Raw genomic sequence first — 46,022 nt, forward strand, 5'->3', positions numbered from 1 at the left:
TCACGACCCTTGACGGTACTCGCTACGCTTTTCCTTCATGAGGAACTGGATGCTGCGCGGATTGGTGTTCGCCGCGGCCATGGTGGTACTTCGATTGCTGCAAGGTGCGCTCATCAACGCGTGGCAGACACAGGCCGGTCTGATCAGCATCGTGCTGCTGATCCTGTTCGTGATCGGCGTGGTCATCTGGGGGGTGCTCGACGGGCGGGCGGACGCCACGGCCCAGCCGGATCCGGATCGCCGCCAGGACCTGGCGATGACCTGGCTGCTGGCCGGCCTGCTGGCCGGCATCCTCAGCGGCGCCGTCTCCTGGCTCATCGCGCTGTTCTACCAGGGGCTGTACACCGGGGGCCTGATCAACGAGGTGACGACGTTCGCGGCGTTCACCGCGCTGCTCGTCTTCGTGCCCGGGATCATCGGTGTGGCCGTGGGCCGCTGGCGCATCGACCGCAACCCGCCACCCCGCCCGCACGGCGGCGACGAGGAGCGGGCCGACACCGACGTCTTCTCGGCCGTCCGCGGCGACGAGACGCCCACCGGCGAGATCCCCGCACAGACGGCCCCCGGGGCCCAGGCCGAGGAGCGCACCGGGTCGATCGCGACGGCCGAGCGCGACGCGCCCACCGAAACGATCCCGACGGCGGGCGACGACGCCAAGACCGAGGTGATCCGCACCGACGAGATCAAGCACGCCAAGCCGGGCGAGGAGCCGGAAAAGGGTTAATTCCCGGCCAGGTAGCGCAGGGCCAGCAGGTAGCCCTGGATGCCGAGCCCGACGATCACGCCGGTCGCGACCGGACTGATGTAGGAGTGGCGCCGAAACTCTTCGCGCGCATGCACATTGGAGATGTGCACCTCGATCAGGGGCGCGCTCAGCTCGGCGCACGCGTCGCGCAGCGCCACCGATGTGTGGGTGAGCCCGCCGGCGTTGAGGATCACCGGCTCGCCGGCATCGGCGGCCGCATGGATCCAGTCCAGCAGCTGCGCTTCGTTATCGCTTTGCCGCACCACGGCTTTCAGGCCGAGGGCGGCGGCTTCGCGCTCGATCGCCGCGGCCAGCTGGTCGTGCGTCGTGTCCCCGTACACGTCGGGTTCGCGCCGGCCGAGCCGCCCCAGGTTGGGGCCGTTGATGACGTGCACCGTGTTACTCATGGGCCATCCCCGAGTACGCCGCCGCCAGCAGCGACGGGTCGGGCCCCGTCAACCGGCCCGGCTTCCCCAGCCCGTCGAGGACGACGAAGCGCAGCACGCCGGCGCGGGTCTTCTTGTCCCCGGCCATGTATTCCAGCAACTGCGGCAGCGCGTCGGCGTCGTAGCCGACCGGCAGGCCGAGCGAGGCGAGGATGGTGCGATGGCGCGCCGCGGTGTCGTCGTCGAGCCGGCCGGCCAGCCTGGCCAGCTCCGCGGCGAACACCAGGCCCACCGACACCGCGGCGCCGTGCCGCCACCGGTAGCGCTCCCGGCGCTCGATCGCGTGCGCCAAAGTGTGCCCGTAGTTGAGGATTTCGCGCAGCTCGGACTCCTTCTCGTCGGCGGCCACCACCTCGGCCTTGACGGCGATCGCGCGCCGGACCAGCTCCGGCAGCACCTCGCCCTCCGGGTCGAGGGCGGCCTGCGGGTCGGCCTCGATCAGGTCCAGGATGACCGGGTCGGCGATGAAGCCCGCCTTGACCACCTCCGCCATACCGGCGACAAGCTCGTTGCGCGGCAACGTTTTCAACGTCGCCAGGTCGACGAGCACGGCCAGCGGCTGGTGAAACGCCCCGACCAGGTTCTTGCCCGCCTCGGTGTTGATGCCGGTCTTGCCGCCGACGGCCGCGTCGACCATGCCCAGCAACGTGGTGGGCACGTGGACGATGTCGACGCCGCGCAGCCAGGTCGCCGCCGCGAAACCGGCGACGTCGGTGGCCGCGCCCCCGCCGAGGCTGACCAGGGCGTCCTTGCGCCCGATTCCGATGCGGCCCAACACTTCCCAGACGAATCCCACAACGGGCAGGTCCTTGCCGGCCTCGGCGTCCGGGATCTCGATGCGGTGTGCGTCAATCCCCTTGTCCGCCAACCGGGCTCGGATGGACTCGGCGGCGTCGGCCATGACCGGCTGATGCAGGATCGCGACGCGGTGCCGGCCGGCGAGCAGGCTTTCCAGCTCGCCCATCACGCCGGTGCCGATGAGCACCGGGTACGGCTCGTCGACGGCCACGTACACGGTGACCGGCCCGTCGTCGGTCACGTGGCGGCCTCGCTCGGCGTCTGCAGCCGCGAAACGATGTGCCGCACCACCGCGCCGGGGTTGCGGCGGTTGGTGTCGACGCGGATGGTCGCGACGCGCCGGTACAGCGGGGCCCGCTCGGCCAACAGGGTCCGGTACTTCTCGGCGCGGTCGGGCCCGGCCAGCAGGGGCCGCACGGCGCCGCCGCCGGTGCGCCGCACCCCTTCGCGGGCGCCGATCTCCAGGTAGACGACGGTGTGCCCGGCGAGCGCGTCGCGGACCCCGGGGCTGGTGACCGCGCCGCCGCCGAGCGAGACGACGCCGTCGTGGTCGGCCAGCGCCGCGCGCACCACCTCCTCCTCGATGCGGCGGAACTCCGGCTCCCCGTCGGTGGCGAAGATGTCGGCGATGGTGCGGCCGGTGCGCTGCTCGATCGCCGCGTCGGTGTCGAGCAGGCCGACGCCGAGGGCCTTGGCCAGCCGCCGCCCGATGGTGGACTTGCCCGAGCCCGGCAGCCCGACCAGCACCGCCTTGGGGGCCATCACGCGGTACCGCGCGCGGCCGGCGCTTCCCGGTCGGCGACCGCGCGCCGGTAGGACTCGATGTTGCGGCGGGTCTCGGTCAGCGAGTCGCCGCCGAACTTCTCCAGCGCCGCGCGGGCCAGCACCAGCGCCACCATGGTCTCGACGACCACCCCGGCGGCCGGCACCGCGCACACGTCCGAGCGCTGGTGGATCGCGACGGCCTCGTCGCCGGTCGCCAGGTCGACGGTGGCCAGCGCCCGCGGCACGGTGGAGATCGGCTTCATCGCCGCGCGCACCCGCAGCGGCTGGCCGTTGGTCATGCCGCCCTCCAGCCCGCCGGCGCGGTTGGTGGAACGGACGACGCCGTCGGGTCCCGGGTACATCTCGTCGTGCGCGCGGCTGCCGCGGCGGCGCGCGGTCTCGAAACCGTCGCCGATCTCGACGCCCTTGATCGCCTGGATGCCCATGACGGCGGCGGCCAGCTGGCTGTCCAGCCGATTGTCGCCGCTGGTGAACGAGCCGAGCCCCACCGGCAGGCCCAGCGCCACCACCTCGACCACGCCGCCGAGGGTGTCGCCGTCCTTCTTCGCCGCCTCGATCTCGGCGATCATGGCCGCCTCGGCGGCCTGGTCGAACGCGCGCACCGGGCTGTCGTCGATGGCCGCCAGGTCCTCCGGGCGCGGCGGCGGCCCGTCGTAGGGCGCCGACGGGCCGATCGACACGACGTGCGAGAGCACCTCGACGCCCAGCGCCTGGCGCAGAAACGACCGCGCGATGGTGCCGGCCGCGACGCGGGCGGCCGTCTCGCGGGCGCTGGCCCGCTCCAGCACCGGCCGCGCGTCGTCGAAGCCGTACTTGAGCATCCCGGCGTAGTCGGCGTGGCCGGGCCGCGGGCGGGTCAGCGCTTCGTTGCGGGCGCTGTTTTCCAGTTCGGCCGGGTCGACGGGGTCGGCGGCCATCACGGTTTCCCACTTCGGCCACTCGGTGTTGCCGATCTCGACGGCGATGGGCCCGCCGAGCGTGACGCCGTGACGGATCCCGGACAGGATGGTCACCGCGTCGCGCTCGAACTTCATCCGCGCGCCGCGGCCGTAGCCGAGGCGGCGCCGGGCCAGCTGGTCGGCGATCTCGGTGGAGGTGACCTCCACGCCGGCGACCATGCCGTCGACCACGGCCACCAGCGCGCGGCCATGGGATTCTCCGGCGGTGATCCAGCGCAACACCCGGCTATTCTCCCACGGGCTCAGCGCAGAACGGCCAGGCCCACGGCCCCGGCGGTGGCCAGGCACATCGCCGGCCCGTGCGGCACCGCGCGCACGCCACGCAGCACCCCGACCAGCGCGGTGAGCAGCGGCGCGCCGAGCGCCGCCAGGAACCACGCCGGGGCGCCGAAGCAGCCGGCGAGCCCGCCCAGCCCGACCGCCAGCTTGACGTCGCCGGCCCCCATCGCCGTCGGCGCCAGCAGGTGGACCAGCAGGTACGTCCCGCTCAGCGCCGCCGCGCCGGCGAGCGCGGGCAGCCCCCGGCCGGCCACCGCGGCGCCCAGCAGGATCACGGCCGCGCCCGGCAGCGTCAACGCGTTGGGCAGCCGGCGTCGCCGGACGTCGTAGCAGCTCAGAGCGCCCATCCAGAGCAACACGACCGTTGCGGCCATGCGCGGCAGGCTAGCGCAGCGCCGCCGCCATCGCCGCTCGCGGCGCGGGCAGCCCGGTGAACTGCTCGACCTGGGAAAAGGCCTGGTGCAGCAGCATCTGCAGGCCGTTGATCACCCGGCCGCCGGCGGCGCCGACGGCGGCGGCCAGCGGGGTTGGCCACGGGTCGTAGACGGCGTCCAGCAGCACGGGGATCGGGGCCAGCGTGGCGGCGTACCGCGCGGCCACGTCGGCGGGGATGGTGCTGACCAGCACCTCCGCGCCCGCGACCTCGCCGGCGAGCCCCTCGCTGTCCAGGCCGCAGAACCGGGCCTCGACGCCGACGCGGGCGCCCAGGTCGGTCAACCGCGCCGCCTTGCCCGGGTCGCGCGCCACGACCGTGATGCCGGTGACGCCGAGCCCGGCAAGGCCCACGACGGCCGCCGGGGCGGTGCCGCCCGATCCACAGACCAGCGCGCGTCCCGAGGCCGACCCCAGGGCGCCGGTGACGCCGTCGACGTCGGTGTTGTCGGCCCGCCAGCCCGTCGGCGTGCGCACCAGGGTGTTGGCCGACCCGACGAGCTCCGCGCGCGCGGTGCGCTCGTCGGCGAAGCGCAGCGCGGCGAACTTGCCCGGCATGGTGACCGAGACGCCGACCCATTCCGGCCCGAAGCCGCCGACGACGCCCGGCAGCTCCTCGGCGCCGCAGTCGATGCGCTCGTACGTCCAGCCGTCCAGGCCCAGCGCGCGGTAGGCGGCCAGGTGCAGGTCCGGGGAGCGCGAGTGGGCGATGGGGCGGCCCAGCACCCCCGCCCTCCTAGCGGGCCGAGTCGAGCACACCGTTGCGCTTAGCCAGCTCGATATTGGCCAAATGCTGCTGATAGTCCTTCGTGAACAGCGTCGTGCCCTGGGCGTCGATGGTGACGAAGTACAGCCAGTCCCCCGGCTCCGGGTGCTCCGCGGCGCGCAGCGCGTCGACGCCGGGCGAGCAGATCGCGGTCGCGGGCAGGCCCTGGGACACGTAGGTGTTCCACGGGGTCCGCTGGCCGCGGTCGGCGTCGGTGGTGGCGACCTCGCGGCGGTCCAGCGGGTAGTTCACGGTCGAATCGAACTCCAGCGTGTGGTGCGCGTGCAGCCGGTTGTAGATGACCTGCGCCACCTTCGGGAAGTCCTGCGTGTTGGATTCCTGCTGCACCAGCGAGGCCACCACCAGGATGTCGTAGGGCGACAGGCCCATGGCCTGCGCGGAGTCCACCAAACCCGACTTCGCGTACTCCACGGCGCCCGCGCCGATCAGGCTCGTCAGGATGCTCTCGCCCGAGGAGGAGGGATCGACGTTGAAGGTCCCCGGCGCGATCAGGCCCTCGATCCGGCGGTGGTCGGTGCCCAGCTCGGTGACCGGCTCGACCGCCCACGGCGGCACCGCCAGGGTGGTCGGCGCGGCGTTGGACGCCGCCGCGCGCAGGTCGTCCACCGAGACGCAGCGCTTGTTGCCGTCGAGGTCCACGCAGGTGGCCCGCGAAATCAGCGTGAAGATGCCAGGGTTCACCTTGTTGGTCTTCATGTCGGTGGTGTCGTCGAGCTGACGGCCCTCCGGGATGACGAGCCGCCCCACCCGGCTGTTCGGGTCGGCCAGCCGCGCGACGGCGTTGGCCGCCGGAATTTCGGTGCGCATCCGGTAGAAGCCGGGCTGGATCGAGTTGATCGCGGCGTTGCCGTGGGCGGCGTTGACGAACGCGCGCACCGTGGCGACCACTCCCTGGTTGTGCAGCGTCTCCCCGACCATCGTTGTCGAGTCGCCGGACTGGATCTGAATCACGATGTCGCGCTTGCCGTTTCCGGTGTAGTCGTCGCCGGAACCGAACACCGTGTTCCACAGCCGGGTGCCGACGAAGACCGCGACGACCGCGATCACGACGAGCACCGCGAGGGTGACCCGGCCGGCGACGCGCCGCCGCTTCTTGCCACGGTCGGCCCGGTTCCGGTCCACCCGGCTCATCCGGCGCCGGGGCGGCCCGACCGGGCTGGGATCGGCGCGCTGGCGCCGCGCGCTGTCAACCACGGCTCGCTCCCCTGCGCGCATCCAGCCAGCTCTGCAGGATCGCCACCGCCGCCGCCTGGTCGATCACCGACCGCTGCGCTCGGGACCGCACGCCGGCGGCCCGCAGCGATCGCTGGGCGCTGACGGTGGTCAACCGCTCGTCGGCCAGCCGCACCGGGACGGGCGCGATCCGGCGGCCCAGCGCCTCGGCGAGCTCGATCGCGTCCCGGGCCGACGGCCCGGTCCGATCGGCCAGCGTCCGCGGCAGCCCGACGATCACCTCGACCGCCTCCAGTTCGGCGACCAGCTCAGCGAGCCGGCGCAGGTGCCGGCCGGAGCGGTCGCGGCGCACGGTTTCCACCGGGGTGGCCAGGATGCCGTCGGGGTCGCTGGCGGCCACGCCGATGCGCACGCTGCCGACGTCGACGCCCAGGCTCCTCCCTCGGCCGGGGTCCTGATCGGGATCGCCGGGCCGGTCGGGGAGGCGGTGCTGTGTCAAGACCACTCAACCGACCCGCGCTATCGCCCTGTGCACTGCAGCAAGCGCGGCGTCGATTCCGGTGGGATTTTTTCCTGAACCCTGCGCCAGGTCGCCCTTGCCGCCACCGCGGCCGTCGACCTCCACGCCGAACTCTTTGACCAGGTCGTTGGCGCTGATTCCAAGATCCTGGGCGGCCCGATTGGCGGCGACCACGTACGGCACCGTCCCGCCGTCGCCTTCGGCGATCAGCGCCACCACGGCCGGGTCGTTGCCGAGCTTGCCGCGGATGTCGCCGACCAGGGAACGCAGGTCGGCCGCCGTCATCCCGCTGGACATCCGCTGCGCCACCACACGCACGTTACCGATCCGCTCCGCGCCGGCGGCGGCGTTGGTCGCGGCGGCGCGGGCGCTCGCCAGCCGGGCGCGTTCGAGTTCCTTCTCGGCCGCCTTGAGCCGGTCGACCAGGTTGGCCACCCGGGCCGGCACCTCGTCGGACGGCACCTTCAGCGACGACGCCAGCCCGGCCATCAGCGCGCGCTCCTTGGCCAGGTGCCGGAACGACTCCAGCCCGACGTAGGCCTCCACCCGGCGCACCCCGGAGCCGATCGACGACTCGCCCAGGATGGTCACCGGACCGATCTGCGCCGAGTTGTGCACGTGGGTGCCGCCGCACAGCTCGAGCGAGAACGGCCCGCCGATCTCCACCACCCGCACCTCGTCGGGGTAGGCCTCGCCGAAGAGCGCCATCGCCCCCATCGCCTTGGCCTTCTCCAGCTTCTCGGTGAAGGTGTGCACCTCGAAGTCGGTCTGCACGGCCTCGTTGGTGACCTCTTCGATCTGGGTGCGCTGGTCCTCGGAGAGCGGCCCCTGCCAGTTGAAGTCGAACCGCAGATAGCCCGGCCGGTTCAGCGATCCGGCCTGAACCGCGTTGGGGCCCAGCACTTGTCGCAGCGCGGCGTGCACCATGTGGGTGCCCGAATGCCCCTGGGTGGCCCCCCGGCGCCAGTCCGGGTCCACGGCGGCGACGACGGTGTCGCCCTCGACGAATTCCCCGGACTCCACGTTGACCCGGTGCACCCACAGCGTTTTGGCGATCTTCTGGACGTCGGTGACGGCCGCGCGGGCGCTCCCGTTGGCCCCGGTTCCGCTGATGCTGCCCTCGTCGGCGATCTGCCCGCCGGACTCGGCGTAGAGCGGGGTGCGGTCCAGCACCAGCTCGACGCGTCCCTCCCCTTGCGAGCCGTGGGCGACCACCGGCACCCGCTTGCCGTCGGCGAAGATCCCCAAAATCCTTGCCTCGGAGGTCAACTCGTCGAACCCGGTGAACTCGGTCGGCCCGGCGTCGACCAGCTCGCGGTAGGCGCTCAGGTCGGCGTGCGCATGCTTGCGCGCGGCGGCGTCGGCCTTGGCGCGCTGGCGCTGCTGCAGCATCAGCTCGTGAAAGCCGCCCTGGTCGACCTGCAGGCCGGCCTCGGAGGCCATCTCGAGGGTCAGCTCGATCGGGAAGCCGTAGGTGTCGTGCAGGGTGAACGCGTCGGAGCCCGAGACCACCTTGGCGCCAGACGATTTCGTCGCGCTGACCACCTCGTCGAACAACCGCGAACCAGACGACAGCGTCCGGTTGAAGGCCGTCTCCTCGGCCACGGCGATGCGCCGGATCCGGTCGAAGTCGGTGACGAGCTCGGGATACGACGGGCCCATCGAGTCGCGCACGGTGGCCATCAGGTCGCCGACGATCGGGTCCTCGATGCCCAGCAGCTTGGCCGACCGGATCACCCGGCGCAGCAGCCGGCGCAGCACGTAGCCGCGCCCGTCGTTGCCCGGGCTGACGCCGTCGCCGATCAGGATCGCCGCGGTGCGGCTGTGGTCGGCGATGACGCGGTAGCGGACGTCGTCCTCGTGGCTGCCGACGTCATAACCGCGCGGGGCCCGCGTGGCGACCAGGTCGATGATCGGCCGCAGCAGGTCGGTTTCGTAGACGTTGTGCACGCCCTGCAGCACCAGCGCGATCCGCTCGACGCCCATGCCCGTGTCGATGTTCTTGCGCGGCAACGGCCCGAGGATGGGATAGTCCTCCTTGGTGCTGCCCTCGCCGCGCTCGTTGGCCATGAACACCAGGTTCCAGACCTCGAGGTAGCGGTCCTCGTTGGCGACGGGGCCGCCCTCGGGGCCGAACCCCGGCCCGCGGTCGTAGTAGATCTCCGACGACGGCCCGCACGGCCCGGGGATGCCCATCGACCAGTAGTTGTCGGCCATGCCGCGGCGCTGGATCCGCTCGGCCGGCAGGCCGGCGATCTCCTGCCAGAGCGCCACGGCCTCGTCGTCGTCGTGAAACACGGTGGCCCACAACCGATTCGGGTCCAGGCCGTAGCCGCCGTCGGCGATGGGACCGGTCAGCAGCGACCAGGCCAGTTCGATCGCGCGGCGCTTGAAGTAGTCGCCGAACGAGAAGTTTCCGGCCATCTGGAAGAAGGTGTTGTGCCGGGTGGTGATGCCCACCTCGTCGATGTCGGGGGTGCGGATGCACTTCTGGATGCTGGTGGCCGTCGCGTACGGCGGGGTGCGCGCGCCCAGGAAGAACGGCACGAACTGCACCATGCCGGCGTTGACGAACAGCAGGTTGGGGTCGTCGAGGATCACCGACGCGCTCGGCACCTCGGTGTGGCCCGCCTTCACGAAATGATCGAGGAATCGCTTCCTGATCTCGTGTGTCTGCACTTTGAGTCCGCTTCTTCCTGTCGCTTCTACTTGCCTTGATCGGGGATTCCCAGCCTAGACAGCTAGCCCTCCAGGAAGCTCAACCGCACCGACCGCCGCGGGTTGTCCCGGTTGAGGTCCACCAGCACGATGCTTTGCCACGTGCCCAGCTGGGGGTCGCCGCTGGCGACCGGCACCGTCACCGACGGCGCGACGATGGCCGGCAGCACGTGGTCGGCGCCGTGGCCCGCCGAGCCGTGCGCGTGCCGGTAGCGGTCGTCGCGCGGCAACAGCCGTTCCAGCGTGTCGACCAGGTCGTCGTCGGAGCCGGCGCCGGTCTCGATGATCGCGACCCCCGCCGTGGCGTGCGGGACGAACACGTTGCACAGGCCGTCGCCGTAGCTGAAGCAGAACCGGCGCACCGCATCCGTCAGGTCGACGACGCGGCGGCGCGCGGTGTCCACCTCCAGCACATCGGTATGCACCCGGTCCAGCCTACGGCCAGGTCAGCTGGACGGCCATTGCGGCGGATTGCCTCCTAGGAGGAAGGTATCGGGTGGGACCGGTGGCGCCACCGGGGCGCTGCCCCGACATTAGGGAGGGGTCGATCGTGTACGCACGCTCAACCACCATCCAGGCGCAACCCCTGTCGGTCGACATCGGCATCGCGCACGTCCGCGACGTCGTCATGCCCGCGTTGCAGGAGATGAACGGGTATGTCGGGTTGTCGTTGCTGGTGGACCGCCAGTCCGGCAGATGCATCGCCACCAGCGCCTGGCAAACGATGGAGTCGATGCGCGCCAGCGCCGAGCGGGTGGCGCCGGTCCGCGATCGCGCCGCCTTGATGTTCGACGGCAGCGCCAAGGTCGAAGAGTGGGACATCGCTTTGCTGCACCGCGACCACCACTCCGCCGACGGGGCGTGCGTGCGGGCGACCTGGCTCAAGGTGGTCCCCGACCAGCTGAGCCGGTCGCTGGACTTCTACCGGTCCTCGCTGCTGCCGGAGATGGAGCAGCTCGACGGGTTCTGCAGCGCCAGCCTGATGGTCGATCACCCCGCGTGCCGGCGGGCGGTGTCCTGCTCGACGTTCGACAGCATGGACGCGATGGCCCGCAACCGCGACCGGGCCACCGAGCTGCGCAGCTCCCGCGCGCGGGACCTGGGCGCCGAGATCGTCGACGTCGCCGAATTCGAACTGGCGATCGCCCACCTGCGGGTGCCGGAGCTCGTCTAGGGCAGGCCGGGCCGTCTTGAGTGTGTAGCCAGGGCTTTCAGGGTGTGTCCACGGCGGGAATTCCGCGAAATCTCCGCCGTAGAGACACAGTCAAAGCCGTCAGATCACACTCACGGCCGCTGCGACCGCTCAGGGCAGCGCGTCACCCGGGAATCCGCGGCACGGGTGCACCTGGTAGGTGAACACCCCGGCCGCCACCCCCGGGTCGTCGTTCATCAGCCCGGCGGTCTCCTCGACCGTCGCGGCGAACACCCCGATGCCGCAGACATCGGATTCGTCGGTGACCGGCAACACCACCGCCAGCACGCCGTCGTCGCGCAGGCCGAAGTTGCGCCGGCCGTGCTCCCAGATGAGCCCCGGTGACGACTCGTCGCCGAAGCGCGGGCCGCGCTTGAGGATCACCACGCTGTAGGGCTTGGCGGTGGGCAGCAGCCGGCCCATCTCCTCGTCGGTAAACGTCTTCGTCATGACCGTCCCCTCTTGCGGATGATGGCGCGCAGCCGGTCCAGCCGGCCGGCCAGCTCGCGTTCGGCGCCGCGTCCGGTGGGCCGGTAGTAGTCCACCCCGACCAGCTCGTCGGGCGGATATTGTTGCCCCACAACGCCATCGGGATCGTCGTGGGAGTACCGGTAGCCCTGGGCGTTGCCCAGCCCCGCGGCACCGGAGTAGTGCCCGTCGCGCAGGTGGGGCGGCACCAGCCCGGCCTTGCCCGCCCTGATGTCGTCCATCGCGGACGCCAGCGCGGTGGTGACCGCGTTCGACTTCGGCGCGGTGGCCAGGTGGATGGTGGCGTGCGCCAGCGTCAGCTGCGCCTCGGGCATGCCGATCAGCTGCACGGTCTGGGCGGCGGCGACCGCGGTCGGCAGCGCGGTGGGGTCGGCCAGGCCGATGTCCTCGCTGGCCAGGATCATCAGCCGGCGCGCGACGAACCGCGGGTCCTCCCCCGCGACCAGCATGCGGGCCAGGTAGTGCAGCGCGGCGTCCACGTCGGAGCCGCGCACCGACTTGATGAAGGCGCTGACGACGTCGTAGTGCTGGTCGCCGTCGCGGTCGTAGCGCACCGCGGCCTTGTCCAGGGACTGCTCGATGATCTCGACGCTGACGGCTTCGCCCGCCTCGGCGGCCACCTCCAGCGCGGTCAGGGCGCGGCGGGCGTCGCCCGCGGCCAGCTGCACCAGCAGGTCGACGGCCTCGGGCGCGACGGCGACCTTCCCGCCCAGGCCGCGCGGGTCCTCGACGGCGCGCTGGACGACGGTGCGGACGTCGTCGGACGTCAGCGGCCGCAGCTGCAGGATCAGCGACCGCGACAGCAGCGGCGCCACCACGGAGAACGACGGGTTTTCGGTGGTCGCGGCCACCAGCAGCACCACCCGGTTCTCCACGGCGGACAGCAGGGCGTCCTGCTGGGTCTTGGAGAACCGGTGCACCTCGTCGATGAACAGGACGGTCTGCTCGCCGTTCAACAGGGCCCGTCGCGCCACATCGATCACGGCCCGAACGTCCTTGACCCCGGCCGACAGCGCCGACAGCGCCTCGAACCGGCGCCCGGTGGCCTGCGAGATCAGCGCGGCCAGCGTCGTCTTTCCGCTGCCCGGCGGGCCGTACAGGATGACCGACGCCATGCCCGAGCCCTCTACCAGCCGGCGCAGCGGCGACCCGGGGGTCAGCAGGTGGTCCTGCCCCACCACCTCGTCCAGCGAGGCCGGCCGCATCCGCACGGCCAGCGGCGCACCGGCCGACACGCCTAGGCCGTGGTCGGTTGTCTGCGGTGCGCCGGGGAGGTCAAACAGACCGTCGGACACGGTTTCAGGCATACCACGTCGTGCCGACAGCGCGGTCCGGTCACTTGTTTGCTAAGTTCCGGTTTGCCGAGTTTGGACGCGCGTGCCCACAAGTTGAATCCAACAGCTAGGACGGACATGAGCCAGCCTCCCGAATACCCAGGCCAGAACGTCCCAAGTCAGGGCCCTCCCGGCTACCCGCCGCCGCCCGGCTACGGCGCACCGCCGCCGCCACCCCCCGGTTACGGCGCACCGCAACCGGGTTACCCGCCGCAGCCCGGTTACGGCGGCCCGCTCGGGCCGCAGGGCCCGCAGTTCAGCGTCGGCGAGGCGTTCAGCTGGGCGTGGGGCAAGTTCACCCAGAACGCCATGCCGCTGGTGGTGTCCGCCCTCATCTACGGGTTGGTGTTCGGCGCCGCGTACGCCCTGATCCCCATCGGCGGCAGCATGGGCTCGACCACCACCACGACCAACTCCGACGGCTACGCCACCACGACGGCGAACATCAGCGCGGCCGGGTTGGCCGTCATGATCGTCGGCTACATCCTCGTCTACGCGATCGGCATCTTCGGCGAGGCGGCGTTCCTGACCGGATGCCTCGACCTCGCCGACGGACGGCCGGTGAGCATCGGCTCGTTCTTCAAGCCGCGCAACCTCGGCATGGTGATCCTCGCCGGGATCATCGTGGGGATCCTGACCTCGATCGCCTCGGCGTGCTTCGTCCTGCCCGGCCTCATCCTGGGCCTCTTCGCGCAGTTCACCATCCCGTTCGTCATCGATCGGTCGCAGGGCGCGATCGACGCGTTGAAGTCGAGCTTCTCGACCGTCTCGTCGAACTTCGCCAACGCCCTGCTGGCGTGGCTGGTGCAGGTGGCCGCGGTCGTCGTCGGCACGGTGCTCTGCGGCGTGGGGCTGCTCGTCGGCGGGCCCGTCGCCGCGCTGGTCCTGACCTACAGCTACCGCAAGCTGTCCGGCAGCCAGGTCGTCCCGCTGGAGCAACCGGGCGGCGGCTACCACCCCGGACCGCCACCCGGCCCGCCGCCGGGCCCCCAGTTCGGGTAGGCGCGTCCGCCGAATCTCGCTGCGCTGCAGGCTTGTGGCGCGTGTGATGCAATCAGCGGGTGAGCATCAAAGTTGCGCTGGAGCACCGCACCAGCTACACCTTTGACCGCCTGGTCCGGGTGTACCCGCATGTGGTGCGGCTGCGCCCGGCGCCCCACTCCCGCACGGCCATCGAGGCCTACTCGTTGCGGGTCGAGCCGAACGACCACTTCGTCAACTGGCAGCAGGACGCGGTGGGCAATTTCCTTGCCCGGCTGGTGTTTCCGAACCCGATGAGCCGGCTGACCATCACGGTCGGACTCATCGCCGACCTCAAGGTGATCAACCCGTTCGACTTCTTCATCGAGGACTGGGCCGAGACGTGGCCCGCCGGCGGATGGACCTACCCCACGGCGCTGGCCGACGACCTCAAGCCCTACCTGCGGCCCGTCGACGAGGACGGTGTCGGCTCCGGACCCGGCGAGCTGGTGCGGGCGTGGCTGCAGAACTTCACCGTCCGCGACGGCACCCGCACCATCGACTTCCTGGTCGCGCTCAACCGCGCCGTCAACGCCGACGTCGCCTACAGCCTGCGGATGGAACCCGGTGTGCAGACCCCCGATTTCACGTTGCGCAACGGGGTGGGCTCGTGCCGGGACTCGGCGTGGCTGTTGGTCTCGATCCTGCGGCAGCTGGGGCTGGCCGCCCGGTTCGTGTCGGGCTACCTGGTGCAGCTGGCGTCCGACGTCGAGGCGCTCGACGGCCCGTCGGGACCGGCCGCCGACTTCACCGACCTGCACGCGTGGACCGAGGTGTACATCCCCGGCGCGGGCTGGATCGGCCTGGACCCGACGTCCGGGCTGTTCGCCGGCGAGGGTCACATCCCGCTGGCGGCCACGCCGCACCCGGCGACCGCGGCGCCCATCAGCGGCGGCACCGAACCCTGCGAGTCGATCCTGGAGTTCTCCAACACCGTCACCCGCGTGCACGAGGACCCGCGCGTCACGTTGCCCTACCCCGACGAGGCCTGGCGGACGATCTGCGACGTCGGGCGGCGCGTCGACGAGCGACTGGCCGCCGCCGACGTCCGGCTGACGGTCGGCGGGGAGCCGACGTTCGTCTCGGTCGACAACCAGGTCGATGAGGAGTGGACGACCGCGGCCGACGGCCCGCACAAGCGCCAGCGCGCCTCCGATCTGGCCGCCCGGCTCAAACAGGCGTGGGCCCCCCAGGGGCTGATCCAGCGCGGTCAGGGCCGGTGGTATCCCGGAGAACCGTTGCCGCGCTGGCAGATTGCGCTCTACTGGCGCACCGACGGGCGGCCGCTGTGGGCCGACGCCGCGCTGCTGGCCGACCCCTGGGACGGGTCGCCGGGCCTGGTGGAGGCCGACGCGGCCTGCGACGTGCTCTCCTGGGTGGCCGACGGCTTCGGGCTGCCGCCCTCCCAGGTGCGCCCGGCCTACGAGGACCCGCTGGCCCGGCTGGCCGCCAAGGTGCGCAAGCCCCACGGCGACCCCGTGAAAGCGGGCGACGACCTCGGCTCGGACACGGCCGAGGGGCGCGCCGAGCTGCTGGCGCGCCTCGACGAATCCACCACGGCCCCGGCCGCTTTCGTGCTGCCGCTGCACCGCCGCGACGACGACCTGGGCTGGGCCAGCGCGAACTGGCGGCTGCGCCGCGGCCGGATCGTGTTGCTGGAAGGCGATTCCCCGGCGGGTCTGCGTCTGCCGCTGGATTCGATCAGCTGGCGACCGCCGCGCCCGAGGTTCGACGCCGATCCCCTGAGCGTGGGAGGCGAACTCGCGGCGGACGCCACGAGTGATGCCGTCGTCACCGAGCCCGGCTCGGCGCCGCCGACCGCGATGGTCGCCGAGGTCCGCCATTCGGGTCACGGGGGCCTGCTGTACGTCTTCCTGCCGCCCACCGAGGCCCTGGAACACTTCGTGGACCTCGTCGCCCGGGTCGAGGCCGCCGCGGCCAAGGCGGACTGCCCGGTGGTGATCGAGGGCTACGGCCCCCCGCCGGACCCGCGGCTGCGGTCGGTCACGATCACCCCCGACCCGGGCGTCATCGAGGTCAACGTCCCGCCCACCGCCAGCTTCTCCGAACAGACCCAGCTGCTGGAGAGCCTGTACGAACAGGCCCGCCTGGCGCGGCTGTCCACCGAGTCGTTCGACGTCGACGGCACCCACGGCGGCACCGGCGGGGGCAACCACATCACGCTCGGCGGCGTGACGCCCGCCGACTCGCCGCTGCTGCGCCGCCCCGACCTGCTCGTGTCGCTGCTGACCTACTGGCAGCGCCACCCGTCGCTGTCCTACCTGTTCGCCGGGCGGTTCGTCGGCACCACGTCCCAGGCGCCCCGGGTCGACGAGGGGCGCTCCGAGGCGCTCTACGAGCTCGAGATCGCGTTCGCCGAGATCGCCCGGCTCAGCGCCGGCGGGGCCGCGAAGCCGTGGGTGACCGACCGCGCGCTGCGCCACCTGCTCACCGACATCACCGGCAACACCCATCGCGCGGAGTTCTGCATCGACAAGCTGTACAGCCCCGACGGCCCGCGCGGCAGGCTCGGTCTGCTGGAGCTGCGCGGCTTCGAGATGCCGCCGCACCTGCGCATGGCGATGGTGCAGTCGCTGCTGGTGCGCTCGCTGGTGGCGTGGTTCTGGGACGAACCGCTGCGCGCCCCGCTGATCCGCCACGGAGCCAACCTGCATGGGCGATACCTGTTGCCGCACTTCCTGATTCATGACATCGCCGACGTCGCCGCCGACCTGCGCGCGCACGGGGTACCCTTCGAGACCAGCTGGCTGGACCCGTTCACCGAGTTCCGCTTCCCGCGCATCGGCACCGCCGTCTTCGACGGCGTGGAGATCGAGCTGCGCGGGGCGATCGAGCCGTGGAACACCCTCGGGGAGGAGTCCACCGCCACCGGCACCGCGCGCTACGTCGACTCGTCGGTCGAACGCATCCAGATCCGCATCATCGGCGCCGACCGGCACCGCTACGTCGTGACGGCCAACGGCTACCCGGTGCCGTTGCTGGCCACCGACAACCCCGACATCCACGTCGGCGGCGTGCGGTTCAAGGCCTGGCAGCCGCCCAGCGCGCTGCACCCGACCATCAGCACCGACGTCCCGCTGCAGTTCGAGCTGGTCGACCTCACCACCGGCACGTCGCGCGGCGGCTGCACCTACCACGTCGCCCACCCCGGCGGCCGCGCCTACGACGAGCCGCCGGTCAACGCCGTCGAGGCAGAGTCGCGCCGCGCCCGCCGCTTCGAGGCCACCGGCTTCACCCCGGGCAAGCTCGACCTGGCCGCCATCCGGGAACGCCAGGCCAGGAACCTCACCGACATCGGCGCGCCGGGCATCCTCGATCTGCGGCGCGTCCGTACCGTGCAGCAGTGATGGCGCTTCCCCACACGGCACTGGACGGCGGCGGGCACTACGACGCCGACCGCTTGTTGGCGGGGTACCGGACCGCGCGGGCCCAGGAGGCGCTCTTCGACCTGCGGCACGGCCCCGGGATCGGCTACGACGAGTTCGTCGATGGCGAGGGCAACGTGCGACCGGCCTGGTCGGAGCTGGCCGACGCCGTCGCCGACCGCGGGCGGGCCGGGCTCAACCGGCTTCGCTCGGTGGTGGACGGCCTGATCGACAACGACGGGATCACCTACACCGAGATCGACGCGGGCCACGCCCTGGAGCCCCGGCCCTGGCGGCTGGACGCCCTGCCGATCGTGGTTTCCGCCGCCGACTGGGAGGTCCTGGAGGCCGGGCTGGTGCAGCGGTCGCGCCTGCTCGACGCGGTGCTGGCCGACCTGTACGGGCCCCGCGCGCTGCTCACCGAGGGCGTCCTGCCGCCGCAGCTGGTGTTCGCCCATCCCGGTTACGTGCGGCCCGCCAACGGCATCGAGGTTCCCGGCCACCACCAGCTGTTCATGCACGCCTGCGACGTCAGCCGGCAGCCGGACGGCGGCTTTCAGGTCAACGCCGACTGGACGCAGGCCCCCTCGGGCGCCGGGTACGCGCTGGCCGACCGGCGCGTGGTCGCGCACTCGATCCCGGACCTCTACGAACGGATCGCGCCGCGGCCGACGACGCCGTTCGCGCAGGCGTTGCGGCTGGCGCTCATCGACGCCGCGCCCGACGTCGCCCAGGACCCGGTCGTCGTGGTGCTGTCCCCCGGCATCTATTCGGAGACCGCCTTCGACCAGGCGTATCTGGCCACCCTGCTGGGCTTCCCGCTGGTGGAGAGCGCGGACCTGGTTGTGCGCGACGGCAAGCTGTGGATGCGCTCGCTGGGCACGCTCAAACGCGTCGACGTGGTGCTGCGCCGGGTCGACGCCGAGTACACCGACCCGCTGGACCTGCGCGCCGATTCGCGGATCGGGGTGGTCGGCCTGGTGGAGGCGCAGCACCGAGGGACGGTGACCGTCGTCAACACGCTGGGCAGCGGCATCCTGGAAAGCCCCGGGCTGCTGAGGTTTCTGCCCGAGTTGGCGCAGCGACTGCTCGGCGAGGAGCCGCTGCTGCAGTCCGCGCCGGTCTACTGGGGCGGCGTGGCGAGCGAGCGCTCGCACCTGCTGGCCAACCTGTCGTCGCTGTTGATCAAGTCGACCGTCGGCGGGAAAACCCTTGTTGGACCGACGCTTTCGTCGGTGCAACTGGCCGAGCTGGCGGCGCGCGTCGAGGACATGCCGTGGCAATGGGTCGGCCAGGAGCTGCCGCAGTTCTCGTCGGCGCCCACCGACCACGCCGGCGTGCTGTCGTCGGCCGGGGTCGGCATGCGGTTGTTCACGGTCGCCCAGCGCGGCGGCTATGCGCCCATGATCGGCGGCGCCGGCTACGTGCTGGCCCCCGGCCCGGCCGCCTATACACTGAAAACCGTTGCGGCGAAGGATGTCTGGGTGCGCCCGACCGAACGCGCGCGGGCCGAGACGGTCCAGCTCCCGTCGGCGCCGGAACCGGCGAAGACCGCCGCGGGCACTTGGGGCGTCAGCTCGCCGCGCGTGCTGTCCGACCTGTTCTGGATGGGGCGCTACGGCGAGCGCGCCGAGCAGATGGCCCGGCTGCTGATCGTCGCCCGCGACCGCTTCCACGTCTACCGCCACCACCAGGACATCGAGGAGTCCGAGTGCGTGCCGGTGCTGATGGCCGCGCTGGGCCGGATCACCGGCAACGACACCGGGTTTGGCGGCGATGGGGCCGAAATGATCGCCGTCGCGCCCTCGACGCTGTGGTCGCTGACGGTGGACCCGCACCGGTCCGGCTCCCTGGTGCAGTCGGTGGAGGGGCTGGCGCTGGCCGCCCGGGCGGTGCGCGACCAGTTGTCCAACGACACGTGGCCGGTGCTGGCCGGGGTGGAGCGCGCGATGGCGCTGCGGCCGGACCCGCCGGACTCGCTGGCCGAGGCCGACGCCCTGCTCGCCGCGGCCCAGGCGCAGACGCTGGCCGGGATGCTGACGCTGTCGGGGGTGGCCGGCGAGTCGATGGTGCGCGACGTGGGCTGGACGATGATGGACATCGGCAAACGCATCGAACGCGGCCTGTGGCTGACCGCGCTGTTGCGCGCGACGCTGACCGACGTCCGCGGCGCGCCCGCCGAGCAGACCATCATCGAGGCGACGCTGGTGGCCTGCGAGTCCTCGGTGAGCTACCGGCGCCGCACCGTGGGCAAGGTCAGCGTGGCCGCGGTGGCCGAGCTGATGCTCTACGACACCACCAACCCGCGGTCGCTGCTGTATCAGGTGGAGCGGCTGCGGACCGACCTCAAGGACCTGCCCAGCGCGTCGGGGTCGTCGCGCCCCGAGCGGGTGGTGGAAGAGATCGGCACCCTGTTGCGCCGCTCGCACCCCGAGGAGCTGGAGGCGGTCACCGACGGCCGCCGCGCGGAGCTGGCCGAACTGCTCGACGCCATCCACTCCGAGCTGCGCGACCTGGCCGAGGTGATCGCCGAGACGCAGTTGCGGTTGCCGGGCGGCATTCAGCCGCTGTGGGGCCCCGACGTGCGCCGTGTCATGCCGGCCTAACGGCCAGCCGCCGACGACGCACCATGTGCACCAACACCAGGACCGACATCATCGCGGCGTAGATGCACCACAGCGACGCGAACGCCTGTAGGTACAGGATGGCGACGACGACCAGCCCCACCAGGTTCGCCAACCCGAACACGACGATGGAGCGATAGCCCGAAAGCAGGGCCGGTCCGATGACGGCGAGGACGTAGAGCACCGCCCAGAAGTAGCTGTTGTGGGACCCGGTCTGGTATTCCAGCGCGTGGGGGCATTGTTGCACCCCAACCGGTTTGGTGAGCACGACGTAGGCCAGGTAGGCCGACACGACGGCGCCGAGCACCACGAAGGGCGCCACCCGCAGCCGGGCGCCGCGGGGCTCGAGCAGCAACACCGCCACCGGGACCAGCGCGGGAAGCAACGGCAGCGCGATGAAGACATAGGCGTACATCGCGAAGTGAGCCATCCCGGCGGGGACAAACCGATTGGGCCACACGGCCGCCTCGAGGAACTGGTGGACCGCGAAGACCGTCGGCAGCAACGCAAACGGCAGTTCGCGCCAGTGCTTCACCTCGCGCAGCGTCGCCACCGCGACCGGCACCAGGGCGGTCCCCACCACGAGGTCCGCGGTGATCGAAAAGCACATCGCCGCAGCCTAGCCCGCGACCGCCGCAGGCCCGCTCAGCTCCGAGGTCACCTCGTCGATCACCTCGTGGATGAACTGCATCTTGTCCAGCACGGCCACCGGCAGCACGAACGGGTACAGGTCGTCGTGTCCCATCGAGCGGTTCACCATGTTCAGCGACCACGACAACGGCAGCCACATCTCGATGATGGTCGGAAAGGCGCTGGGGCCCAACGGGGTACGGTCGAAGGTCGCCGATGCCGGCGCGAATGCGCACCACGCCGAGGTATCCAGGGTGTCGCGGATGTGCAGGTAGTGGGCGAACGTCTCGGCCCAGTCCTCGGCGGCGTGCATGGTCGCGTACGACGACACGAAGCTTTCCTGCCAACCGTCGGGAGCACCCTCGTCGTAGTGGCGGTCCAGCGCCTCTTGGTAATCCGCGTCGGGATCGCCGAACAGCTCGTTGAACCGCGCCACGTATTCGCTCGACGGGGTGATCAGCCGGTAGAAGTAGTAATGCCCGACCTCGTGGCGAAAGTGCCCGAGCAGCGTCCGGTAGGGCTCCTCCATCTCGACCCGCAGCTGCTCGCGGTGCACGTCGTCGCCCTCGGCGAGATCCAGTGTGATGACACCGTTTTCGTGGCCGGTGAACACCTTCTCGTGCGCGCTGGACAGCAGCCGGAAGCCCAGCCCGTAGTCCGGGTCGCGGTCGCGCCCGACGATCGGCAACTTCATCTCGTGCAGCTCGGCGATCAGCCGCCGCTTGGCCGCCTCGGCGCGGGCGAACGCGGCCAGGCCCTCGGTGTCGGCGTCATTGGGCCGCTCCAGCGTGAGCGCGCACGACGTGCACAGCCCGCCGGGGAGTTTGGTGGGGACCAGCCAATTGCATTCGGCGAGATGGCGATTGGCGCACAGCTCGTATTCGGCGGCGCTGACGAACCCGGCGCGGTCCGCGTCGTCGCCGTCGGTGATCACCAGCAGGGCCATCTGCTCGAGCGAGAAGCCCAGCGCGCTGCCGCACGCCAGGCAGGCGGAGTTCTCGAACGTCAGGCGCTGGCCGCAGTTGGGGCAGTGGAAGTCACGCATGCAGGGTGTTGCCTTCAATAGGGCCCGTGTAGGGCACCACGTCGACGGCCACGTCGATCACGCTGTGCTCGGAGTTGGTGTAGATGATGCCGCGCAGCGGCGGGACGTCGGCGTAGTCGCGCCCGCGCCCCACGATGATGTAGCGCTCGTCGACCAGCTGGTCGTTCGTGGGATCGAGCCCCAGCCACTCGAAGTGGCCCGGCTCCTGCGGGGTCCACACCGCCGCCCAGGCGTGGGTGGCGTCGATACCGATCATCCGATCCTTTCCCGGGGGCGGGTCGGTGGCCAGATAACCGGACACGTAGCTGGCCGCCAGACCGTTGGCTCGCAGGCAGGCGATCGCCAGCCTTGCAAAGTCCTGACATACCCCTTCCCGGGCCGCCAGAACCTCGTTGACCCCGGTGGAAATCGTGGTCGACCCCGAGCGGTAGGTGAAGTCGGCGAAAATCCGCGACGTGAGGTCGCGCAGCACCTCGACCAGGGGGCGCCCGGGCGCGAAACTGGGCGCCGCGTAGTCGCGCACCTCGTCAGTGATCTCCGGCGGGTTCAGGTCGAGGGCGAACTCGGTCGCCAGCGCTCCCCGGCGCCCGGCCGGCCGGGCCGCCTCCCACGGCTGCAGTGCGGGGCCGCTGCTGTACCGCTCCGGGGGCGGCGGATACACGTCGACGATGGAGTCGCTGGTGATCGTCAGGGCCTGGTGCCGCTCGGTGACGTGGAAGTAGGAGCTGACGTTCCCGTAGCTGTCGACGCTGGTGGAGCTGTCGGCGGGGGCCGGGTCGATGGTCAGCACATGCGCGACGCACCGCTGGCGTTGTGAGTCCCGCGGCGTGAGGAAGCCGCGCCCATAAGAGCTGGTCACGACGTCGGAATAGCGGTACTCGGTGCGATGGGTGACCCGATGCCGGCGGGCCTGGCCTTCTGACACAAGGCTGATCCCACCACACCCCGTTTGCCGATCGCGAGCCAAGCGCGCCATTTCGGGAGCACAATCGAAAGCGTGGCCACGTGGAGCGACGTCGCCCGCATCGTTGGTGAGCTGGCACTTACCTCCGAGCCGTCACCGCACGAGTGGCGGGTCGGCAAGAAGTTGCTGGCGTGGGAGCGGCCACTGCGCCTGTCGGACCGCCAGGCGCTGGCGGACAGCGGCGTCGAGCCGCCCGAGGGCGACATCCTCGGCGTTCGCGTCTCCGACGAGGGCGTCAAGTTCGCGTTGATCGCCGACGAGCCCGAGGTCTACTTCACCACCCCGCATTTCGAAGGCTATCCGGCGGTGCTGATCAGGCTGGGCGAGATCGGGGTGCGCGATCTCGTGGAGGTGATCACCGAGGCCTGGCTGACGCAGGCGCCGAAGAAACTCGTCCAGGAGTACCTGGCCGACTCGCTATGAGCGCAGGTCGATGACCCGCTGCAGGTCGTCGACGCAGGCCTGGACGGCGTCGGCGAGCACCACCAGGGTCCTCTCCCGGGCGTCCGCGTGCAGCTGAAAGGCGTGGTGGCGCGCGGACGCGGTGTAGGCGCACGCCCCGGCGGGGTCGGAGTCGGCGAGGGCCGTCGCGGCCGCGAGCACCACCAGCGCGCTGTGCACCGGCTGCGGAAGCTCGGCGCGGCAGCCCTCCACGCCGGGGGCGACGGCCCGGGCCAGCTCCAGCACCGAGCCGGCGAGCAGCGCCACGTGCACCCCCTGGTGATCGGCGGCCCGCACCGCAGCGCGCAGGGCCCAGCGCCGCGGCGCGATGTGCACCACCTGGCGGGCGGTGGTGCGCGCCTCGAGGAGCCCGCCCAGCTGGGCGTGCACGTGGTCGACGGCCGACAGCGGCCAGTCGGGTGGGGTCTCCCTGCGCCCGGCGGCGAGGTCCGCCGCGCGTGTCAGGACGCCGTGCAGCACGCCCAACACGCCGACGCGGGCGCTGCGCAGCAGCGCCAAGGGATCCGCCGGGAACAGCAGCACGGCGAAGAAGATCGCCACGAGGCCGCCGATCAGCGCGTCGTAGGTGCGCTCGAAGCCGACGTTGGTGCGGTACAGGGCCAGCACCAGGATCGCGGAGATGGCGGTCTGGTTGGCGAACATCATCCCCTGCCCGATGAAGCCGTGGCCGATGAACACCGCGATGCACAGCGCGAGGAACGCCGCGACCCCGATGGCGAGCGCACCCGGTCCGAGCACACCCTGCACCGCCAGGCCCACGCCGATCCCCAGAATCACGCCGAAGATCATCTGCACGGCGCGCATGGCGCGCAGCACGTTGCTGATCGACAGCGACACCGCGGCGGCGATCGGCGCGAAGAACGGCTGCGGGTGGCCGAGCAGGTCGTGCGCGAGGTACCAGGACAGGCCCGCCGCGACCGACGTCTGGACGAGGTAGAACCACAGCGCGCTAAGCCGTTTGAGGCCGGCGCGCGCTGCTCGTTTCATCGCTCGCGGGCTAGGCCGGCCGCAGCTCGAACAGCGGAATGACCCTGCTGGTCTTGGACTGGTACTCGGCGAACCCCGGCGCCGCGGCGGCGACCTTCTCGAAGAGGGCGTCGCGCTCGGCCTGCGGCAGCTCGTGGGCGGTCACGTCGAACGCGTCGGTGCCGATCTCGACGCGCGCCGCCGGGTTGGCCCGCAGGTTGTGCACCCAGGCCGGGTTGACGGGGGCGCCGGCGAACGACCCGATGATGATCAGCTTGCCGTCGATGCGGAAGTAGGCCAGCGGGTTGATCCGCGGCTGGCCGGACTTGGCGCCCGTGGTGGTGAGCAGCAACAGGTCGGCGCCCTCGAACTGGCCGCCGACCTTGCCCTGGTTGGCCCGGAATTCGTCGATGATGCTCGTGTTGAACGCGTTGATGGTGCCGGTGTCAGGCATTTCGGTCATGCCCGCTCAACCTCTCCCAGCTCGGCATCTATTCCGGACTGCTCGCCGGGCGCATCCCGCTACGCCACCAGAGCCAAATCAGCCAACCACGGCGGCAGCAACGCCAGCAACTGCGGCGGCAACAAGCCAACCAGCCCGGCCAGCAAGTTCAGCACCACGAGGGCGACCACGATGTAGGCCAAAACGCCGAGGACAACCAGAATCACGGGTATCGCGATCGGGTTGGCCGCGAGGTAGGAGAGCTGGTTCATCACGCCCGCCAAAAAGTCGACTGGCGCTGCCTGCGGCCGCAGCGATGGGGCGGCAGCGGCCTCGGCACCGGCGTAGGAACCGGCGCTGGTTTTCAGGGTCGCCACGAACTGGTCCTGGAAGGCCGCCGCCCGGCCGGCCAGCCCCTGGTACGCCTGGGCATGACCGGAAAACACCGCCGCGATGGCCGCCGACACCTCGTCGCCGGCTGCGGCCGACACCCGCGTCGTCACGGGTGCCGCGGCGGCGTGGGCCGCGCTGACGTTGGTGCCGACGGCAGCCAAATCCGTTGCGGCCAAGGCCATTATCTCCGGCGCCGCGATCACAAACGACATGTCGGTCCACCTCGCAACTAGCCCCTGGTGGCAACGTAGCAAGGGGCCTTGGGGAGGTGTCGAGTAATCGAGTACCTAACTTTTGGGCTCCGGCTTGGCGTCGATCCCGGACTCCTTGCGCTGCTGGGCGGTGATCGGGGCCGGCGCGTCGGTGAGTGGGTCGACGCCGCCGCCGGTCTTCGGGAAGGCGATCACCTCGCGGATCGAGTCGACGCCGGATAGCAGCGCGTTGATCCGGTCCCAGCCGAACGCGATGCCGCCGTGCGGCGGCGCGCCAAACATGAACGCCTCCAACAGGAATCCGAACTTCTCCTCCGCCTCGGCCTTGTCCAGGCCCATCACCGCGAACACCCGCTCCTGGATGTCGCGGCGGTGGATACGGATCGAGCCGCCGCCGATCTCGTTGCCGTTGCAGACGATGTCGTACGCGTCGGCCAGCACGCCGCCGGGATCCTTGTCGACCGCATCCTCGAAATCGGGCTTGGGCGAGGTGAACGCGTGGTGCACGGCCGTCCACGCCCCGGCGCCCACCGCCACGTCGCCGGCCGCGGTGGCGTCCTCGGCGGGTTCGAACAGCGGCGGGTCGACCACCCACACGAACGCCCACGCGTCCGGGTCGATCAGGTCCAGCCGCCTGGCGATCTCGCCGCGCGCGGCGCCCAGCAGCGCCCGCGACGACTTCGCCGGGCCGGCCGAAAAGAAGATGCAGTCACCCGGCTTGGCGCCGACGTGCCCGGCCAGCCCGCCGCGCTCGGCGTCGGACAGGTTCTTGGCCACCGGGCCGGCCAGCTCGCCGTCGTCGCCGACCAGCACGTAGGCCAGGCCCCGGTGCCCGCGCTGCTTGGCCCACTCCTGCCAGCCGTCCAGGGTGCGCCGCGGCTGCGAGGCCCCGCCGGGCATGACGACCGCGCCGACGTACGGCGCCTGGAAGACGCGAAAGGTGGTGCCTTTGAAGAACTCCGTGCACTCGACCAGCTCGAGGGCGAACCGCATGTCGGGCTTGTCGGAGCCGAACCGGCGCATGGCGTCGGCGTAGCTGATCCGCGGGATCGGCGTCGGAATCCGATAGCCGATCAGCTCCCACAGCGCGGTCAGGATCTCCTCGGAGACGGCGATGATGTCCTCGGCGTCGACGAAGCTCATCTCCATGTCGAGCTGGGTGAACTCGGGTTGGCGGTCGGCGCGGAAGTCCTCGTCGCGGTAGCAGCGGGCGATCTGGTAGTAGCGCTCCATCCCGGCCACCATCAGCAACTGCTTGAACAGCTGCGGGCTCTGCGGCAGGGCGTAGAACGAGCCCGGGTGCAGGCGGGCCGGGACCAGGAAGTCGCGCGCCCCCTCCGGGGTCGAGCGGGTGATCGTCGGCGTCTCGATCTCGACGAAGTCGTGCCGCGCCAGCACCGCACGCGCGGCGGCATTCACCTTGGAGCGCAGGCGAATTGCCGCGGCCGGGCCGTCGCGGCGCAGGTCGAGGTAGCGGTACTTCAGCCGCAGCTCCTCGCCGGCCGGCTCGTCCAGCTGGAACGGCAGCGGCGCGCTCTCCCCCAGCACGCTCAGCGAGGTCGCGTTGACCTCGATGTCGCCGGTCGCGATCTCCGGGTTGGCGTTGCCCTCCGGGCGGATCTCGACGACGCCGGTGACCGCGACGCAGAACTCGGCGCGCAACCGGTGGGCCTGGGCCAGCACGTCGGCCGCGCGGAACACCACCTGGGCGACCCCGGAGGCGTCGCGCAGGTCGATGAAGATGACCCCGCCGTGGTCGCGGCGGCGGGCCACCCAACCGGCCAACGTCACCTGCTGGCCGGCGTCGCTGCTTCTCAGCGAACCGGCGGCGTGGCTGCGCAGCACAAACACTCCCTTACCCGTGGTTGGAACGAGTGCCCAGTCTAGAGGGAGGTAATTTCGGTCCCATCGTCACCAACATCGCACTCGTCGGTCCCGGCGCCGTCGGCACGACGGTCGCCGCGCTGCTGCACAAGGCCGGTCATCCCGTGCTGCTGTGCGGCCACACGCCCCGCGACAGCATCGAATTGCGTCCCGACGGCGCCGATCCGATCGTCGTCCCCGGCCCGGTGCACACCGATCCCGCGGAGGTGAGCGGCCCCCTCGATGTCGTGGTGCTGGCCGTCAAGGCCACCCAGAACGACGACGCCGCCGGCTGGCTGGCCCGGCTGTGCGACGAGCACACCATCGTCGTGGTGCTGCAAAACGGGGTCGAGCAGGTCGAGCAGGTGCAGCCGCACTGCCCGTCGTCGCCGGTGGTCCCCGGGATCGTCTGGTACGGCGCCGAGACGCAGCCGCAAGGGTGGGTGCGGTTGCGCACCGAGGCCCGGCTGGTGCTGCCGTCGGGACCCTCGGCCGAAACCGTCGCCGAGCTGCTGCGCGGCGCCGGCTGCCACGTGGACTGCGACCCCGACTTCCGCACCGCCGCGTGGCGCAAGCTGCTCACCAACGCCCTGGCCGGCCTGATGGCGCTGTCGCGGCGGCGGTCCGGCATGTTCCGCCGCGACGACATCGCCGCGCTGTCGAGGCGCTATGTCGCCGAATGCCTGGCCGTCGCGCGGGCCGACGGCGCCCGGCTGCCCGACGACGTGGTCGACGAGCTGCCCGGGCTGTTCCGGCGGGCTCCCGAGGACATGGGCACCTCGATTTTGGCCGACGCCGAGAACCGCCGGCGAATGGAGTGGGACATCCGCAACGGCGTGATCATCCGCAAGGCCCGCGCCCACGGCCTGGCGACGCCGATCAGCGACGTGCTGGTGCCGCTTCTGGCGGCGGCCGGCGACGGCCCGGGCTAGATTCAAGCCATGTTCCCCTGCGAGCGCGTCGACCTGAGCTTCGTCGACAGCGCGCCGTTCCGCTTTTCCAACAGCGTCGAGTTGGCCGTCACCCCCGAGCAGCTGTTCGAGGTGCTGGCCGACGCGCAGTCCTGGCCGCGCTGGGCGCCGGTGATCACCAAGGTCACCTGGACCAGTCCCGAGCCGTTCGGCGTCGGCACCACCCGCACCGTCGACATGCGCGGCGGCATGGTCGGCAACGAAGAGTTCCTGGCGTGGGAGCCGTTCACCCGCATGGCATTCCGGTTCAACGAGTGCTCCACGCAGGCCGTCGCCGCCTTCGCCGAGGATTACCGGGTCGAGGTGATCCCCGGCGGCTGCCGGCTGACCTGGACCATGGCGCAAAAGCCGGCCGGGCCGGCGCGGTTGGCGATGTTCGTGGGCCGGCCGCTGCTGAACCTCGGCCTGCGCCGCTTCCTGCGGAACCTGCGCAGCTACACGGACGCCCTTGCGACCCGGCAACCTTAGGAGCGTGGGATGACCTTCAACGAGGGCATGCAGATCGACACCAGCACCGCGTCGTCGTCCGGTGGCGGCGGCATGGGGATGGCCGTGGGGGGCGGCGGGATCGGGCTGCTGATCCTCATCGGCGCGTTGTTCTTCGGCATCGATCCGGGCCGCGTGATGAACCAGCAGATGAACACCGGCGGCTATTCGGCGCCCGGTTTCGACCTCAGCCAGTGCAAGACCGGGGCCGACGCCAACAAGTACGTGCAGTGCCGCGTCATCGCCACCGGCAACTCCGTGGATGCGGTGTGGCACCAGCTGATGCCGAACTACACCCGCCCGCACGTGCGGCTGTTCACCGGTTCGGTCAATACCGGGTGCGGGCCCGCCACCACCGCCGTGGGCCCGTTCTACTGCCCGGTGGACCAGACCGCCTACTTCGACACCGACTTCTTCAAGGAGCTGGTCGACCGATTCGGTTCCAGCGGTGGGCCTTTCGCGCAGGAGTACGTGGTCGCGCACGAGTACGGTCACCACGTGCAGCAGCTGCAGGGCATCCTGGGCCGCTCCCAGCAGGGGGCGCAGGGCGCCGGCGGCAACGGCGTGCGCACGGAGCTGCAGGCCGACTGCTACGCCGGCATCTGGGCGCACTACGCGTCGACGGTCAAGCAGGAAAGCACCGGCGTGCCCTACCTGCAACCGCTGAGCGACCAGGACATCGCCGACGCGCTGTCGGCGGCGGCGTCGGTGGGCGATGACCGGATTCAGAAGGAGTCGACGGGCCGCGTCAACCCCGAGTCGTGGACGCACGGCTCGTCGGCGGAACGCCAGAAGTGGTTCACCATCGGGTACCAGACCGGCGACCCGAACAAGTGCGACACGTTCTCCGCGACGAACCTGGGCTAGCCCCTGGCCGCACAGGTGACGGTGGTGGTGGCGTCCTGGTGCGCGACCACTTGGCCGTCGACGGCGACCTCGCAGTGGAACTGCGCGGGACCGTTGCCGGAATCCGGCCAGTGCAGCATGCCGCTGGCGGTGATGCTCGCCCACTGGGTCGGGTTCGCCAACGTGGCCGTGTAGGTGACCGGCGCTCCCCCGCTCAGCGGCGCCTGCAGGCTGGTCATGAACTTCGACGGGTCGGCGTTGTAGGCGGCCTGGCTGGGCGGATCGGAACTCACGTAGTTGATCGTGGCGGTGAGATTGTTGGGGCTCGACACGGTGTAGGTCACCTGGTGGCCGTCCGCATGTGCAATCGCGGGGGTGACGGCCACCGCGGCGGCCGCCACAAACGTTGCCGACGCGACCGCGCTGATCACTGTTCGCACGTTCGTCATATCGAAAACGCTACCGGATTCGTTACCCGCCTCGGGTATGAAGCAGCTATGAGCGACGACCCTGGGATCAGCCGCCGCCGCCTGTTGACCACCAGCGCGGCGTCGGCCGCGCTGGGGGCGGGCATCGGGGGCGGCGCTGTGCTGTTGTGGTCGCATCCCCGGGCGCCCGCGCTGTGGTACCGCCCGGACCGCAACGGCGCCCCGCCGGTGACGGGCCTGCATCTGCAGTTCGGCGCGAACGCCGCCACGGAGGTGGTGGTGTCCTGGCACACCACCGAGGCCGTCCGCAATCCGCGCGTCATGCTGGGCACCCCGGGCTCCGGGTTCGGGCGCGTCGTCGAGGCCGAAACCCGCACCTACCGGGATGCCAAGGCGGGCGCCGAGGTTCGGGTCAACCACGCCCGCCTGACGGGCCTGGCGCCCGACTCCGACTACGTGTACTCCGCCGTGCACGACGGCGCCGAGCCGGAAAGCGGGACGGTGCGCACGGCGCCGTCGGGCCGAAAACCGCTGCGCTTCACCAGCTTCGGCGACCAGTCGACGCCGACGCTGGCCAGGCTGCCCGACGGCAGGTACGCCACCGACAACATCGGATCGCCCGCGGCGGCCGACACCACGCTGGCGGTCGAGCGCCTCGGTCCGCTGTTCAACCTCGTCAACGGCGACCTCTGCTACGCCAACCTCGCGCAGGACCGCATCCGCACCTGGTCGAACTGGTTCGAGAACAACACGCGCTCGGCGCGGTACCGGCCCTGGATGCCGGCCGCGGGCAACCACGAGAACGAATTGGGCAACGGCCCAATCGGTTACGGCGCCTACCAGACCTACTTCGCGTTACCGGATTCGGGGTCGAGCATCGAGACCCGCGGGCTGTGGTACTCGTTCACCGCCGGCTCGGTGCGGGTGATCAGCCTGAACAACGACGACATCGCCTTTCAGGACGGCGGCAACTTCTACGTGCACGGCTATTCGGGTGGCGAGCAAAAGCGTTGGCTTGCCGGCGAACTCGCCGCCGCTCGGCGCGACCCGGACGTCGACTGGATCGTCGTCTGCATGCACCAGACGGCGATCTCCACCGCCGACAAGGCCAACGGCGCCGATCTGGGGATCCGTGCGGAATGGCTGCCGCTGTTCGACCAGTATCAGGTCGATTTGGTGGTGTGTGGCCACGAGCACCACTACGAGCGGTCGCACCCGGTGCGCGGAACCCTCGGCACCGACACCCTCACCCCGACACCCGTCGACACCCGCAACGACGTCATCGATTCGACCCGCGGCACGGTGCACCTCGTCATCGGCGGCGGCGGCACGTCGGCGCCGACCAACGGGTTCCTCTTTCCGGAGCCGCGGTGCCGCGTGCTGACCGGCGTCGGGGCGTTCGACCCCGGGCTTGGCCACAAGGCGCCGGTCTACGTGCTGGAGGACGCGCCCTGGTCGGCATTGCGCGACCGCGACAACCCTTACGGCTTCGCGTCTTTCGACGTCGACCCGGGCCAACCCGGCGGCAACACCACGATCAAGGCCACGCATTACGCGCTGAGCGGTCCCTTCGGCCGGGTCACCGCGGTGGACGAGTTCACGCTGACCAAGCCGCGCGGCGACCGGCCCGCCTAGCTCAAAACAATGCCGCCTGCCGCGGCTCCGGGGCGGGCGGTGGCGGCGGCGTTGAACTTGGCCGGTGGTCGCCGGCCAGGCGATGCCTGGCGATCAGCGGCGCGGCCCGCGCGCGCAGCGCGTCGCGGTAGCCCGGCGGTAGATAGGCCCCGCGGCGGTACAGCTCCCGGTAGGTGCCGACCAGTTCGGGGTGCGAGCGGGCCAGCCACGCCATGAACCAGCCCCGGGTCGAACCGCGCAGGTGCAGACCGAAAACCGTCACCCCCGTGGCGCCGGCCGCGGCGATCTGGCCCAGCAGCCGATCGAGGTGCTCGGCGGAATCGGTGAGGTGCGGCAGCACCGGGGCGACCATCACGTGGCAGTCCAGACCGGCGTCGCGGATCGCGGTGATGAGACCCAGCCGCGCCTGCGGTGTCGGCGTGCCCGGTTCGACGTCGCGGTGCAGCTCCGGGTCGCCGACCGCCAGCGACACCGCGACCGACACCGGAACCTGTTGGGCCGCATCGGCGATCAGCGGGAGGTCGCGCCGCAGCAGCGTGCCCTTGGTGAGGATGGACAGCGGCGTGCCGGATCCGGCCAACGCGCCGATGATGCCCGGCATCAGCGCGTAGCGGCCCTCGGCGCGCTGGTAGGGATCGGTGTTGGTGCCGAGCGCGACGGTCTCGCGCTGCCACGACGGCCGGCGCAGTTCGCGGCGCAGCACCTCGGCGACGTTGGTCTTGACCACCACCTGGGTGTCGAAGTCGGTGCCGCAGTCGAAGTCGAGGTACTCGTGGGTGGGGCGGGCGAAACAGTAGCGGCAGGCGTGCGAGCAGCCGCGGTAGCCGTTGACGGTGTACCGGAAGGGCAGCGCCGCGGCGTTGGGCACCTTGTTCAGCGCCGACTTGCACAGCACCTCGTGAAACGTGATGCCCTCGAACTGCGGCGCGCGCACGCTGCGCACGAGGCCGATCCGCTGCAGCCCCGGCAGCGCCCCGTCGTCGACGGGGTCCCCGTTGACCGCGACGGCCTGGTTAGCCCAGCGCATAGACTTCATTCGAACAATAGTTCGATGCGGTGTCAAGTTTCGGTGCCCGGCGGCGAGGGTATGAGGGCCTCATGATTGCGGGTGCCCTGAATTCGCTGATCTGGATCTTGGTGCTCATCGCGATTGTCGCGGTGGTCATCGCCGTGGTGCGCGCGATGGCGAGGCCGCGCGCCGAACGGCCGGTCGTCGAGCAGCCGGTGGTGCAACAGCAGCCTGTCGTGACGAGCGGTTTGGCGCCCGGCTGGTACCCCGACCAGCAGGACCCGAATCAGATGCGGTATTTCGACGGTCGGGTGTGGACCGCGCAGACTCAGCCTCGCGATTGATGTAGTGCCGCGTTAGAAGCGCGGCGCTCTTGCTATGTCGAAGCTGCCGCGACAAGTTGCGATCGGCTACCGGCGCGCCGACCGGGGCGTAGCCAAGCTCACAGCACTGACGTCGACGACACCCGCGCCATCGACTCTCGGACAGCGGCGAGGGACCCCTCGGGGAAGTCCACCGCCCCACCGATCCGGGTCGCAGCCAGCTCTGCCTCGGCGCTTTCCTCGATCGCCACCAGCAGTCGAGCAGTAGCAAGAGGGTCAGGGCCGAACGCCAAGAGACCATGGTTGGCCAGCAAAACCGCGGTTGTCGCCGGGTGTCGTCCGAGAGCCTCGGCGATGTTCCGAGCAGACATACCCGACCCACGAGGTCCCCATGCCGCCACTGGCACGTCTTCGGCCTGCCCGAAACGAAGCAACGGCTCAAACCGGCACGGCAACGGCCGGTGGGCCAGCGCGAAAGCCGTCGCGGCGGGAGAGTGGGTGTGAATTACTGCGCCGACGTCAATGCGAGCGTTGTAAACGACGCTGTGCATGGCGATAATTTCGGCGTTCTCCGGCGCCAGCTCGCCGTCAACGACGTCGCCATCGAGACTGACTGTGGCCAGCTGGTCAGGGCGCAACTCTCGCACGTACCCGGTCGTGGTCAGCAAGAACCGATCCGCGTCGAGCCTGGCGCTCAGGTTGGCAAGCCCGGAGTGCGATAGCACCCCCGAGACGAGTAGATGCTTGTTAGCTTCGATGATCCGTTGAGCATGGGTTTGCACTTCGTGTGCAGTGGTCATCTCGCATTCTCCGAATCCCGTTTCATTCGATCCATTTTGCTGCAAACAGATCTGCTGCGCATTCGGATCATGGACGTGTTTCGATGACCCATTCTTCGTGTCGGCTCCGCCTGCCTGAGCGTGCTCTTCCGCGCAAGTGCAGTCAATGAGGTGGGGCCGACGAGTTGCGCGCCGTCCGGTCGGACTTTGCGTTGTTCATGCGCGAGGAGTGCGCCACGAAGCTGACGCACGCACCTAACCATCCCTGGGCGGTCAGCACGGCAGCCTGCATGGCACTTCCGCCGGGCGCGAACGCGGCCGCACAACCGAGGGGATCGCCGCCTTTCGTTGTGTCACCCAAAGATGGGCGTCAACGGGTTACCCCCGCACGGGGACAACCCGCGCGGTCAGGCTGTGGGGATCCATCCCCAGCAGAAACTGATATCCACCCAGCAGGGACTCGGGTCGGTCGCCACCAGCAAAGCCGCAGACGGCGCTCCCGCTCCCGTCACTAAGCGCGCACTCTCACGTGAGGCAACGACGCCCCCTACGCGCGCGTCTTGACGTGAGGCAAACGGGCTGACATTGGTTGGGGGAAGCTCAGCCGCCCAGTCGCGCAAGCACCCCGGCAACTACCGAATCCACCGGCACGGACGCCTGATCGCCCGTGCCCAGGTCCTTGACCCCGACGGTCCCGGTCTCGAGGTCCCGGTCGCCGGCCACCAGCGCGATCCGGGCGCCGGAGCGGTCGGCCGCGCGCATCGCGCCCTTGAGCCCGCGGTCGCCATAGGCCATGTCGACGCGGACGCCGGCGGCGCGCAGCCGCGCCGCGAGTACCGCCAGCGCCAGCTTGGCGGGCTCGGAAAGCGGCACCCCGAACACGTCGCAGCGCGTGGTCTCCCCCACGCTCTTGTCCTCGGCGCGCAGGGCCAGCAGGGTCCGGTCGACGCCGAGCCCAAATCCGATGCCCGACAGGTCTTGCCCGCCGAGCTCGCGCATCAGGCCGTCGTAGCGGCCGCCGCCGCCGATGCCGGACTGCGCGCCCAGGCCGTCGTGCACGAACTCGAACGTGGTCTTGGTGTAGTAATCCAGCCCGCGCACCATCCGCGGGTTGATGACGTACGGCACCCCCAGTGCATCAAGGTGAGCCAGCACCGTGTCGAAGTGCTGTTTGGCGCCGTCGGACAGGTGATCCAGCAACACCGGCGCGTCGGCCGTCATCGCGCGTACCTCGGGCCGTTTGTCGTCGAGCACGCGCAGCGGGTTCAGCTGCGCACGCCGCCGCGTGTCCTCGTCGAGGTCGAGGCCAAACAGGAACTCCTGCAACAGTTCCCGGTACTGCGGGCGGCAGCTGTCATCGCCCAGCGAGGTGATCTCCAGCCGGAAACCGTCCAGGCCCAGCGAGCGGAAGCCGGCGTCGGCGACGGCGATCACCTCGGCGTCCAGCGCGGGATCGTCGACGCCGATCGCCTCCACCCCGACCTGCTGCAGCTGGCGATACCGGCCGGCCTGCGGGCGTTCGTAGCGGAAAAACGGCCCCGCGTAACAGAGTTTCACCGGCAGCGCGCCGCGGTCGAGGCCGTGTTCGATCACCGCACGCACCACGCCGGCGGTGCCCTCCGGCCGCAGCGTCACCGAGCGGTCACCGCGGTCGGCGAACGTGTACATCTCCTTGGCGACGACGTCGGTGGATTCGCCCACGCCGCGGGCGAACAGCGCTGTGTCCTCGAAGACGGGCAGCTCGACGTCGCCGTAACCGGCCCGCCGGGCCGCGGCCAACAGGCCGTCGCGCACCGCGACGAACTGCGCCGAATCCGGTGGGAGGTAGTCCGGCACCCCCTTGGGGGCAGAGAACTCTGTCACCGGCTCAGGCCCTCGAGGAACGGGTTGAAGCGCCGCTCGGCGCCGATGGTGGTCGCGTTGCCGTGTCCCGGCAGCACCACGGTGTCGTCGTCGAGCACCAACAGCTTGTCCATGATCGACGTCAGCAGGTCGCGGCCGCTGCCGCCGAACAGGTCCGTGCGGCCCACCGAGCGCTCGAACAGCGTGTCACCGGTAAGGACATAGCCCTTTTGGTCGGTGTCCTCCGACACCCGGAAGACCACCGATCCGCGCGTGTGCCCCGGTGTGTGATCGACATTGACGGTCACGCTGCCCAGGTCCAGCTTGTCGCCGTCGCGGTCCAGCTCCACCACCTGCTTGGGCTCGCGGAAAAACGCGCCCGTCACCAGCTGCGCCAGCCGCGGGCCGTAGCCGTGGATGGGGTCGGTCAGCATGAAACGGTCCTCGGGGTGGATGTAGGTGGGGCAGCCGAAGGTGTCGGACACCTTCTGGGCCGACCACATGTGGTCGATGTGCCCGTGGGTCAGCAGCACCGCGGACGGGGTCAGCCGGTTCTCGTCGAGGATTCGCCGCAGCGCGCCCATCGCACGCTGGCCGGGATCGACGATGACGGCGTCGGTTCCGGGGCGTTCGGCCAGCACATAGCAGTTGCACGCCAACATGCCGGCGGGGAATCCGGTGATCAACACGGTTCCCAGTTTCCCACGGGGGCCGGTTGGCGCCGGTCAGGGCGCCCCCATTAGCCTGGGCTGGCTATCTCGGGCCCGACGACCGACATGGAGGCATACCCGCCGTGCCGACCAACGAACAGCGACGTGCCAGCGCCAAGCGCAAGCTCGAACGGCAGCTGGAGAGGCGCCAGAAGCAGGCCAAGAGGCGCCGCGTCATGGTGATCGCCGGGGCCTCGATCGCGGCGGTGGCCGTGATCGTGGCGGTGGTGATCGCCGTCGTCAACACCAAGCACGAGCACAAGAGCAACACCGCGGCGCCGACGAGCACCCCCGCGGCCAGCAGCTCCCCCGAGAGCACGACGCCCGCGACGCCGCCCGGACAGGTTCCCCCGCTGCCGGCGTTCAAGCCGTCGGCCAACCTGGGCGCCAACTGCCAATACCCGGCGTCGTCGGACACGGCTGCCAAGCAGGTCAAGCCGCCGCGCACCGGCAAGGTCCCGACGGACCCGGCGCAGGTGAGCGCCAGCATGGCGACGAGCCAGGGCAACATCGGCCTGATGCTGGCCAACAACGAATCGCCTTGCACGGTCAACAGTTTCGCGAGCCTGATCGGCCAGAAGTACTTCGACGGCACCAAATGCCACCGGCTGACCACCTCGGACACGTTGGGCGTCCTGCAATGCGGCGACCCCAAGGGCGACGGCACCGGCGGCCCCGGCTATCAATTCGCCAACGAGTACCCGACCGACCAGTACCCGCCCAACGACCCCAAGTTGCAGCAGCCGGTGCTCTATCCGCGCGGCACCCTGGCGATGGCCAACGCAGGGCCGGGCACCAACGGCAGCCAGTTCTTCATGGTTTACAAGGACTCGCAGCTGCCGCCGCAGTACACGGTCTTCGGCACCATCCAGCCCGACGGGCTCGCCGTCCTGGACAAGGTCGCCAAGGCGGGCGTCGCCGGCGGCGGCGAAGACGGGCCGCCGGCCAGCGAGGTCACCATCAAGTCGCTGCTGCTCGACTAAACCCGGAGCAGCGCAACACCATCGCGTGGATTGCTGAGAATCGCCAGACTCGCGTGCCCCACCGTTTAGGGTTCGTGGGGTGAGTATTGATCCGGAGTCCTTCGGTCATTACCAAATAGTGGAGTTGCTGGGCCGCGGCGGCATGGGGCGCGTGTACCGCGCGTTCGATGCGTCCACTGACCGGGTGGTGGCCCTCAAAGTGCTCCCGCCGCACCTGGCCGAGGATCAGGACTTTCAGCACCGTTTCCGCCGCGAGGCGCGCATCGCGGCCGGGCTCAACGACCCGCACATCGTGCCCATCCACGGTTACGGCGAGATCGACGGCCAGCTGTACGTCGACATGCGGCTGATCGAGGGCCGCGACCTGTCGGAGTACATCGACGAGAGCGGCGGCCGGCTGTCCCCAGAGCGCACGGTTGCGGTGATCGAACAGGTTGCGGCCGCGCTGGATAGCGCCCACCGGGTGGGTTTGGTGCACCGCGACATCAAGCCGAAGAACATCCTCGTGACGACCGCGCAGAATTTCGTCTACCTGATCGACTTCGGCCTCGCCCGCGCCGAGTCGGACACCCAACTGACCCACACCGGCGCCACGATGGGCACCGTGGCGTACCTGGCGCCCGAGCGCTTCAGGGGGACAACGGATCACCGCGCCGACGTGTATTCGTTGGCCTGCGTGCTGTACGAGTGCCTGACCGGCAGCCGCCCCTACCCCGGCGACAGCCTGGAAGAACAGCTGCACGCGCACGTCAACGCGCCGCCGCCGCGGGCGTCGATCATGGCGCCCGGCATACCGCCGGCCTTCGATGCGGTGATATCGCGGGGCATGGCGAAGGACCCGGAAGCCCGCTACCAGTCGGCCATCGAGCTCGCGGAGGCGGCCCGGGCGGCGCTGTCCGGCCACGTCGATTCGGCGGTCGCCCCCGCCCCGGCGGCGCCCCCGCAGCCTCCCGATACGAGGACCTCGAGCAGGCGCCTGGTCCTGGGGATCGTCGGCGGGTCGCTCGTCGCCCTGGCGGCGGTGGTGGCCCTGGTCATCTCCCTGGTTTCCCAGAGCCACGGCTCCACCAACACCGCGGCGTCCAGCACCCCGACGCGCGCCAGGGTGCCCACCAGGCCGGGCTCGGCCCCGGGGACGTCCTCCGCCGCCGCCGCGACGGTGCCGCCGCTGCCCGCGTTCGCGCCCCCGCCCGACGTCGGTGCCAATTGCCTATACCCGCCGTCGCCGGACCCGGCCAGCAAGCCCGCCAGCCCGCCACGATCCGGCAGGGTGTCCACCGAACCGGCCCAGATCCACGCCGTCATCTCGACCAACTTCGGCGACATCGGCATCCAGCTCGCCAACAACGAGTCCCCGTGCACGGTGAACAGCTTCATCAGCCTGGCGAAGCAGGGATTCTTCGACAACACCATCTGCGGGCGGATGATCGACGAGCCGGAGGGGGGGACGCTGTTGTTCGGCGGCGGCGATGCCGACGGCGGCGGCGGCGCCGGCTATGAATTCGCCGACGAATACCCCACCAACCAGTACAAGGCGAACGATCCCGAGCTCAAGCAAACCGTGATCTATCCGCGCGGGACGGTGGCGATGGCCACCAACGGGCCGAACACCAGCGAGAGCCAGTTCTTCCTCGTCTTCCGGGACGCCGAGATCGAGCCCACGTCGACGGTGTTCGGCTCGGTCGACCAGGCCGGCCTGGAAACCCTCGACAAGATCGCCAAGGTGGGGGTCGCCGGCAACCGCACCCGGGGCATGCCGGCGAGCACGGTCACGATCGACTCGGTGCGGGTGGGCTAGACGCGATCCCAACGGGTACTCCAGCGCTTCGGAATGAGCCCGCGAGTATCGGGAGGGTGCGATGGCCGCCAACAGCGCCGTGGAAATCCGGTTTGGCGCACCGGAGAACGTTTTGGAAGTTCAAATCGGCACCGTCGAAGTCGACGTGCCGCGGTCGATCGGCTATTTCGGGGGCCTCGCCGCGGCCGCCGGCCTGGGGCTGATCGAACCGCCGCTGGCGCTGTTCATCGCCGCGGTCCCCCTCTACAAGGTGCTCACCAACACCGCACTGCCCAGGGCGGTTCGCGTCGTGGGCGAGGTGCTCGAAGGGGCGGCGAAACCGGTGGGCAGCGACGCGGAGGGCGTCATCGTGCTGGAGGATCAGCGCGCGTCCGACACGCAGGTGGTGCAGGTCCGGTCGCAGCGCAAGCGGGCCGCCAGCCGCCGTTGAGCCGCCTCAGGCTGCGGAAGTCACCCGGTACACGTCGTAGACGCCCTCGACGTTGCGCACGACATTGAGCAGGTGCCCGAGGTGCTTGGGGTCGCCCATCTCGAAGGTGAACCGGCTGATCGCGACCCGGTCCCCCGACGTGGTGACCGACGCGGAGAGGATGTTGACCTTCTCGTCGGCGAGCACCCGGGTGATGTCGGACAGCAGCCGGTGCCGGTCGAGCGCCTCGACCTGGATGGCGACCAGGAACACCGACGACGCCGACGGCGCCCACAGCACCTCGATGATGCGCTCGGACTGCTGTTGCAGCGACGCGGCGTTGGTGCAGTCGGTGCGGTGCACGCTGACCCCGCCGCCGCGGGTGACGAAGCCCATGATCTGGTCGCCCGGCACGGGCGTGCAGCACTTGGCCAGCTTGGTCAGCACGCCCGGGGCGCCGGGGACCGAGACGCCGACGTCGTCGCTGCTGCGCGGGCGCCGCAGCATGGTGGTCGGCGTGGACCGCTCGGCGAGCTCCTCCTCGGCCTGGTCGATGCCGCCGAGCTCGGCCAGCAGCCGCTGCACCGCGTGCTTCGCCGACACGTGCCCCTCACCGATCGCGGTGTAGAGCGCCGACACGTCGGTGTAATGCAACTCGCGGGCCACCGCGGCCATCGACTCGCCATTCACCAAGCGCTGCAACGGAAGTCCGCCGCGGCGCACCTCGCGGGCCATCGCCTCCTTGCCGGCCTCCAGCGCCTCTTCGCGGCGCTCCTTGGCGAACCACTGCCGGATCTTCGCCTTGGCGCGCGGCGACACCACGAACTGCTGCCAGTCCCGCGACGGCCCGGCATTGGGCGCCTTGGACGTGAAAACCTCGACGACTTCGCCGTTTTCGAGCTTGCGCTCCAGCGCCACCAGACGGCCGTTGACCCTGGCGCCGATGCAGCGGTGGCCGACCTCGGTGTGCACCGCGTAGGCGAAATCGATCGGCGTCGACCCCGTCGGCAGCGTGATCACGTCGCCCTTGGGGGTGAACACGAAGATCTCTTGGACCGCAAGGTCATAGCGCAGCGACTCCAGGAACTCGCCCGGGTCGGCGGCCTCCCGTTGCCAGTCGAGCAGCTGGCGCATCCAGGCCATGTCGTCGATTTCGGCGGCGGCGTGCGGATGCGGAAGTCCGTTGCGGCCCTTGGCTTCCTTGTAGCGCCAGTGCGCGGCGATCCCGTATTCGGCGGTGCGGTGCATGTCGCGGGTGCGGATCTGCACCTCCAGCGGCTTGCCCTCGGGCCCGACGACGGTGGTGTGCAGCGACTGGTAGACGCCGTAGCGGGGCTGCGCGATGTAATCCTTGAACCGGCCCGCCATCGGCTGCCACAGCGAATGCACCACGCCGACAGCGGCGTAACAGTCGCGGATCTCGTCGCACAGGATGCGGATGCCGACCAGGTCGTGGATGTCGTCGAAGTCGCGGCCCTTCACGATCATCTTCTGGTAGATCGACCAGTAGTGCTTGGGGCGGCCCTCCACCACCGCCTTGATCTTCGACGCGTTCAGCGTGTTGATGATCTCGGTGCGGACCTTGGCCAGGTAGGTGTCCCGCGACGGCGCGCGGCCGGCGACCAGCCGCACGATCTCCTCGTACTTCTTGGGGTGCAGGATCGCGAAGGAAAGGTCCTCCAGCTCCCACTTGACGCTGGCCATGCCTAGCCGATGGGCAAGGGGCGCAATCACTTCCAGCGTCTCACGGGCCTTGCGCGCCTGCTTCTCGGGCGGCAGGAAGCGCATGGTGCGCATGTTGTGCAACCGGTCGGCGACCTTGATGACCAGCACCCGCGGGTCGCGGGCCATCGCGGTGATCATCTTGCGGATGGTCTCGCCCTCGGCGGCGCTGCCCAGCACCACCCGGTCCAGCTTGGTCACGCCGTCGACGAGATGGCCGACCTCCTCGCCGAACTCCTCGCTCAACGCCTCGAGGGTGTAACCGGTGTCCTCGACGGTGTCGTGCAGCAGCGCGGCCACCAAAGTCGTGGTGTCCATGCCCAATTCGGCCAGGATGTTGGCGACGGCCAGCGGGTGGGTGATGTAGGGGTCACCGGAGTGGCGCAACTGGGTGGCGTGCCGGGAGTCGGCGACCTCGAAGGCGCGCTGCAGCATCGACAGGTCCGCTTTGGGGTAGACCTCGCGGTGCACCGCGACCAGCGGTTCGAGCACGGGGTTCAGCGCGCTGCGCTGGGCCGTCATCCGGCGGGCCAGCCGGGCCCGAACCCGGCGCGAGGCGCTCGTCTTCTCGACCGGGGGCTCCCCGACGAGCAGGGGTTGCGTGACGTCCGCGGGCGCGTCGAGCGCCTGCGCCGCGCTCTTCTCGTCAGCCACGTTGGTCACCTCCGACCTCGAGGATATCGCTTCTGTCCGACCGCCCGGCCGCGTCGAGTGTGCGCCGAGGGCCTTGGGTGTGCGGCTACGGCGACGAGACGCCAAAATTCACGCCCTACGGGCACACTCAACGCCGCCAGTTCACACTCAACTGCCGAAACAGGGCCGTGGCTAGGCCCTGCTCAGGCTGTAGACGGGCAGCGGCGCGATGGCCTCGCGGCCGCCCAGCGCGGTGAGTTCCATGACCACCGCGGCCGCGCTCACGTGCGCCCCGGCGCGTTGCAGCAGCCGAGTGGCGGCGCCCAGGGTGCCGCCGGTCGCGAGCACGTCGTCGATGATCACAACGTCGCGGCCGCGCAAATCGATCCCGTCGGCGGGGATCTCCAGGGTGGCCGTGCCGTACTCCAGGTCGTACTGCTCGGCGTGCACCGGCGGGGGCAGCTTGCCCGACTTCCGGATCGCCAGCACGCCCGTGCCGAGCCGGCCGGCCACCGCCGCGGCGACCAGGAAGCCGCGGGAGTCGATGCCCGCCACCAGGTCCGCGCCGGACGCGACGTCGATCAACGCGTCGACGACCGCCGTCATCCCGGCCCGGTCGGCGAAGACGGGGGTGAGGTCCTTGAACTGGACGCCGGGCTTCGGGAAGTCCGCGACATCGCGGGCCAGCGACGCGATCAGCTCGGCCACGCCGGTCACTGCACCAGCGCCCATCGGTCCATGTTCCAGCCCACGCCCCAGCGCGTCGGATTCCTGCTCACGGCGTACATCTTCTTCGACTTCAGCAGCGTGCGCTGCTGGCGGTACAGCGGCAGGGTCGGCATGTCGGCCCACAGGATCGGCGCCGCCTGCGCCAGCAGCCTGGCCCGCTCGGCGGGGTCGGCCGACACGGCCAGCGCGCTGATGGCGCCGTCGACCTGGGGGTTCGAGTACCCGGACAGGTTGTTGCCGTTGCCGCTGTGCAGGTCGTAGGCGTCCATCGCCGAGGAACCGGTCGATCCGCTGCCGCTGGCCCCACCGGTGCTGGCCAGCAGCACGTCGATCTTGCCGTCCCGCAGCGCCTGCGGCCCCGAGGTGTCCAGCTTGGTGTCGGCCACGGTGATGCCGGCCGCGGCGCAGGACTTGGTCATGACCCCCACGGTCACCGCCAGCCGCGCGTTGGGCCCCTGGTAGCCGACCCGCACCGGCAGCGGCGCGCCGCCCAGCGCGTCGCGGGCCGCGTTGGGGTCCGCCTTGGCGAACGGGCCGGCCTCGGCGGCGCCCTCGCCGGCGGCGATCGCGTCCTCGGTGGCGGGTTGCAGACGCGTGTTGGCGATCGCCACCCCGGCGTCGTGCGCGATCGTGTCGCGCGGGGTGCACAGCGCGACGGCGCGCCGGGCCTTGGGCTGCGCCAGCGGCCCCTGCGGCGCGAAGATCATCTGCACGATGCCGTCCGACGGCGACTCGCTGCGCTCGAAGTTGTCCGGGGTGGACAGCGTCCCGGAGGAGCCGGACGCGACGTCGACCACGTCGACGCTGCGGTTGTTGACCCGGTCCTGGATGTCGGGCCCCTGCGGCCAGACGGTGATGCGCTTGGTGATCGGCTTGGGACCCCACCAGCGGTCGTTGGCGACGAGCACCACGGCGCCGCCGCTGAGCATCGACTCGATCTTGTACGGCCCCGACGACGGGAAGCGCTTCAGGTCCAGGCCGGGCTTGAGGTCCCAGATGCTGTTCCACGCCTTCGCGATGCGGTCGACGACCTGCGAGTTGTTGCTCAACAGCGCAGCCGTCACGTCCACGTTCAGCTCGTCGGCGATGACGTGGGACGGCATCAGCGAGGTCGCGCCGAACAGCTGGTTGTAGTCGACGACCCCGCGGTCGGGGACGAAGGACACCCGCGCCTTCTTCTGGCCCGGGATGCATTCGATGTTGGCGATGTCGACGTAACCCGCCTGGCTGGCCGCGTCGAATCCGGGGAACCGACCGGACTGCGCCGCCCAGGCCAGGACCAGGTCGTCACAGGTCACCGGCTTGCCGTCGCTGTAGACGGCGTTGTCGGCGATCTGGTAGTCGAGGACCAGCGGCGAACCGCTGACGACCGCGACGGTCCCGAAGTCGTGGTCGGCGACGACCTGCCCGTCCGGGCCGTGATAGCCGAAGCCCGTGAGCGTGCGGGCGAACGCCTGCGCCCCCGCCGATGCGGCGCCGACGACGGTGTTGGTGTTGTAGGTGGCCAGCGGGCCGTCGACCACGTAATCGATCTGCGAGGCGGCGCTACCCGAACAGGCCGTCAGCCCGAAAGCCGCCACCACGAGCCCGGCCAATGCCAGCCGACACCAGGTGGCCATCGCGGCTACCGCCGGCCGGCGTTTCGCTTGCCGCTCGGACGCCGGGTTCCGGTGGGTCGTACCGGCCGCGCACCCGGCGCCGGCTTGTTCGCGACGGGCTTGCTGGGCGCCTCGGGCTCCTCGGCGGCCTCGGTGACGTCGGTGGCCTCGGTGGCTTCCGTGCCGCCCTCGGCGGGCTCCTCGGCGGCCGACTCGGCGTGGGAGGGCTTGCGCCGCTTGAGGACCCGGCGCGTGTGGGTGCGCACCAGCTCGGTGCGTTCGCGCAAGGTGACCAGCAACGGGGTGGCGAAGAAGATCGACGAATACGTGCCGACCAGGATGCCGACCAGCTGCACCAGCGCCAGGTCCTTGAGCGTGCCGACGCCCAGCAGCCACACCGCCACGACCATCAGCGCCAGCACGGGCAGCACGCCGATCAGGCTGGTGTTGATCGAGCGCATGAACGTCTGGTTGATCGCCAGGTTCGCGTGCTCGGCAAAGGTGCGCCGGTTGGTGTGCTGGAAGTCGCGGGTGTTCTCCTCGACCTTGTCGAACACGATGACGGTGTCGTACAGCGAAAAGCCCAGGATGGTCAGCAGGCCGATGACCGTGGCCGGGGTGACCTCGAAGCCGACCAGCGAATACACGCCGGCGGTGACGGTCAGGTCGAAACACATGGTGGTCAGCGCGGAGATCGCCATGTAGCGCTCGTAGCGCACGGTGATGTAGAGGCTCACCAGCGCCAAGAACACCACAAGGGCGATCAGCGCCTTCTTGGTGATCTGGTCGCCCCAGGTCTCCGACACCGCCGAGTCGCTGATGGCCTGCTTGCTCGGCTTGCCGTCGTTGCCCTTCGGCTGGAATGCGTCGAACAGCGCGTTGCGCAGCTTGGTGGTCTGGTCGTTGGTCAGGGTCTCCGAGCGGATCTGCACCGTCGCCGAGGCGCCGTTGCCGACGATGACCACAGACTCCGGGTCCTTGCCGATCGCCTTGCGGAACACCTCGGACACCTGCGACGTCTGGGCGTTACCCCGGGGCATCGAGACCGTCGTGCCCCCCTTGAAGTCGATCCCGAAGGTGAAGCCGCGCAGGATGATGCTGAGCAGGGCGATCGCGACGATCGCGCCGCTGATCCCGTACCACAGCTTGCGGCGGCCGATCACTTCGAACGCGCCGGTGCCGGTATAGAGCCGGGAAATGAAGTTGTGGTGCGGCAACTCGGTGGCGCCGGTCAGCTCGACCGCGCCTTCGGACGCCTTGGAGGAAGTCATGCGCTAACCCCGTCCCGTCTTCACGTCCGCGGCGGCCAGGCGTTCGCGCGCGGCCTGCTGCACGGCCCCCAGGCCGTTGTACGCCGGCTTGGCCAGCGTCGCGGACTTGGAGGCCAGGTAGACCAGCGGCCAGGTCACCAGGAACACCACCACGACGTCGAGGATCGTGGTGAGTCCCAGGGTGAAGGCGAAGCCGCGCACCTGGCCGATCGCCAGGGCGTAGAGCACCGCGGCGGCCAGGAAGGTGACGGCGTTGCCCGACACGATCGTCTTGCGGGCCCGCACCCACCCGCGTGGCACCGCCGACCGGAACGAACGGCCCTCTCGTATCTCGTCTTTGATGCGTTCGAAGAAGACGACGAACGAGTCGGCGGTGGTGCCGATGCCGATGATCAGACCCGCGATGCCGGCCAGGTCCAGGGTGTAGTTGATCTGGCGACCCAGGATCACCAGGATCGCGAAAACCATTGCGCCGGAAGCGGTCAGCGACAACGCCGTGAGCAAGCCCAGCACGCGGTAGTACAGCAACGAATACAGCAACACCAGGACGAGGCCGATGGCGCCGGCGAGCAGGCCGGCCCGCAGCGAGGTCAATCCCAGTGTCGCCGAGACGGTTTGGGCCTCCGAGGCTTCGAAGGACAGCGGCAGCGACCCGTATTTCAGGACGTTGGCCAGCTGCTTCGCCGTGGACGCGTTGAACGGCGGCTGGCCGCCGGAGATCTGGGTGCGCCCGCCGGGGATGGCCTCCTGGATCATCGGCGCGCTGACCACCTGGGAGTCGAGCGTGAACGCGGTCTGGGTGCCGACGTGCGCGGCGGTGAAGTCCGCCCAGGTGTTCGCGGCGGCGGGTTTGAACTGCAGGTCGACGACGTAGCCGATGCCGCGCTGGTTCTGGCTCGACGTGGCGTTGGCTATCTGATCGCCGCTGATGATCGACGGGCCCAGCAGGTAGGCGACCTTGTGGTCGGTCGAGCAGGTCACCAGCGGCAGGGCCGGGTCGTCGTTGCCGGCGAGGATGTCGTCCTTCTTATCGCACTGGGTCGCCTGGAACTGCAGGGCGAGGAACTGGATGCCCTGGCGGGTGCTCTGCCGCCACTCCTTTTCCTCGGCGATGCGTCCATGATTTCGGCGCGGCCGGTGACCGCCGACAGCGGCAGGCCGTCGGCGATGCCCTTGGCGGTGCAG

Annotated in this window: 41 protein-coding genes and 3 pseudogenes; 14 read left to right on the plus strand and 30 right to left on the minus strand. The window is 70.4% G+C overall.

All coding sequences use genetic code 11. The features are described 5' to 3' along the window. Positions 1–37 precede the first annotated feature (37 nt). Positions 38–724, plus strand: coding sequence for a B-4DMT family transporter (locus A5673_RS09235; RefSeq protein WP_068230257.1), 687 nt, complete (start codon positions 38–40; stop codon positions 722–724). Here A5673_RS09235 and aroQ read toward each other — a convergent pair. From aroQ to A5673_RS09285, 10 genes are all read right to left on the minus strand, one after another. Beyond that, complete coding sequence (gene aroQ / locus A5673_RS09240; RefSeq protein WP_068230260.1) at positions 721–1,152, minus strand: type II 3-dehydroquinate dehydratase; 432 nt, start codon at positions 1,150–1,152, stop codon at positions 721–723. The genes A5673_RS09235 and aroQ overlap by 4 nt on opposite strands. After that, the gene (aroB, locus tag A5673_RS09245) at positions 1,145–2,230 is read right to left on the minus strand and encodes a 3-dehydroquinate synthase (protein WP_068230263.1); all 1,086 of its coding nucleotides are present in this window, start codon (positions 2,228–2,230) and stop codon (positions 1,145–1,147) included. Before aroB ends, aroQ begins: the two co-directional genes overlap by 8 nt. Then, positions 2,227–2,751 carry a shikimate kinase gene (locus A5673_RS09250; RefSeq protein WP_068230266.1) on the minus strand — a complete coding sequence of 175 codons (525 nt, stop codon included), beginning with the start codon at positions 2,749–2,751 and terminating at the stop codon, positions 2,227–2,229. The genes aroB and A5673_RS09250 overlap by 4 nt, the downstream gene beginning before the upstream one ends. Beyond that, the gene (gene aroC / locus A5673_RS09255) at positions 2,751–3,956 is read right to left on the minus strand and encodes a chorismate synthase (protein WP_068230269.1); all 1,206 of its coding nucleotides are present in this window, start codon (positions 3,954–3,956) and stop codon (positions 2,751–2,753) included. The genes A5673_RS09250 and aroC overlap by 1 nt, the downstream gene beginning before the upstream one ends. A 20-nt stretch (positions 3,957–3,976) precedes the next feature. Then, positions 3,977–4,387, minus strand: coding sequence for an A24 family peptidase (locus tag A5673_RS09260; RefSeq protein WP_068230272.1), 411 nt, complete (start codon positions 4,385–4,387; stop codon positions 3,977–3,979). Between the two features lie 10 nt (positions 4,388–4,397). Then, entirely contained in the window at positions 4,398–5,204 is an 807-nt protein-coding gene (locus A5673_RS09265; RefSeq protein ID WP_156748035.1) for a shikimate dehydrogenase, read from the minus strand. Further along, positions 5,182–6,363, minus strand: coding sequence for an endolytic transglycosylase MltG (gene mltG, locus A5673_RS09270; protein WP_231970978.1), 1,182 nt, complete (start codon positions 6,361–6,363; stop codon positions 5,182–5,184). Before mltG ends, A5673_RS09265 begins: the two co-directional genes overlap by 23 nt. Before the next feature lie 55 nt (positions 6,364–6,418). Continuing rightward, on the minus strand, positions 6,419–6,910 hold the full coding sequence (gene ruvX / locus A5673_RS09275) for a Holliday junction resolvase RuvX (RefSeq protein ID WP_068230281.1): 492 nt from the start codon (positions 6,908–6,910) through the stop codon (positions 6,419–6,421). Beyond that, positions 6,911–9,604, minus strand: a complete 2,694-nt coding sequence (alaS, locus tag A5673_RS09280) for an alanine--tRNA ligase (protein ID WP_068230284.1) — start codon at positions 9,602–9,604, stop codon at positions 6,911–6,913. A 62-nt stretch (positions 9,605–9,666) separates the two neighbouring features. Further along, entirely contained in the window at positions 9,667–10,056 is a 390-nt protein-coding gene (locus tag A5673_RS09285; protein ID WP_096866117.1) for a secondary thiamine-phosphate synthase enzyme YjbQ, read from the minus strand. Positions 10,057–10,193: 137 nt separating this feature from the next. Between A5673_RS09285 and A5673_RS09290 the strand changes: the two genes are divergently transcribed. Further along, the gene (locus tag A5673_RS09290; RefSeq protein ID WP_068230287.1) at positions 10,194–10,817 is read left to right on the plus strand and encodes a hypothetical protein; all 624 of its coding nucleotides are present in this window, start codon (positions 10,194–10,196) and stop codon (positions 10,815–10,817) included. A 129-nt stretch (positions 10,818–10,946) separates the two neighbouring features. Here A5673_RS09290 and A5673_RS09295 read toward each other — a convergent pair whose 3' ends face one another. Together A5673_RS09295 and A5673_RS09300 are read right to left on the minus strand one after the other, a co-directional pair. After that, positions 10,947–11,285, minus strand: a complete 339-nt coding sequence (locus A5673_RS09295; RefSeq protein ID WP_068230290.1) for a hypothetical protein — start codon at positions 11,283–11,285, stop codon at positions 10,947–10,949. After that, complete coding sequence (locus tag A5673_RS09300) at positions 11,282–12,631, minus strand: replication-associated recombination protein A (RefSeq protein WP_068230293.1); 1,350 nt, start codon at positions 12,629–12,631, stop codon at positions 11,282–11,284. The genes A5673_RS09295 and A5673_RS09300 overlap by 4 nt, the downstream gene beginning before the upstream one ends. Before the next feature lie 105 nt (positions 12,632–12,736). Here A5673_RS09300 and A5673_RS09305 point away from each other — a divergent pair, with 105 nt between their 5' ends. Genes A5673_RS09305 through A5673_RS09315 form a run of 3 tightly spaced genes read left to right on the plus strand, consistent with a single transcriptional unit; the run spans position 12,737 to position 19,670 of the window. Continuing rightward, positions 12,737–13,660, plus strand: a complete 924-nt coding sequence (locus A5673_RS09305) for a hypothetical protein (protein WP_068230296.1) — start codon at positions 12,737–12,739, stop codon at positions 13,658–13,660. 59 nt (positions 13,661–13,719) lie between these two features. Beyond that, positions 13,720–17,046, plus strand: coding sequence for a DUF2126 domain-containing protein (locus tag A5673_RS09310; RefSeq protein WP_068230298.1), 3,327 nt, complete (start codon positions 13,720–13,722; stop codon positions 17,044–17,046). Further along, the gene (locus A5673_RS09315; protein WP_068230300.1) at positions 17,046–19,670 is read left to right on the plus strand and encodes a circularly permuted type 2 ATP-grasp protein; all 2,625 of its coding nucleotides are present in this window, start codon (positions 17,046–17,048) and stop codon (positions 19,668–19,670) included. Before A5673_RS09310 ends, A5673_RS09315 begins: the two co-directional genes overlap by 1 nt. Here the strand turns inward: A5673_RS09315 and A5673_RS09320 are convergent. The 3 genes from A5673_RS09320 to A5673_RS09330 are packed head-to-tail and all read right to left on the minus strand — an operon-like array spanning position 19,657 to position 22,339. Further along, positions 19,657–20,298: a DUF6629 family protein gene (locus A5673_RS09320; protein ID WP_068230306.1), complete on the minus strand. Its 642-nt coding sequence runs from the start codon at positions 20,296–20,298 to the stop codon at positions 19,657–19,659. The genes A5673_RS09315 and A5673_RS09320 overlap by 14 nt on opposite strands. A 9-nt stretch (positions 20,299–20,307) precedes the next feature. Then, entirely contained in the window at positions 20,308–21,363 is a 1,056-nt protein-coding gene (locus A5673_RS09325) for a putative zinc-binding metallopeptidase (RefSeq protein WP_068230310.1), read from the minus strand. Continuing rightward, positions 21,356–22,339, minus strand: coding sequence for a transglutaminase family protein (locus tag A5673_RS09330; RefSeq protein WP_068230313.1), 984 nt, complete (start codon positions 22,337–22,339; stop codon positions 21,356–21,358). The genes A5673_RS09325 and A5673_RS09330 overlap by 8 nt, the downstream gene beginning before the upstream one ends. Before the next feature lie 21 nt (positions 22,340–22,360). On the opposite strand from A5673_RS09330, the gene A5673_RS09335 reads away from it, so the two are divergent. Continuing rightward, entirely contained in the window at positions 22,361–22,750 is a 390-nt protein-coding gene (locus A5673_RS09335) for an MmcQ/YjbR family DNA-binding protein (protein WP_068230381.1), read from the plus strand. Here the strand turns inward: A5673_RS09335 and A5673_RS09340 are convergent. The 4 genes and pseudogenes from A5673_RS09340 to aspS form a co-directional block, all read right to left on the minus strand. Next, complete coding sequence (locus tag A5673_RS09340; protein ID WP_068230319.1) at positions 22,745–23,776, minus strand: aromatic acid exporter family protein; 1,032 nt, start codon at positions 23,774–23,776, stop codon at positions 22,745–22,747. The two genes, A5673_RS09335 and A5673_RS09340, sit on opposite strands and share 6 nt — an antisense overlap. Positions 23,777–23,786: 10 nt before the next feature. Continuing rightward, a complete protein-coding gene (locus tag A5673_RS09345; RefSeq protein ID WP_068230321.1) occupies positions 23,787–24,218 on the minus strand; it encodes a nitroreductase family deazaflavin-dependent oxidoreductase in 432 nt (143 codons plus the stop codon). 305 nt (positions 24,219–24,523) lie between these two features. Continuing rightward, positions 24,524–24,802, minus strand: a pseudogene (locus A5673_RS30590) (PE family protein); the annotation flags it as partial. A gap of 75 nt (positions 24,803–24,877) precedes the next feature. After that, positions 24,878–26,653 (minus strand): aspartate--tRNA ligase, encoded by a 1,776-nt coding sequence (aspS, locus tag A5673_RS09355; RefSeq protein ID WP_156748037.1) that lies wholly within the window; start codon positions 26,651–26,653, stop codon positions 24,878–24,880. 56 nt (positions 26,654–26,709) lie between these two features. On the opposite strand from aspS, the gene A5673_RS09360 reads away from it, so the two are divergent. Genes A5673_RS09360 through A5673_RS09370 form a run of 3 tightly spaced genes read left to right on the plus strand, consistent with a single transcriptional unit; the run spans position 26,710 to position 28,989 of the window. Continuing rightward, positions 26,710–27,597 (plus strand): oxidoreductase, encoded by an 888-nt coding sequence (locus tag A5673_RS09360; protein ID WP_197518338.1) that lies wholly within the window; start codon positions 26,710–26,712, stop codon positions 27,595–27,597. Between the two features lie 9 nt (positions 27,598–27,606). After that, positions 27,607–28,104 (plus strand): SRPBCC family protein, encoded by a 498-nt coding sequence (locus A5673_RS09365; protein WP_068230325.1) that lies wholly within the window; start codon positions 27,607–27,609, stop codon positions 28,102–28,104. A gap of 9 nt (positions 28,105–28,113) precedes the next feature. Further along, positions 28,114–28,989, plus strand: coding sequence for a neutral zinc metallopeptidase (locus A5673_RS09370; protein WP_068230333.1), 876 nt, complete (start codon positions 28,114–28,116; stop codon positions 28,987–28,989). Here the strand turns inward: A5673_RS09370 and A5673_RS09375 are convergent. Then, positions 28,986–29,417, minus strand: coding sequence for a hypothetical protein (locus A5673_RS09375; RefSeq protein WP_068230335.1), 432 nt, complete (start codon positions 29,415–29,417; stop codon positions 28,986–28,988). The two genes, A5673_RS09370 and A5673_RS09375, sit on opposite strands and share 4 nt — an antisense overlap. A 48-nt stretch (positions 29,418–29,465) precedes the next feature. Here A5673_RS09375 and A5673_RS09380 point away from each other — a divergent pair, with 48 nt between their 5' ends. After that, entirely contained in the window at positions 29,466–31,031 is a 1,566-nt protein-coding gene (locus tag A5673_RS09380) for a metallophosphoesterase family protein (RefSeq protein WP_068230337.1), read from the plus strand. A gap of 1 nt (position 31,032) precedes the next feature. On the opposite strand, the gene A5673_RS09385 is transcribed toward A5673_RS09380, so the two are convergent. Further along, entirely contained in the window at positions 31,033–32,058 is a 1,026-nt protein-coding gene (locus tag A5673_RS09385; RefSeq protein ID WP_068230339.1) for an Rv2578c family radical SAM protein, read from the minus strand. Positions 32,059–32,129: 71 nt separating this feature from the next. Here A5673_RS09385 and A5673_RS09390 point away from each other — a divergent pair, with 71 nt between their 5' ends. Next, entirely contained in the window at positions 32,130–32,384 is a 255-nt protein-coding gene (locus A5673_RS09390) for a DUF2510 domain-containing protein (RefSeq protein WP_068230343.1), read from the plus strand. A 98-nt stretch (positions 32,385–32,482) separates the two neighbouring features. On the opposite strand, the gene A5673_RS09395 is transcribed toward A5673_RS09390, so the two are convergent. From A5673_RS09395 to A5673_RS09405, 3 genes are all read right to left on the minus strand, one after another. Next, positions 32,483–33,163 carry a class II aldolase/adducin family protein gene (locus A5673_RS09395; RefSeq protein ID WP_068230348.1) on the minus strand — a complete coding sequence of 227 codons (681 nt, stop codon included), beginning with the start codon at positions 33,161–33,163 and terminating at the stop codon, positions 32,483–32,485. A 579-nt stretch (positions 33,164–33,742) separates the two neighbouring features. Continuing rightward, complete coding sequence (gene hisS / locus A5673_RS09400; protein ID WP_068230351.1) at positions 33,743–35,005, minus strand: histidine--tRNA ligase; 1,263 nt, start codon at positions 35,003–35,005, stop codon at positions 33,743–33,745. Continuing rightward, positions 35,002–35,673: an MBL fold metallo-hydrolase gene (locus A5673_RS09405; RefSeq protein ID WP_068230353.1), complete on the minus strand. Its 672-nt coding sequence runs from the start codon at positions 35,671–35,673 to the stop codon at positions 35,002–35,004. The genes hisS and A5673_RS09405 overlap by 4 nt, the downstream gene beginning before the upstream one ends. Positions 35,674–35,777: 104 nt before the next feature. On the opposite strand from A5673_RS09405, the gene A5673_RS09410 reads away from it, so the two are divergent. The 3 genes from A5673_RS09410 to A5673_RS09420 all read left to right on the plus strand — a co-directional run bounded on the left by A5673_RS09410 (position 35,778) and on the right by A5673_RS09420 (position 38,905). Further along, the gene (locus tag A5673_RS09410) at positions 35,778–36,677 is read left to right on the plus strand and encodes a peptidylprolyl isomerase (RefSeq protein WP_068230356.1); all 900 of its coding nucleotides are present in this window, start codon (positions 35,778–35,780) and stop codon (positions 36,675–36,677) included. A gap of 79 nt (positions 36,678–36,756) precedes the next feature. Then, positions 36,757–38,475, plus strand: coding sequence for a protein kinase (locus A5673_RS09415; protein ID WP_068230359.1), 1,719 nt, complete (start codon positions 36,757–36,759; stop codon positions 38,473–38,475). 61 nt (positions 38,476–38,536) lie between these two features. Continuing rightward, positions 38,537–38,905: a hypothetical protein gene (locus tag A5673_RS09420; RefSeq protein WP_068230363.1), complete on the plus strand. Its 369-nt coding sequence runs from the start codon at positions 38,537–38,539 to the stop codon at positions 38,903–38,905. Positions 38,906–38,911: 6 nt separating this feature from the next. Here A5673_RS09420 and A5673_RS09425 read toward each other — a convergent pair whose 3' ends face one another. The 6 genes and pseudogenes from A5673_RS09425 to A5673_RS29955 all read right to left on the minus strand — a co-directional run. After that, complete coding sequence (locus A5673_RS09425) at positions 38,912–41,260, minus strand: bifunctional (p)ppGpp synthetase/guanosine-3',5'-bis(diphosphate) 3'-pyrophosphohydrolase (protein WP_068230389.1); 2,349 nt, start codon at positions 41,258–41,260, stop codon at positions 38,912–38,914. A gap of 171 nt (positions 41,261–41,431) precedes the next feature. Continuing rightward, on the minus strand, positions 41,432–41,971 hold the full coding sequence (locus A5673_RS09430; RefSeq protein ID WP_068230367.1) for an adenine phosphoribosyltransferase: 540 nt from the start codon (positions 41,969–41,971) through the stop codon (positions 41,432–41,434). Beyond that, on the minus strand, positions 41,953–43,587 hold the full coding sequence (locus A5673_RS09435; RefSeq protein ID WP_068230370.1) for an ABC transporter substrate-binding protein: 1,635 nt from the start codon (positions 43,585–43,587) through the stop codon (positions 41,953–41,955). The genes A5673_RS09430 and A5673_RS09435 overlap by 19 nt, the downstream gene beginning before the upstream one ends. 5 nt (positions 43,588–43,592) lie before the next feature. Beyond that, positions 43,593–44,837, minus strand: coding sequence for a protein translocase subunit SecF (gene secF / locus A5673_RS09440; protein ID WP_068230372.1), 1,245 nt, complete (start codon positions 44,835–44,837; stop codon positions 43,593–43,595). A gap of 3 nt (positions 44,838–44,840) precedes the next feature. Further along, positions 44,841–45,953, minus strand: a pseudogene (gene secD, locus A5673_RS09445) (protein translocase subunit SecD); the annotation flags it as partial. Continuing rightward, positions 45,950–46,022: pseudogene (locus A5673_RS29955) on the minus strand (hypothetical protein); the annotation flags it as partial. The pseudogenes A5673_RS29955 and secD, both read right to left, overlap by 4 nt.

It is taken from the genome of Mycobacterium sp. E3198 (assembly GCF_001667015.1).
GTDB lineage: Bacteria > Actinomycetota > Actinomycetes > Mycobacteriales > Mycobacteriaceae > Mycobacterium.

What these genes read in the sequence shown, in the direction of transcription:
- A5673_RS09235 (WP_068230257.1), top strand. Translation starts at nt 38, where the DNA reads ATGAGGAACTGGATGCTGCGCGGATTGGTGTTCGCCGCGGCCATGGTG.
- aroQ (WP_068230260.1), bottom strand. Translation starts at nt 1,152, where the DNA reads ATGAGTAACACGGTGCACGTCATCAACGGCCCCAACCTGGGGCGGCTC.
- A5673_RS09250 (WP_068230266.1), bottom strand. Translation starts at nt 2,751, where the DNA reads ATGGCCCCCAAGGCGGTGCTGGTCGGGCTGCCGGGCTCGGGCAAGTCC.
- A5673_RS09260 (WP_068230272.1), bottom strand. Translation starts at nt 4,387, where the DNA reads ATGGCCGCAACGGTCGTGTTGCTCTGGATGGGCGCTCTGAGCTGCTAC.
- mltG (WP_231970978.1), bottom strand. Translation starts at nt 6,363, where the DNA reads ATGAGCCGGGTGGACCGGAACCGGGCCGACCGTGGCAAGAAGCGGCGG.
- A5673_RS09295 (WP_068230290.1), bottom strand. Translation starts at nt 11,285, where the DNA reads ATGACGAAGACGTTTACCGACGAGGAGATGGGCCGGCTGCTGCCCACC.
- A5673_RS09300 (WP_068230293.1), bottom strand. Translation starts at nt 12,631, where the DNA reads ATGCCTGAAACCGTGTCCGACGGTCTGTTTGACCTCCCCGGCGCACCG.
- A5673_RS09305 (WP_068230296.1), top strand. Translation starts at nt 12,737, where the DNA reads ATGAGCCAGCCTCCCGAATACCCAGGCCAGAACGTCCCAAGTCAGGGC.
- A5673_RS09315 (WP_068230300.1), top strand. Translation starts at nt 17,046, where the DNA reads ATGGCGCTTCCCCACACGGCACTGGACGGCGGCGGGCACTACGACGCC.
- A5673_RS09320 (WP_068230306.1), bottom strand. Translation starts at nt 20,298, where the DNA reads ATGTGCTTTTCGATCACCGCGGACCTCGTGGTGGGGACCGCCCTGGTG.
- A5673_RS09325 (WP_068230310.1), bottom strand. Translation starts at nt 21,363, where the DNA reads ATGCGTGACTTCCACTGCCCCAACTGCGGCCAGCGCCTGACGTTCGAG.
- A5673_RS09330 (WP_068230313.1), bottom strand. Translation starts at nt 22,339, where the DNA reads ATGGCGCGCTTGGCTCGCGATCGGCAAACGGGGTGTGGTGGGATCAGC.
- A5673_RS09340 (WP_068230319.1), bottom strand. Translation starts at nt 23,776, where the DNA reads ATGAAACGAGCAGCGCGCGCCGGCCTCAAACGGCTTAGCGCGCTGTGG.
- A5673_RS09345 (WP_068230321.1), bottom strand. Translation starts at nt 24,218, where the DNA reads ATGACCGAAATGCCTGACACCGGCACCATCAACGCGTTCAACACGAGC.
- A5673_RS09365 (WP_068230325.1), top strand. Translation starts at nt 27,607, where the DNA reads ATGTTCCCCTGCGAGCGCGTCGACCTGAGCTTCGTCGACAGCGCGCCG.
- A5673_RS09370 (WP_068230333.1), top strand. Translation starts at nt 28,114, where the DNA reads ATGACCTTCAACGAGGGCATGCAGATCGACACCAGCACCGCGTCGTCG.
- A5673_RS09375 (WP_068230335.1), bottom strand. Translation starts at nt 29,417, where the DNA reads ATGACGAACGTGCGAACAGTGATCAGCGCGGTCGCGTCGGCAACGTTT.
- A5673_RS09380 (WP_068230337.1), top strand. Translation starts at nt 29,466, where the DNA reads ATGAGCGACGACCCTGGGATCAGCCGCCGCCGCCTGTTGACCACCAGC.
- A5673_RS09385 (WP_068230339.1), bottom strand. Translation starts at nt 32,058, where the DNA reads ATGCGCTGGGCTAACCAGGCCGTCGCGGTCAACGGGGACCCCGTCGAC.
- A5673_RS09390 (WP_068230343.1), top strand. Translation starts at nt 32,130, where the DNA reads ATGATTGCGGGTGCCCTGAATTCGCTGATCTGGATCTTGGTGCTCATC.
- A5673_RS09395 (WP_068230348.1), bottom strand. Translation starts at nt 33,163, where the DNA reads ATGACCACTGCACACGAAGTGCAAACCCATGCTCAACGGATCATCGAA.
- A5673_RS09420 (WP_068230363.1), top strand. Translation starts at nt 38,537, where the DNA reads ATGGCCGCCAACAGCGCCGTGGAAATCCGGTTTGGCGCACCGGAGAAC.
- A5673_RS09430 (WP_068230367.1), bottom strand. Translation starts at nt 41,971, where the DNA reads ATGGGCGCTGGTGCAGTGACCGGCGTGGCCGAGCTGATCGCGTCGCTG.
- A5673_RS09435 (WP_068230370.1), bottom strand. Translation starts at nt 43,587, where the DNA reads ATGGCCACCTGGTGTCGGCTGGCATTGGCCGGGCTCGTGGTGGCGGCT.
- secF (WP_068230372.1), bottom strand. Translation starts at nt 44,837, where the DNA reads ATGACTTCCTCCAAGGCGTCCGAAGGCGCGGTCGAGCTGACCGGCGCC.